This is a genomic window from Candidatus Omnitrophota bacterium (assembly GCA_028715965.1).
Classification (GTDB): Bacteria; Omnitrophota; Gorgyraeia; order Tantalellales; family Tantalellaceae; genus JAQUQS01.
Genome location: JAQUQS010000011.1, coordinates 1 through 52,407 on the forward strand (window position 1 = coordinate 1; position 52,407 = coordinate 52,407).

Here is a 52,407-nt window from a genome sequence, read left to right on the forward strand (position 1 = left end):
TTTTCCCAGTTGGTGCCCGGGCCGCCTTTCGGCCCCGGAGGGTTATTGTCGTTATCTCGCTTCCTCACCTCCGGACTGGCACCCGGACCGCCCTGTGGTCCCGGCTTGTTCTCCCAATTGGTGCCCGGGCCGCCTTTCGGCCCCGGAGGGTTATTGTCTTTATCCCACTTTCTTTCCATCATTTTTTCTTTCCTATCCACCGTACCGTCGTCATTCCTGTCCATTTTGTCTAACCTGGCTTCTTTTTTGTCCTGCTTGAATTCCTGCTTAGCTTCCCGCATGGTCTGTCTGTTCTGGTCGCGTTCCTGCAGGTTCTCCTGGTGCATAGCATGCAACTGCTCACGTAGCTGCTTAGCCGTCTCCTTGTCTCCCGCGGCCACAGCTTCCTGTATCTGCGACCTTAAGGCCTGCTCCTCGCTCCTGGCGGCTTCGGCGTCCTGCTTGATCTGGGCCTTCTGTTCTTTTATGGCTTGTTTATCTGAACCTATTTCTTCCTTCCAATCCGTCCCGCTACTCTCCTCCTGGGCGAACACCCCAAGAGGGCAACAGAGTAAAACGCTCAAGACAACACCAGCGCACCTCATCAGCTTCCCATTCACCGCGCACCTCCTTTTCGTCAACTCACGTCATCACGCGAGTTACCTACGGAAACTATCCCTCACCAGACATGCGACCTCTGAAAGCCATCTTTTCCTCTGTTCCAGGTCGCTGGTAACGATCACGTTGAACATACGCCTTTCGGTCCTGGCGACCCCGCAAAGTTCGAACACACATTTCTTCCACATCGCGTCGAGTGGATCGCCAAAAACCCTGGCTTCCCTCTCGGATACCGTGTTCGATGTGTTGAACACCAACGCGCAACGGGCCTTTAATAATCCCCTTGGAACGCCTTCTCCCGTGTCACCCTCCATGAACTCGTAAGCTATCCCGGGCCGCAGTACCCTGTCCACCCATCCCTTAAGTATAGCCGGCGGCTGTCCCCACCAATTAGGATGTACTATGATTATCCCATCGGCGGAGGATATCTCGTCGCAATGCTTTTTGGTCGGACCGTCCAGAGATGCCGTACGTGGTATTTCAGGCAGGCGAAGCAATGGATCGAACCCTTCTTCGTACAGGTCATGGAAACTAACAATATGTCCCAGGTCCTTAAGGGCATCAAGGCAGACTCGAGCGATAGCGTGGTTAAAACTGTTCTGGTCAGGATGGGCTAATATTACGGATATTTCCATACTACCCTTTATCGAATATATCTCTCAGGATAAGCCCCGTACCCAGGACCACCATTATGAGGATGAAAAAATGCATCTGTGCCACAGCAAGGAACCCGGGACCACAACTTGAAATGTTCGCGTACCCTGGCACTTTTTGCATGAAATATCCGATCGCCAGCGCGTTAACGACCGTAAGCCACAATACCGCCATACCGGCGATAGCGAACTTCCGGTCAGGCCGCATGTCATACAATTTAAGAGAGATCAACGCGCAGGAAAGCGCGAACACGGCTGCCCCTATTATGGCTACGGGGGACTTGACCACCACTCCCAGGATGATTATCCACAATGACATCCCTATGATAGTCCCGACCACTCCACCTATAAATCCAACGCGTTCGCTCATATTGGCCATATCCGCCTCCTTCGGTCAAGGTACGTATATTACCGTTATTTTACACCCCTGAAATGGTCAAGGCAAATATATTATCCGATCGGCGGGGAAAAACCTCTTACCAGTATATCTCTTCGCTCCCGGTCACTTTGTTCTTTTTGAAATACCCCTCTACCTCGACCCCCAATTCATTCAACGAGGATATATGGTATATCTTTTCGAACGCGTCGTCGAACCGGACCCGGTCCCTGAGGGCCTTACAGAATTTACTGAGCTTACCGCGTCCACACCCTTCGGCCAGATAGAACATTATCACGGATGCTTCGAGATAGAACGCTATCGGGGGGTCCACCCTCGACGGGCTCAGCATACTGAGCTCCTCGGCCGGGACGAACAGACCCTTGTTTGAAACGTGTTCCGCCCCCGGCAACACATATCTCTCGATGAACGTCTTCTCGTTCAAACAAGCGAACCCTTCCTCGAACCACAAAGGAACGGGCGTGGTATATCCCACGAACTCCCGGAATATCATATGTGCCAGTTCATGCGGCAGGATATTATCGAAGAACGCGTCATCCGACTGGAACGTACGTATCTCTTTCTGCTTCGAGAACACGTGCCCCCCGGCCCATGCCGCCGCGCGCGCATGCTCGACATACTCGCTCTGGGTAGCGTAAACAAAAACCTCGGCCCGGTCATTTCCATACCAGAAATCCGACCGTACAAAACCCAATTTGCCGGCTATACTTTTATAGTAATTCTCGCAATTGGCACCCACCTGAAGCACATATTGCCTGGGAACGGCCTTATCATAATAGACCACGAAATGAGGTGTTTTATATTCTTCCCATATACCTTTATCCTGGTTCAGGAGAGCGTCCGAGGAGGAACAACACAGTAAAAAAATAGCGGTGATGAAGACGACGATACAGGTCCTGCCGGGGCTATGTTGAACGGAGAACATCTTTAAGAACACTTCCCACCCTCTCCCTATTTGTCGTTCTTCCGATCATCAAAAAGATACAGGTATCCCGAATACCCCTCATCGGCCATCTTCTCCAGTGGAACGAACCTTAGCGCGGCGGAATTCATGCAGTACCTGAGCCCGGCAGGACCCGGCCCGTCATTAAAAACATGCCCGAGATGCGAATCTCCCCTGGCAGACCTTACCTCGGCACGGACCATACCATGACTGGTATCGGCCTTTACCACGACATGATCTTTCCCTATAGGCTTGCTGAAACTAGGCCACCCCGTATCCGACTGGAATTTGTCCCTTGAGCTGAAAAGCGGCTCCCCGGTAATGGCGTCAACATATATCCCCGGCTCCTTATTGTCCCAGTACTCGTTGAGGAAGGGTCTTTCTGTTCCGTTCTCCCTCATGACCCGGTATTGTTCCGGGGAAAGCAGTTCTTTAAGCTTCGCGTCATCCATGGGTAGAGCGCAAGGCTGGTCACCCTTCCCCGTCTTTTCTTCCCCTTTCATGATACACCCCCCGGCCATCGCCATATACGAGAGAATAACCACGGCAGAACATATATGCTGTCCCGAAAACAACGCTTTCCCCATAATGTTATTATACCGCATATGCACCGTGAACCTCCTTGTTTTTTCACATACGTTTATGGATTGTATTTAGGGTAAATGTGGCATATAATCGATCGATATATGGACCGGAACAACCTGCTCATAGCATATACCCTGCTCATCTCGCTGGCATTTTTCCCGGCAACGACCGAAGCGTGCCCTTCCAACGGCTCACACCTGGTGCCAAAAGGACGCGCCGAAGCCGGTATCGAGTATAACATCATGTATAGAAGGGACATCGAACGCTCTTACGGCGAACTGCGCACACAGGACCTTTTCTACACCGTATCGCTGGGCATCTTCGATTGGCTCGCGCTCGACGGTAAGATAGGCATAGGGGACATCCGTCACAGGAACTCTCCCGTTCTTCCCGATCTCGAGTACAGGACCGCGTTCGCTGGTGGATATGGTTTTCGCGCGGAGCTGTTCCGCCACAGGCCTTCCGGGATACGGATAATAGGCGGGGCGCAACATATCAGCGTCCATCCGCAGGACACGACTAACGGGAACAATAAATATGAATCGTTCCTGGATGACTGGCAGGTAAGCGCGCTTGTGGTAAAAGACCTTCGTTATGCCTCACTTTACGCCGGCGGGAAACTTTCAGACTGTGAAATAGTCTACAAGACCAACAAACACGATAAAAAACGGCGTTTTTCGGAAGACCATGTAGGTTTTATCGGCGGTATGGACATATGCCTGCCCGGCGACAGGCTACGACTTAACGCCGAGTTGCGTCTATTCGATGAAACGGCGTTCTCGACAGGCATATCTTACTCTTTTTGAGGACAATACCGGTCCGTTCATCCACGTTTTATGACAAAGATGATATAAGCCAGGTAAACCCCGACAAAGACCATGCCTTCCCATTTATCCAATCTATGCCTCTTACCCGTGAACATGAAGACGAACAACATCACCGCGGCGATAAGCGCGACGGAAATGTCAACATTCCCACCCGCGCTCAACGGTATAGGCCTCAAAAGCGCGCTTATTCCCAGCACGAAAAATATGTTGAAGATACAGGAACCGACTATATTGCCTACTGCTATATCCGAGTTCTTCTTATATGCCGCTACCGCCGATGTGGCCAGTTCCGGCAGTGATGTCCCAACAGCTACTATCGTCAGCCCTATAAGCGACTGGCTGATATGATAATGTTCAGCTATCCGCACGGCCCCCGTTACGACCCAGTGCCCTCCAAGCACAAGCCCGGCCAATCCGGCCAACACCATAGCGGCTATCCTGGTATACCCAACGGCCATATCCGGCGGTGTCGGAAGACCTTTTATATCCTTGGATATCCCGGCCGTATAATACAGGAACAGGCCGAAGAAAAGAATGAATACCATACCATCTATCCGGGTCAAAGCTGAGACGGCGGATTCATCTATGATCGCGTCATTAACAAGAAGCAAAAGCAGCGTCACAGCCACAAGGCTGAGCGGTATCTCTTTCCACACGGTGCCTTTCCCGACCTCAAGCGGGTATATCACTGCCGCTATGCCCAATACCAGGAGAACATTGGCTATATTGCTGCCTACAACGTTCGACAAAGCTATATCGGTAGCGCCCTTTGCGGAAGCCATGATATTAACGAAAAATTCAGGCGCCGACGTCCCGAACGCCACCAGGGTCAGCCCGATTACGAGATCTGATATCCTCAGTCTCTTTGCTAGAAGGCATGCCCCGTCCACAAGGATATCCGCCCCTTTTATAAGGACCATAAACCCCAAGACCAGCAAAACCGCGTTCATACTATCCTCCTGTCCCGCACCTTGAAGACAGCTTTCCGGACCGGGCCGTTACCCGCAAGTGGGGCATGAGCGTCCTCCGGAAAGATCACGACACACGTTCCCCTGTTTACGGTCACCCATTCCGTCGCTTCCCCCGGGAAGAACATGATATCTTTTTCCTCGCTATAAGGCTCTGTCGGCTCCCCGCATTCGGCTACCGGTTTTATCCCTATGGTATCCTCCCCTGCCAGGCAGAACTGTATATCGATATATCGCTTGTGTGCCTCCAGCCTGGCCCCTTTGGTACCTTTCCCGACCTGGTCTTCGATAATAACATACACATCATCATCGATGAAATGTCTCCCACTGACATAACTATCCAGGTCTTCACAGCCGATGAACTCAGCAGCCATCGCCAGGCCCGGGTCCATATCACAGTATTTATAAAGGTCCGCTATCGAACACAGTATCATGAACCCTCCCGTTAAGTAACATACCGTCGATCAGGATATACGTTCCCCCTTAAGTACCGCGGGGATGGGCGACGCATCTATCCTCATCCCACCGTCATTCTCTATCTTGATCGTGTATACGACACCTGGAACGAAGAGGGTCCCGGGCGCTTCTATCTGGGCGTTCTTTACGCCTGTCCTAGCCGCTTTTTTAGGGTCAAGCGCGCATTTCCAGAAATTTTCCCAGATCTCCTTTTCCATCCTGCCCGCGCTGTCATCCGGCAGTTTATACCCGTCAGGCACGCCGGAAAGCGCGGTCAATTCATACTCTTCCGTGTTCTTCCCGTCGAGCATGAATATTTTCCAGAAAAGGTATATGCTCTTGCCGCGCAACCTGTCCCCACCGCGCACAAAAGGGTCCTGGAAACGCGCGACAAGCGATTGGAACTGTATGATATTACCCGAAAAGGTGAAATACCTGGGCTTCATTGGCTCACCCGAAGCGTCATATTCCAGGAACTTAATGGTAGTCCTGGTCTTCCCGGTACTTTTATCGAGTTCGCTCGAGGTGACAAGCACCTCGGCCACACGCGTATCCGCCTCAAGCCGTGATATTATCCGCTTCAGCGCTGTCGTCTCCCCGGCATATCTCTGGTATACCGCGTAAACGGCCACGATGACAATAACCATGGCTAACAGCGGGATAAAACCCTTCCTCCTGGTCTTCATGCCCATCCTTCTTTCGCGCTATTCATACCTTAACGCCTCTATGGGGTTAAGTTCGGACGCCTTGCGCGCGGGCCATAGGCCGAAACCTACACCAACGGCAATGGAGAACGTGGTAGCCAATATCACGCTGTACAATGAGACCCTGGTAGCCCATCCCGCTATCCCCGACAACGAAAACGCCGTCAGCGTCCCCAGGGCTATACCCATAACGCCTCCCGTAAGGGTCATTACCACAGCCTCTATCAGGAACTGGGCCATTATGTCCTTCCTCCTGGCCCCTATGGCTTTCCTCAACCCTATTTCCCTGGTGCGTTCGGTGACCGACACCAGCATTATGTTCATTATGCCGATACCCCCGACAAGAAGCGATATGGCCGATATACACCCCAGGAGCAGGCTCATGGTCTTCGTGGTACTGGTCAGCATTTCCTGTATCTCGCTCATATTACGTATATTAAAAGCGTCCTCGTCATTTTTATAAAGTCGATGCCGCTTTATGATAAGAGCCTTTATCTTTTCCTCGGCATCATCCGTAGAAGCCGAGTCGCTGACCTCGACGTACAACCCGTCCAGATAGTCTTTCCCAAGCACCCTGTACATGGCGGTCGTTATAGGTATATATACCACGTCATCCTGGTCCCGGAACCCGCCCGCCCCCTTCGGGGGAGCTATCCCTATCACCCTGAAATTAATACGGTTTATCTTGAGCGTTCCCCCTACGGGATCCTTGTCGCCAAAAAGTTTTTCCACGACAGTAGTCCCGAGTATAACGACCTTCTCCCGGCGAACGACCTCTTCACTCCTGAACCATCTTCCTATTTCGGGCGTCGACGCGCGCATTCCGGCGTATTCAACACCTACTCCCTCTATCCTCGTGTTCCAGTTCTCGCTCCCGTACACCAATTGCCCGCTGCCCGTGACGTAACCACTGGCCCTCGCGATCACGGGCCCCAACTCCCTTATAGCCTGGACATCACCGAAAGTAAAACGGGCGATGGTCCCCTCCGCCTGGGATACGCCATGCACTTTGGCCGATCCTGCGCGTATATAGAGAAGGTTGGAACCGAGGGTCTTGAGCTGCTCTTTTATCGACTCCTTGGCCCCTTCCCCCAGGGCCAGCATAGCTATTACAGCGGCAACACCGAAAAGTATACCAAGCACGGAAAGAAAGGAACGCACCTTATTAGCGAAAATAGCGCGGAAGGACTGGCGCACATGTTCGACAAGTTCCATACTTTTCATGGCGGTATGCTTGCATAAGAACGCGCTATCAAGGGGGGTCCCTTCCGCGCGCATGATACCGGGAAGAGGCAGTGTACTGGTATCACACTTGCGCTCATCGGATACTATGCGCCCGTCGCGCATCGTGATGATCCTTTTCGCGTGCTCCGCCACCTCGTTCTCGTGCGTGACCATTATCAGTGTCTTGCCCATATCGTTCAGGGCTTTCAGTATACGCATTATCTCTTCTTCGCTTTTCGTGTCAAGGTTACCCGTAGGCTCATCCGCGAATATTATCACGGGATCGTTCACAAGAGCGCGCGCGATCGCCACCCTTTGCTGCTCTCCGCCCGAAAGCTCATTCGGTTTGTGCATCTCCCTTTCCGCCAGGCCTACATCCTTCAGCCGGGAATGGGCTTTCTCCCTGATGGTCTTTTCGCCCGCGTATATGAGAGGAAGTTCCGTGTTCTCAAGCGCGCTGACCCTGCGGAGCAGGTGGAACTGTTGGAAAACGAACCCGGCCAGCCTGTTACGCAAAAGCGCGAGTTCATCATCAGACAGGCGCGTGACATCTTTACCTGATATTTTATATGTCCCGGATTCAGGCCTGTCCAGGAAACCAAGCACATGCAGCAGCGTCGATTTCCCCGACCCGGAGGGACCCATAATAGCCACGAACTCACCCGGGGCGATGCTCAGGGAGACATCCTTTAAAGCGTCCACCGAAACCGTGCCGGTGCTGTAGCTTTTGGATATGTTCTTGAGCTCTATCATTTGTTCTTCCCGCGTTGCGGCATGAATGGATTGGCCCCGCCCTTAGCCTTTAGGGGAACATAAGCTTTTTCTCTCACGATCACGATATCCTCGGGCGATAGACCGGATACGACCTCAACATTCGTCCCATCGGAAAGACCCGTTTCAATATCACGCTCGACTATCTTGTTATCGTTCCCGCTCTTTACAAGCAGGAAGTTACGCCCGCCATCCTCATTGACCGCGTCCGCCGGGACAAGAAGTTCATCCCTGGCCTCTTTCTCCACGACCTCCACGTTCGCGCTCATCCCTGAACGGAAAAAATCCGGTATGTCCTGCGGGACTATATCCACGTCGTAAATAGTAACGTTGTTCTCCAACTTGGATTCATAGGCTATGTGGTCGACCGCGCCGTTTATATTAACATCCGGATACGCGTCGAGGGTTATAACGGCTTTTTGCCCGACCTTGACGCTGCCGATGTCGGTCTCGTCGAACTGCGCGCTTACGATAAGACGGTCTGACAGGACAAGGACGGCGTCAGAAGTGGTCACGGTCTGTCCGGGCTCGAACGAGCGCACTATCACCTCGCCGTTTATAGGCGATACCAACGGGGTCTCATTATAGACCTCTTCCCAATAGTCAAGCGATTCCTGCCCCTGGGCGCGGGCCGCGTCCACAAGGGCCGCTCTTTCGGTTGAGCTCATCCACGCGAGTATTTCCCCCTGTTTCACCTTATCCCCTTCGCGGACAAGTATATCCTCTATACGGCCGCTGATGGACGGTTTCATCTCAAGGCGGTTCTGCGGCTCTATAACACCTGTCGTTACCACTGTGACCGAGACATTTCCCGTAAAAGGATGTATTTCCTTTATCTGGACCTTGTCGTTACCACCACCTTTCCCGATCCCCATTATCACGAAAAGAACAGCCGTGACCGCTAATATGGCGACAATGACCAAATACTTATTTTTTGTCATATTCCAGAGTCCCTCCCTTTGCCTGCACCCATGTGGCTTCAGCCGTAAGCACGGTGGCCTGGGCATTCAGGAAATCCTTTTTGGCGCTAACAAGATTATCCTCGATTATTATCCAGTCATCAAAAGATATAAGCCCCGTAGAATACTGTGCGTCGGCTATCTTAGCGCGTTCCTGTGTGGCCTGGAGGAATTTCTCTTTAACGGAAACGCTATCCATGGCGTCCTGCAGGTCCTTCCACGCCCCTTCCAGGGTGAGAAGGACACCATCACGCCCACTGCGTTCATCGGCCCTGGATTCCCTTAGCTTCGCCTTCGTTTTCGCCACGTTCGCTATGCGGCTACCTCCTTCGAATATCGGGAGCGATACCGACACTCCGGCCGACCACTCTTCCTTGCGTGGCGGCCAATCCGACGCCGTCTCCCCCAGCGAAGTATTAAGATATACCTGTGGAAAAAAATCCGATTCCGCCGACATGACCCCGAACTTCGAGGCTTCTTTGCGGGCAATGAGCTCCATAAGTAACGGTGTGGTATCTGCGAGATTCTCCAGGTCCGGCTTGACACGCCCGACTTCCTTTACCTGAAAATCCCCCTGGACCTTAATTGGGGAGAATCTCTCTCGTCCCAGCGCCTTAATGAGCCCTCTTTGCGCCAGGGATATGTTCCGTTCGGCCTGCGCCACCTCGAATTCCGCCTGCGCGAGATCCGCTTCCGCGGTAAGGAGCGCGCCTCTGTGTTCCCGGCCCGCTTTATACCTGAGCCTTACGAGCTCAAGGCTTTGTTTCCTCCTCTCAGCTATGTTCTCGGTAAGCCCGACAAGTTCCTGGGCCCTCAAAAGCGTGGCGAAAGCGTCCCTTAGGTTAAGCCTTATGTCGGAAGACACTACATCAAGGTCATAACGCGCGGCTTCCATGGTCTTGATGGCGGCGCTTACCTCGCTGGAGGTCTTGAACCCGTCAAAGACAAGTTGTTGCCCTGTTACGCCATAGGAAAAACTGTTGGCTTCCTTGCGGCCGGAGCTTTTGGACCTGGACCCTGATCCGCTTCCCGTTACCTGTGGCGCGGCCCCGCTTATGACGATATCCCTGTCCGCTTTGGCCTGCTTAATACGTTCGAACGCCGCTTCGAGGTCCGGATTGTGCTCGATAGCCTCGAGCACACAGTCCTTCCATGTAAGGGCGCCTCTATCCTCGGCCGACACACCTTTTACAAGGCATAAGACCGCCGCGGAAGCGCATACCAGCAATGTGTAGGTGATCTTTTTGTTCATGTATATATATATAACGATCTGTCCCCGTAAAAAGTTCCATTATTTTCTATCCAGCGGCAGGACCCCCGCCATCTCCCCGACAACGTTCACAAGCTCCGCATTCGACGGCACCACTATCTTGGCGTTATTCTTAAGGGCGTTCTCAACAGCCTGCAGTTTCCGCAATACCTGCGCGTTCCCCACAAAATACTTCTCAGCCGCCTCATTTACAAGACGTATAGCCTCAGCCTCGCCCTGGGCTTCAAGCACCTTGGCCTGTTTCACTCCATCAGCCTTTTTGATCTCGGCCCTTCTTGCCCCGTCAGCGGCCGTTTCAGTAGCCGTAGCGAAATCCACAGCGGCCACTTTCTCGTTCTCCGCCTTGACGACCTTGTTCATGGTCTCCTGCACGTCCTTGGGAGGCTCTATTTCCTTAAGTTCGGTACGCACTATATCTATGCCCCAACTGCTCGTTTCCTCAAGGAGCGTCTTGTGGAGTTCGGAATTTATCTTCCCTCTTTCGCTGTTGGCGGACTTGAGCGTAAGCGTCCCTATTATGTTCCTCAGGGTCGTCCTCGCGAGATTCACTATCTGCCACTGGTAATTATTCACGTTATACTGGGAATTCTTTACGCTGGTCTCGTCGGCCCTTACCTTGAAATAGACCTGGGCGTCCACCCTCGCGTTAAGATTATCATTTGTTATTATCTCCTGTGGTTCGGCATCCACCATCTGTTCAGTGATGTTGACGAGGTACATCATGTCAATTATCGGTATGACCCAGTTGAACCCCGGCATGGCAAGACGGTTATACCGGCCGAGCCTTTCTACCAGTCCCCTGTGCGTAGGCCTGACTATCCTTATCCCCAGGAAAAATATCACGACCGCCACCAGCAATACGATCTTTAAAATAGACATAGGACCCCCCTTCTTGGACCATAGAACTACCGTTCAAAACATCAGGATAATGATCTGCTCTTTCGCATGATTATACCATTTTCGGGGAGAAATCGCATGAAACTATTTGTGGAAACCATTATGCCGATGTCTCTTCCGGGAAGACATCTATCCGGTTTCGGTCTGGCGCTTGATAAGTTCCTGTTCGATCGCTTTTTTCGTGTTCCGCAGGTCAAGCATACCGGCAAGGTGGGTCCCGTCCACGTCGTCCACTACAGGCACCTGTTCTATTTTCTGTTCGCCCATGAACGCTAGCGCGGACTCAAGCGGCAATGAAGAGGGTATCCTGTGTTCCATGGGAAGAAGCGCGTCGCCTGCCACCATCCAGTCCCAGCAGCCGTGGTCGACCAATATCTCCTTGAGGTTATCCAGCGTAATTACGCCTATTACCTTATCCTTTTCGTCCGTGACCGGATACACAAGGAACGGGTTATTCGAGAACATCTCGAACACTGCGCGTATCTTCCTGTTCTCACGGATAGGTATCGCCTCTTTTTCCATGACGTCGTTAACTCGCAGCGACGCGATAACGTCCTCTTCAGTCACGTTCCGGCCGGTCTCACGGGCCTTACTTACGGCCCACTTGACAAGGGATGGCCCGATAAGTTGCACTATCAGGGTCGTCGCGGTCACCCCGAATATGACCATATCCCCCAACGACATTGTATCCGTGACCTTTATGTTCCCCAGATGCGTGCTTGCCATTATCGAAAGGCCTATCGCGACACCCCCCTGGCAGAAAAGACCGATACCCGTGTACTTCTGCACGTTCTCATGGGCCCCTGATATCTTCGCGCCTATATAGGCGCCCGTTATCTTGCCGATGCTTCGGCCGGCCACATACACCAGTACTATAGCCCATAACCAGAGCGGCATATTAGCTACACCGAGACGCGCCCCGACCAGCACAAAGAACATCACGTAAATAGGTACGGAGAAATTCTTTACAAGGGAAAAAAGCTCCTGGCTGGTCTTCGGCGCGAGATTGACCAGCACTATCCCCATGGTCATGGTGACCAATATGACGTCCATCTCTATGACATCAGCGAACCCTATTACCAGAAGCAGCGTTCCCACCGCAAGCGCCAGCATTCGTTCTTTCTTCTGGCTCAGTGTCTTCATGGCGAACTCCAGGAGGAACCCGCTCATCGCGCCAAGCAGTATGGACCCGAAAAGGTCTTTGCATATCTTTAACGCTTCCGCGCCCAGGCTAGCAGTGCCCCCGGTAAGCATCCCGGCTACACCCGTACCTATACCGTAAAGTGTCATGGCCAGGGCGTCATCAAGGGCCACTATGGCGATAAGGGCCGCCGTCAGCACCCCGCGTGTCCGATATTCCCACAACACCTCGACCGTTGAGGCAGGGTCCGTCGCCGACGCGATAGCGCCGAAAACTATGCCGGAAGCCAGCGCCGGCGCCCAGGCATGTATGATACTTTGCACTATCAGTGTCACGGGGACCGACACCATCATAAAGGCCAGCAAACCCTCGCCGAAAAGTATCGCCATGAACTGTTTGCCGTATTTCCTGAAAATGTCGGCGTGAAGCTCTCCACCCACGAGAAAACCTATTATACCCAGGGCGAACCAGTTGAACGATTCAAGCTTGACCATATCCGCGTGTTTCACGATATGCAGCCCGGACTCCCCTATGAGGATACCGATGACAATATACCCTACCACCTGCGGTACGCGGAGCTTCTGGAACACCCACGCCCCCAGGATACCACCGAACACACCGATACCCAGGAGCATCAGAATGCCAATATTAACAGTTTCCATTTGTCAGCCTTTTTTGATTTTGGACTAAGATCAACTCCGGCGGAAAGCCGTCGGGTCGGGATCATTCAATAAAATGTAATTATACCTCCACGGGCCCCCGTCCTCAAGTAAAACCCGTAGGCGTTACGCCGCTTCGAGGAATTGCCTTATGTTCTCATATATGTCCTTGAGCTCATCGTACTCGAAGGGTTCGGCCGGTTTGAGCCTTATGGTTATCTTCCTCGCGTCGATCAGCATCTCCACGATATCTCCATCCGATATCTCTATGCTCATCTCACGCGCTATGCCGGAAAGGGAATCTTTGTCATATCCAGGCACTCCCGCGTAGTAAAGCGCTTTAGCAAGAGTAAAAAGCACCGTTTCCACCACGGGATAATAATCCATGAATTCGAGCCTGGACGAATCCACGAACGTTATCACGGCCTCGGAGGAAAAGTCCGAGCAATTCGGTTCGTTATCCGGGGTAGTTATCATGATAACGTTCTTTTTCTCGACCTTTACCCCATCCTTACCGTCCGCGGTGTATCTGGCCACCCTACCGGCAAGGGACTTACCCCTGCCGCTTATAATGACCATATTGGCAAGCACACGCCTCACTCTTTCATCCTTCTTTATATCACAAATATCCTCTATCACGCGCCTTACGAAACTCGCGGTACATTCGGTCCCCAGGTCCTCATCAATAGCGAGAAGCACAGGGCCTTCTTCCGCGCGGCTCATGGCCATGTCATAGATGCCGCCCACCATCCTGGTCACGGCTTGGACGGTACGGGTCTTTACCCCTTCCATCCTCCGTTTTTTGAGCTCTATCAGTCCCACTATTTCAGACACTCTTTGTTTCCTTTTCCCATAGGCCTCGGCGTCGGGATGTTCCGTATTCTCTTCGGCGGAAAGATGCCACAACTCATCGTCCGTAAGGATATCCTGCCTGAGGTCCTTCCTGTCTGCGGCAAGAACGAACTTCAAGAGGTCCTGTCCTATATACACGCACCTGTCACGATACCCCGCGTGCGCTATGTTGGAATGCTCCATGTCATCCTGCCATTTAAGCGCCGTACGCCCCATGGCCACCCGGAACATGACATGCTGTCCGGGCCTTACCCGCGGTTTCCCGTCAGGCAGTTGATGGGTGGTTATCCATTCCATAAGACTATCGGCCTCCTCCCGCGTAAGCACTGAGGACACCCCTATCTCTTCCGCCCTGTATCCACTTTCCGGCGTGACTCCCGGCATATACGCGTCGCCCATATCTTTTATACGCCATGCCCTGAGACGCCCTTTTTCATAGGACAGCTCCACCATTTCGTTCCCGCTTATGATGTCGCGGGCCATGGCATCACTGTCATACGCGAAGTACCCTTTTATATCCCTGGACGCGGAACGTTCGCGTTTAGGCGGTTTATAACCCGCCGCTTCCTCCAGGGAAGAAAATCCTGCGTCCAGAGCTATTTTCTTGAGCGCCTGGAGGTTCTTAATAAGAAGCGTTATCTTGAGCGGCACCTTGAGCCCTTCCCTTTTCATCCCTATAAGAAGCTCGAGCACGTTCGCCTCGAAACTCCCCTTTTCATCTATACCGGAGAGCAGTTTTGTCCTGATAGCGGCCCTTTGCGCTTTGTCCTTAACCTGTTCATTACCTTCCTGCCCGCTTACGTGGTCCAGGAAAATATCCAGCCTTTCTTCCATGCTCCCGGCATCACTCAATCGTTTTATCATGAACCTTTCGGCCAGGCTCAGGCTGATATACGCCGACCTGTCGAGTATGGCCACCCTTCCGTCAGGTGTTACGCGGAAATTCCCAGGGTGGACGTCGGAATGCACCAGCGTCCTCCCCTTTAAGATACTGCCCTTTATCTGGTCGAGATAATTACGCACTATAAGTGAGGCTACTTCTTTCCTGTCTTCCGCGTCCAATCCCGCTTCGTCTATCTTTGTCAGGTTATGACCGGCGACCATAGGCTCACGTATCATATATTTCGATCCACTCGCGATGTTCGCCGGCACATAAATGCTGCGATCAAAACCATGCGGACGGTACCCCTCGTTCACCTCGGCGAATTCCACATCCTCCTCACCATAATCAGGGTCATTAAGATCACGCTCTATCCATCCCCTGACGTCATCCAGGAGCGGAAGCACCTGCTGGTACCTGTCGTCATTCTCCGCAAGGGCCGTTATGACCTTTTCCAATAGCTTCAGCGACTCATTAGCGAAATATTCCGCGTTCGGGTTCCTCACTTTCACGACCTCCACGCTGCCGTCGTCAAGCTCGACCTCGTATACGGTCATTATCGAACCGCCCCCCAAACGCCGGCCGAACCTCTTTATATGCGCGGCATATCCCGGCATCTCCCGTTTTATCGTCTGGTATGCGGTAAGCCGCGACTGCCCCACCATGGAATCATACACTTCCGAGAATTCCTTTTCATAATCGGCCGGGAGGTCTATGAACTGCCCCATGAGCTGGAGGAACCGCACACCCGGGCTACCCAGCCTCTGTGCGATGTTCAGTATGAGCCCCACACCCGTCATCGGCTCACGCTCGCCATCTATCACTCCCTCCGGCATGATACTGAGGAACAGGCCATCTATCTCTTCCAAACCCTCGTTCCCCGGCGCGTATCCGTATATATATGTAAGAAGCCTTTTTTCCATGGCCTCTTTGGCCGGTCTTTCTTTTTCTGCTTCCGCTATATACTTCTTCCTCCGATCATTGGAGTCCATTATGAGGTCTTCTTCCCCGAATTCCTCATCGTACGCCGCGTCCAAGAGCGCCTCTTCCCTCAGGACTTGGTCGACTTCTTCAAATTCCGGGTACTCGAGACGCCCATCTATTTCCTGCCTAAAAGCCTCCACGCTCTGCCATGGTGTCGGCACAGCCGGTGGCATACCAATGCGCGACATGATCACGGGGTTCAAAGCGAAATATAGCTGGTCCTCTCCGGCGCTAGCCACGAACTCATTGAGCACACTCTCGAGCACTCCTTTAAGCACGGTCTCTTCCTCTCCGAAAACGACATTATTCCCCAGGAACATCTCAAGGAGCCTTTTCCTCCCGGACAGTTCCTTAAGGATACCACTCCGGCCAGTAAGAAGTTTTCTTAGAAGCAGGTATTTGCCTTTCCTCCCCAGGCGAAGAAAAGACTCGACCACACGGTTAAGAGGATAATATCCCGGGATATTCGCTCCTCCGTAAGGACTTTGTGTGGCCCATTTCTCCATATCTTCCTTAGTGGTCTCTCCCGCGTAGTATTTGGCGTAACTGAGGTTCATGGCCCTGCCGAGCGCGGCCATCCATTTCCTTAAGAGATAGTTCTTGAGCGCCGCGTCGCTCTTGCCACTTTCCATAAGCGCTTCTAAAAGTACTTTCTGGTCCTTCAGTATGTTCTCGAACGCGGCATCGACCCCGACGGCGGTCCCGGCCTCACCGAAAAAGTCCCCTCCGTTCTCTCCCCTGAAAACGTCTATTATTTTGCTTTCAAGCTCGTCCATTTCCTCCACTGTCGACGCTTTCTCTTCGATCAGATATTCCCAGGCCTGGGTTATATCCGCTGTCCTGTGCTTTTTGGATATCTGTTCCATAAGATCCAGGGCCTCGCGGAAACTCATCGTCCTTACCAGCCGGAGGAGAAGATATTCCTGGACTATGCTCATCACAAAAATATCCGACTGGAAAAAACTCAACACATAAAGTCTTTTTATCTCAACCGGGGTCATATCTTCTATGTTCCTGCCCTTGACGAAAGACAGGCCCTTAGCCAGTATGCGTTTATGGATACCACGGACATGCTCTTCCAGCTCCTGCGGCCCCATATATGTCGCCGCCTCTGAATATCTCGCTATCGGATAGTTATCGAAAAAACCCTCAAGCGTGCCAAAGAACTCATCTTCTGTATCGGTCTTCGACAGCTGGTTATCAAGCGCGATAAGAAACCCTATCTGCATGCTCCTTATGTCACCCACGCTCAGGTTGATCTCACGGATACGCGCCTTGACCCCGTAATATGCTTCCGCCCCCTCGATATCGTTCAGCATACCCGCTATCTCGTCAACATCCTCGAAAGTCGTTCCCTGGTCGTCCAGGACCTCTTCCAACGGCTGACTGATATATTTCTTATACTCATCCACGTTAGCGGAAAAAACGAGCATGAACTTTATCCCTTCCCTGGTCTCTTTCATGCTCGAAAAATTGGTCCCGACCTGTATATCTTCCGCCACCTTTTTAAATACCATATCCGCCAGATTCGTTCCCGGATGCGTTTCCCGGATAAACTTGATAGCGTCAGCCAATTGTTTGAATGTATATCTATCCAGTATCCCGTTAAATTCCGTGGCTGTTATAAGGTAATCCGCTATTTCCGCCACATTATCAGCCATGACCTTCCTTGCCGGAAGCGCGAATTTCCTGCCGGTCTTACGCCTGAGGTCCGGGACATCCACAATGCCGTCCCTCTCGATCAACTTCATGAACAGGAATTTATCAAGCGCGAAGGGACCATCCATGACGGTGTCATGATACACGTTAAGTCCCTTTTTTCCCGATTGATCGAGGTCATACATCGTCATAAGACCGAGATATACCAGGCTTGTATATATTTTGTTCTCCTCCGAACGGAAAACCACAGGATCCATCTCGAAGAACTCTTTGTTCTTACCAATGGCATCGGCCAGGGCGCTCATTATCCTTTTGACCATTTCGGCGTATTTCAGGCTGTCAAAACCTTCGTCATTGTCAAAATACATGGCATCTATCGCCGTCCTGAATACCGTATTCATCAACGTGAATGATCTTTTTTCACCGACCACAAGGTCCATTTCCCTGAATAGGTCACTTGCGAGGATCTCTTCCAGCACTTCGAACATCCTGGCCGGATCAGCTTCGGCGGCCCTGGAAAAATCCGAGAACGCGGCACCTGTGCGCGTGTATTTCACCATCTCCTTGTGGCCCAAGAACGCTGTGCCGGCGTACATACCTGTCGCCATGAAAGTTGCGAGGGCCGCGTCGGCCTTCCGGGTCCGGCAAACACGTGTTCCCTGGACAGCTTCGCGTATCTTACTTATACTGTCGCCAAGAAGTATCATGCCGTTCTGCAGGTTCACCGCCTCGGCCAACTTGATATCCTCTACATCCCGATTTCCCTCTTTCATCCTCTTCAACTTGGCCAACGCGGGATCATGAAGAACGTTATAACATTCATAAGCGAAATATCTGTCGCTATTCATCACCATGACCCTTGCGGCGTCCATTGCCTTGGCGGTATCGTGCCTCAACACCTTTTCTATCTTTGCTCCGCCCGCTGCCATCACATTGGCCACACCAGACCTAAAACCATCCGGGAGAGGTTCGAGCACCCCTGAAAGATTACTATAATCCTTGAGATACGTAAGGGTCTCCATATTAAGCATGCGGTCCGTGTTGGAACCATGCACCATGCCCCAGTTCTCTCCACGCGCCCTAAGTCTGTTCATAAAAGAAACAGCCCCCTGTGGGTTGTATCCCAGGTCGCTCATCATGTTGAAAGCGCATACATCCGCCTCATATTCGGAATATCTCAGCAAGCCGAATTTCGCGCGGATGTCGTTCCTTTTTTCGGCGTCATCCATTTTCCTGAAATGTTCCCGGTCAAGATGTGCCATCTCATGCAAGAGCACGAATATCAATTCTTCTTCATATTCGACCATTTCAAGTAATTCCGGGCTGAATATCATATGCCCGTCGGCAAGTACCATGGCGTTAGGTCCCATCCCCCTGGAGGCGAGCACCTCAACTATCGGGAGGTCATTACTATTCACATCGGGATACATCCCCCGTATCAGACCATTGATATAAACTATCACACCTGCATCCTGTCCCAGCAGGCCGTAATCCGCCTTGAACCGGTTCAGGACCTGCCTGGTCCCCGAACCGGTCTCTCCACGCTTGAGCACTCCCAACACCCCGCCAGGAGCGGTTATCCCGGCATTCAAACCGCCTATCATCCGTGACAATGCCGCATCGTCTTCTGGCCACATCTCTTTCTGGAACGATCTGATCGCGTAATGCGTCCTCATCCCGGGGACGCGCCTGTGCCCTTTTCCTTCACGGGAAATATATTCATCAAGGGCCGCTGAACCTCCCCCAATGTACGGCAGGACATCTATCCCGGCGACATGCGCGAGTTCGTGGAAAAGCGCTATATCGTCATTCTCGAAAGCTTTCCCCACGGCTATCATCCCGGGGTAACCCATACCGTATATACCGTAAGGGTTATCCCTGAGTACAAAACGCCCGCTAGCCGGCACACTTTTCAAGGCCGCGTCCATACGTTCGTCCAAAGCGGCTATACCCGTTCTCCTGTATCCTTCGAACAGACCTTTTGGCGCCTTTTCCGCCCATAAGACAACTTCTTCCGTCCCTCCCGACTCGATATTTTCCGCGTTAAAGACACATTTATACTTTCCGCCCGTTCCCGTCGGCACGAACTCAATGACCTCGCCATCCAGCGGCATATATTTACCGATAAGCCCGCTATCCGGGCGCATCAATCTCTTCGCCCATTTAGCATGGATATTACGTACCGGCTCTTTTTTCCTTTTTGTTAAAATATCCCTGTCCACCGCGCGCAAAGTATCGCGAAGCGTCCCGTTCCTTTCAAGCCTTTCGAAAACTTCCGGCACAGCCCTCTCGGGATCATCCGCCGCATCGGTCATCCTTATCATTTCAACGACCAGCCCTGACGGGATATCCACCCCGGGATGGGCGTTACTCAACTCGCCGGCCAGGAGACCCATATACGTCTTGACCCGCTCCTCCGCTTCATCTTCCATCTGCCGGGAGATCTTTTCCTGTTTTTCACGAATGATAGTGAGAAGGCTGTTCGCGCTCTCGAGTTCTTCCTGTCCGTCGTCCCCGGCAATAGCCGTGTTTATGCCCGCGAACTCCTCGGGTATCGTTATAGGCACAAGCCTTATGTTCCGGGAAAAGTCACGGATCCCGGTCAGCCGGTCTATCTCGGAGGCAAGCTGTCTTCGCACTTCCTCTATGTCTTCATAAGTAAGCCCGTTCCGGTTCATGGTAAAGACTATAGGCGTCGCAAAAGACCCGCCACCGTGGGGGCCAGTATGGGCCTGTCCCGACACGGAAAGGTCAAGGGCCCTGACCGCTTCCTCCACGCGTGCCCGCATATGTTCATCGAATTGCCTTACAAGCCACATCACCAGCCTTCTCTTATCGATGGTATCAGTCGCGGTAAGGGCATCCCCGGCCTGCACCTCAACACCTATTTTCCGCCTCTCAGACGGCATCATCACGACTATATCCCTCTTGGTCCCAAGTTTATCCGGGACCTCGAACCCTTCCACGATACAGTTCGTTTGTTTTTCCAACCCGCGGGCGTGCTGCATCTGCAGAGCTATTCCCATAAAAGCATCGAGCTGGTCGCCTCTTTCCAGTGTAAGACGGTTCACCACCTCGTCGATCCCGTCGACGTTCCTGTAATCATAGATAAGTTCCAGCACATAATGCAATGGTTCCACGAGGGCCATCCTCAAAAGGTTCAGGACGGCTTCCAATCTCAGCGTCCTCCCTATTCCGCCAAGTATGGCCAGCACCATCCTGCCCATCCTGGAAAAAGCCCGACCCATGAACCACAAGAACTCGATGGTATTGCCCACTATACCCCGTACGTCCTCTCCATGTATCCTCTCCACATTCTCAAAAGCCGCCTTCTCCCCTTCGGGGAGTATTTGCTCCGTCTCCGCGTCATCTCCGTCCGAGGAAAGGTCCCTGCCATCAAATCCAGAAATATCGATGAACCGCATTGTCCGTATCTTCGCCGCTATCTCCTGCGGCACGCCTTCGGGAGCTGTCTGGCCGGATACCTGCCATCGACGATACAGTTCATCAAGTTTTTTGCTGAATTCATGCGTCTCCCCGCACTTAGCGGAGATCTCGTGGACAAGGATAGCGCCCGCGTCATTCTCGGCGCTCTGGGGAATATTAATGAAACGGTTACTCGCGTGCGCCCTGTTGAACTCTACGGGCACCGTCACGGTCTTTCCTCCTATGTCTATATTTAACTCCGACATGTCGGGGACAAGCGATACCCGCCCCGATTCCAGGAAATTGAGCGTCTCACTTATAAGGACATTATCAGCCCCCATATCCACCAGGAAAGAAAGCACATCCTCTTCTATCTCTTCGGAAAGCGCTTTTATCTCGAAGGCCATAAAGAGATCCGGGTCGTCCCGGTCTAAGCCCCCCGGACCCGGTCGATAGGTGCTTTTGTCATACGCTACCGCGCGAGCGCCCACCAGGCGCCTGTCACTTGAATACACGGGAAGGCGTGTATAGCTCCAGTCCCTTTCTATCGTGGCGATCCCCAAATGGCTGCCGAAAAGAAGCGCTTTATTGGCTTCACGTTTATATATGTAATGCGGGTTAGCCTCAAGCGCGGCGTCCCATACCTCTATGCCATCCACTCTCCCTTCGAAGTTAAACCCGGCGGTCATGAGTATCGGGTAGTTCAGGTCCAGTTTGTTCCCGTGAACGAACGCGTTCTTTAGGAGCTCTATTACCGCCCTCCGTATCTTCGCGCGCTCCCTCGCGTCATGCGATATCATATCCGATATCTCCCGAGAAAGGACCATCATGCCAGCGCGTATCTTCCAAAAGGTCTCCCTGATATGTTCCGCGTTCTCTTCCGTAGGCTCATCGAATTGTTCGGGAACCAGGTCACCGAGATCGATCGATATGACCTTACCGGATCGCAAAGCATGGACAATATCGCGCGCCGTATTCTCGTCCACTCCTTCCGGCGAGAACCTGAACTCGTCAATGCCGGCCTTAACGGTCCTTCTCAGAATGGCCTTGCGCAGAATATCCACACGCGGCATGGTCATGGATGACGCCCCGGTATGGACCTCGGTCTCACGCGGGACCAGTCCGTGTATTACCGCAAGTGGCGTATCAATATCCTTTTCATGGGCTATATCCTGTTCATCTTTTTCTTTTCGTGCCGCGTGGCGTATTATCCCTTTTTGTCTGGCGGCTTTGATCTCTTCGGTGGTATAAACGGTCACTTCCGGCATTTCACCCGCGCGTTCCGAAACGAACGCGAAATATTCGCGCGCGTTTATATAACACGGCACAATGAACGAACCCGGTACGTTCGGAAGTATCCCGGCTATATCTTCCCGCCCCGTCTCGGAAAACCCCAGTTTTACGTCTATACCCTCAGCCTTGAGGCGTGTATTGACATCCATGGGCCTTTCGGACGAACGTAAATGATCGTATCCCGGACTTTTTGACAGACAGGATAGGAAATACTTTATTATCCCGATATCCTTTATCTCTGTACTGGAAAGAGGATTGAAAATAGACTGTACGCTTAAGGTGTCCTTTCCATCGGCATAGGCTGGCACAACGCTTCCGCATATAAAAGCCGTAAGCGTTATTATAGATACGATTTTTTTTGTTGTTTCAGTGATAATATTCCGCATATGCATAATATTTTTCTTACTTTTCTTAATTTTACATATCAATATACACTTATATATGTGGGTTTTCAAGGATTACATTGTAACTTTTTTTGATGCTAACAATAGGATGGGTCCAGGATACGTCCTCGTCTGTCGGCGAAAGACATAACCTGGGTAAATAGATATATTTAAAGATATTTATAGTTTATGCGTTCTTCCCCGACCTGTTATCACGAATGATACGTTTCCTATCCAGTTCTTTTAGAAATGTCTTTCTTAAGCGTATATGTTGCGGGGTTATTTCCACAAGCTCATCATCCTCGATGAACTCAAGCGCGAATTCAAGCGTCATTTCCCGCGGCGGTATGAGCTGTATAGCCTCATCCGAGCCGGAAGCACGCATATTTGTAAGTTTCTTGCCTCTCAGGGCGTTGACAAGAAGATCGGTCCCCTTGTTGTTAACCCCTATTATCATGCCCTCATATAATTTGTCGCCTGGATGTATGAATATCTCCCCCCTGTCCTGCAGGTTATACAACGCGTACGCGACCGCCTCACCCGCGTCATGCGATATCATCACTCCATGCGAACGCTCAGGCATTTCCCCCTTGTATGTCTGGTACTCTAGGAAATTCTGGTACATGACACCATTACCACGTGTCATCATGAGAAAATCGCTCCGGAACCCGATAAGCGCCCTCGATGCGACCACGAACTCCATGCGTGTTCCCCCGGTCGAGGTCGGGCTTATCTCCCTCGTTTCGGCCTTACGCTCGCCAAGGGCCTGCATGACGACCCCCTGGTACTCGCTGTCCACCTCGATGACCACTTCCTCCACCGGCTCAAGGACCTGCTCGCCCATTTTCTTCATGATGACCTTTGGGCGGGAGACCTCGACCTCGTACCCTTCCCTCCTCATGGTCTCGATGAGTATCGCCAGATGGAGCTCCCCGCGTCCAGAGACCTTGAACCGTTCCCCACCATCGATCTCTTCCACCTTTATCCCAACGTTTATCATGGCTTCATGCGCGAGCCGCTCACGTATATGCCGTGACGTAAGGAATCTTCCCCCGTCCTTACCGGCAAGCGGGCTCGTATTATGCGAAAAGTTCATGGATATGGTGGGTTCATCCACTTTTATGGCCGGCAGGCCTTTTGGTTTATTGATATCCGCCAGCGTTTCCCCCACCTGCACGTCCGGTATCCCGGCTATGGAGACGATATCACCCGCCACCGCTTCCTGCACCTCGACCCTTGCCAGGCCACGATATTTCATGATACGGGTGATCTTGCTTTTCAAGACCGTTCCGTCACGCTTAACGAGCGCCACGGGGTCTGCCATGCGGATAACTCCGTGGAATATGCGGCCGATGGCGATAAGCCCGACATATGAGTCATAATCCAGCATAGTGACCAGCATCTGGAACGGCATATCAGGATCGGCCACCGGTGGAAGCACCCTGTGCAATATCGTTTCAAGAAGCGGTTTTACGGACTCACCCGGCTCGTCCAGGTCAAGCGTGGCGTACCCGTCCCTTCCCGACGCGTAAACAATGGGGAAATCCAGCTGTTCTTCCGACGCGTTAAGCTCGCAGAAAAGATCGAACGTCATGTCCGCCACGGCGTCGGGACGCGCGTTCTGCCTATCTATCTTGTTTATCACAAGTATAGGTTTCAGGTGCAGCTCGAGCGATTTTTTAAGCACGAACTTCGTCTGCGGCATGGGCCCCTCTACGGCATCGACCAGAAGAAGCACTCCGTCGACCATTTTAAGTATGCGCTCTACTTCGCTCCCGAAATCCGCGTGCCCCGGGGTATCGACTATATTGAACTGGACACCCTTATACTGCATGGACGCGTTCTTCGACAATATAGTAATGCCACGTTCGCGTTCAAGCGGGTTGGAATCCATTATGGTCGTTTCTCCTGCCTTGAAATCATACGCGCCCGTATACTTGAGCAGCGCGTCGACAAGCGTGGTCTTACCATGGTCAACATGCGCGATTATCGCGACATTCCTTACGTCTTTCCTTCTTTTCTGGTTCGTCATAAATATACTATTCCCTTTTCAACTGGCGTTCTCATTACAGCGATACGGAAAAACTTTCCCCGGACCCGGTGACATGTAGCTGTGTATTATAGTGTAAAACACGGTATTATTAAAGGATGTTCTTTCGCGAACAGGTTTTAGTCCCCTAGGGCTTTTTTTATCTCGGACATAAGCTCTTGGGGCTCATATGGTTTAGTGATGAACGCGTGCGCGCCCTGCTGCATGAATTTCGCCCTAAGCATACTATCATTATGGGCCGTAAGGAGTATCACCGGTATGGTAGCGGTATTGACCGACTGCTTGATGTTCCTGAAAAAACTTTCTCCGCCACCGGCAGGCATGCTGATATCAAGGAGGATAAGGTCAGGCTTCTCTTTATGGGCCTTGGCGAGCCCCTGTACGGCGTCGAAAGCGACCGTAACGTCATACTTGTTCGCCAAAAGCCTTTTCGAGAGCGTCCCGACGAAATCCGCGTCATCATCGATTATCAGTATTTTGCGGGCCATTATTCCCTTCCGTAACATATAGGCGTTAATTGATATCTCTGAATGATGTTATCGGCTACCATAAGGCTTCCCCCACCTACTTCACTATCATATATATAGACACCATCATCAGGCATGCCCCGAAGAGCTTTCGTAAGGCGTCAGCCGGTATGGACCCCGCCAGCTTAGCCCCCAAAAGCCCTCCGATAACGAACCCCAGGCACAGAAGAACGGCAGCGATGATATTGACGTGCCCGTTCCTGTAATACGTCCAGGCCGCGAGTATCCCTATGGGTGGCACCAGCATCGCGAGCGTCGTCCCCTGCGCCATATGCTGGTTGTACCCGAATATGTATATAAGGGCAGGCACGACTATTATGCCGCCGCCTATACCGATGAGTCCGCTCACCACACCCGCCAAAAGTCCCACAACGACCAGAAACATCCATACCCCCTGTTTTTTAGGACCTGTCCCCCGTTACGCCGTACCTATATACGGGCATTGTCCGCCATCCGCGATTATGCCGCAATCCATGGAACACGGCACCGCCTTGATCGATACCTCGCTCCCGGAGATACCTTCGGCTATGTCTTCCTCTATGACACGGGTTATTTCGTGCGCGCGCGCGAATGGCATCTCCTTCGGCATAATAAGTTTCATCTCGATGAATTTTTTGTGGCCCGCGGTCCTTGTCCGGAGATCCCTGAAATTGCAGAAATGCTCGGCGTTACGGGCAAGCCTCACTACCGTTTCCATCTTACTTGGTTCCTCAATGGACGCGTCGAGCAGGTTGATGAACGCCTTCTTCGCCAGGCGCGCGGACGGCACCGAAACGGCTATACTTATCACCAGCGTTATCGCCGGGTCGATGTACGGCACCACCAATACCAGGCTCGTCCTCTTCAAAAGTATAGCGGCGAGAAAAGCGCCCGCTATGGACGCGGATATGAAACCTTCCAGCAGGTAATGCGTGCCTTCGGCCTTTACCGCTGGTGACATACTCTTCTCGGCGTACTTAAATATGAAGAATGCCCCTATGAAATTGAGGGAAAGTCCTATCGCGCTCGTCAACAACCCGACCCATGGCAGTTCGATATGCCCGGGCCGGAAGAACGCGGAAAAAGCCTGGAACGACATTATCCCGGCTATACCGACAAGGATAATACCTTCCATAGCCTCGCACACATGCTCGACCTTACCGTAACCGTAATTATGGAACAGATCGGCGTCCTTGGTGGAAAGCTTAAGGGATTTATACAATATGACCGACACTATAAGCCCGACAACGGTAATAGCGAAATCCGTCGCTATGGCCAGGGAATGCACCACGACCAGCGCCACGAGCTTTACCGCGAAAAGCACTACGTTAAAAAACAGGCTGACCCTCGCAGCCCTCATCATGTATTTACGTCTTGTCCTCATATGCCGGGTCCCGGAATGATCTCAACTGTTTTATTATAAACCTTTTTCGCGTTTAATTTCATTAAAATATTATTCCGAAGGGAAATAGCTGCGTCTAATAGTTCGGGCCGCGGGAAATGAACATAAAAAGGCAGGGTTCACACGAATATCCGCCGAAACCCTGCCTCTTCATATATACGACCGCCATATACCGCCCTGGAATTATCTTTTCAGGACACCACCAAGTTCCTCATGATAGCTCTGCAAGGCCTTCGGGGACATCTCACGACCCTTCATCGCCCTTATGCCCTCCACGCTGGCGGAAGCGGCGGCTATTGTCGTCACATACGGCACCTTACGTTGTATGGCTTCTTTGCGTATATAACTGTCGTCATGCTGGCCGTACTTCCCTATCGGGGTGTTTATGACAAGCTTCACCTCTCCGTTCTTTATACTGTCCAGGATATTGGGCCGGCCCTCATGAAGTTTCTTGATAATGGTCGCCGGTATCCCGTTCTTCTTAAGGAATTTTCCGGTGTTTTCCGTCGCCGATATGGAGAACCCGAGCGATATCAGTTCTTTCGCCAATATCAGGATATCCGGTTTATCTTTATCCGACACCGTAAGGAGCACGTTGCCTTCAAGCGGGAGCCTGGTACCGGCGGCTTCCTGGGCCTTGTAAAAAGCCGCCCCGAAAGTGTCCGCTATCCCCATGACCTCGCCCGTAGCCCTCATTTCCGGGCCTAGTACGGGGTCGACCTCCGGGAACATATTGAACGGGAACACCGCCTCCTTTACACCGTAATACGGCACGTCTATGGTCTTGAGCTCGGGGAAATCCGAGAGTTTCTTTCCCAGCATCAGCATGGTAGCTATACGCGCTATGGAGATACCACACACTTTGGACACGAGCGGCACCGTCCTCGAAGCCCGAGGATTGGCTTCGAGTATGTAAACCTTTCCCCCGGCTATGGCGTACTGTATGTTCATAAGTCCCACCACTTTGAGCTCCTTGGCTATCTTGGCTGTATGATCCGCTATCGTCCTCAGGTGTTCCTCGCTTATGGTCTTGGACGGCAACGTACAGGCTGAATCGCCGGAATGTATGCCAGCGTGTTCAATGTGTTCCATCACCCCGGCGACGAAAGTGTCCTTGCCGTCACACAGGGCGTCGACCTCCGTTTCAAGGGCCCTTTCCAGGAACTTATCGATAAGCATGGGATACTCCGGGCTGACCTGTATAGCCTCAATAGCGTACTTCCTCAACATAGCCTCGTCATATATGATCTCCATACCTCTTCCGCCGAGGACAAAAGAAGGCCTGACCATAAGTGGATAACCTATACGTTCCGAGATAGAGAGCGCTTCTTCGAGGGACCGCGCTATCCCGCTTTCCGGCTGGGGTATCCCCAGCTTTATCATTTTCTCCCTGAAGTGTTCCCTGTCCTCGGCGAAACGAATGCTTTCCGGCGTGGTCCCGAGGATATTCACCCCCGCGTCCTTAAGTTCCTGGGCTATATTAAGTGGCGTCTGCCCCCCGAACTGCACGATCACACCTTCCGGCCTTTCCTTCTCGTATATGGCGAGCACATCTTCCAGCGTCAATGGTTCGAAATATAATTTGTCTGACGTGTCGTAATCCGTTGAAACGGTCTCCGGGTTGCAATTGACCATTATGGTCTCATACCCGGCATCCCTGAGGGCGAACGCCGCGTGAACACATGTATAATCGAACTCGATCCCCTGGCCGATACGGTTGGGGCCTCCTCCAAGTATCATTATCTTCCTGCCGGACGACACCGGTACTTTATCCTCGCTGGCGCAATACGTGGAATAATAATAGGCGGCGTTCTCCACCCCGCTTACCGGGACCGGCTCGAACCTGGCTATCTTGCCAAGGGAGATCCTTCTTTCCCTCACTTCTTTTTCGGGGACCTTGAACAAGCCCGCCAGGTATCTGTCGGCGAACCCGTATTCCTTGGCCTTTATAAGCTCCCCGTCCGAAATATCCTGCCAGGGACGTTTTGATATGGACACTTCGAACTCCACAAGTTCCTTCATCTCGTTTATGAACCATTTCCCTATTTTTGTCAATTTATAAAGCTCGTCCACGGTAACACCTTTTCTCATGGCTTCGTACATCAGGAATATCCTTTCACTGGATGGTATCGCCAATCGTTCCTTGAGCTGCTCCGGTGAAAGCGTACCGAAATTCTTCGCGCCTCCAAGACCGTACCTTCCTATCTCGAGGGACCTTATGGATTTCTGCAAGGTCTCCTTGAAATTCTTCGCTATGCTCATGACCTCGCCTACCGCTTTCATCTGGGTCCCAAGGACATCCTTAGCCTGCGAGAACTTTTCAAAGGCCCATCTCGCGAACTTAACCACCACATATTCCCCGCTGGGCGCATATTTATCCAGCGTACCTTCCTTCCAGTACGGCATCTCGCTCATAGTAAGCCCGGCCGCCAGTTTTGTCGATATACGCGCTATAGGGAACCCCGTGGCCTTTGACGCCAGGGCGGACGACCTTGATGTCCGCGGATTGATCTCTATGACCACAAGCCTGTCATTCTCTGGATTATGGGCGAACTGTATGTTCGTCCCCCCTATGACCCCTATCGCGTTGACTATCCGGTATGAAGCTTCCTGGAGTTTTTCCTGCAGCTTCTTTGGGACCGTCAACATAGGCGCGACACAAAAACTGTCCCCCGTATGCACACCCATGGGATCGACATTCTCTATAAAGCATACCGTTATCTTAACATCTTTCTCGTCCCTTACGACCTCCAGCTCCAGCTCCTCCCAGCCCAGCACACATTCCTCTATGAGGACCTGTCGGACAAGACTGGCATTGAGGCCACGCGCCACCTGTATCCTGAGCTCTTCCACGTTATATACGATACCGCCTCCCGTCCCGCCCATGGTATAGGCCGGCCTCACTACCACGGGATACCTCAATTCTTCGGCTATTTTTTCCGCCTCTTCCAGCGTTGTACAAGTCTTGGACCTGGGTACCTCAAGGCCGAGGCTCGACATCGTATCCTTGAACGCCTGCCTGTCCTCGCCGCGCATTATGGCGTCTTCTTTCACTCCTATCATCTCGACCCCGTATTTCTTGAGCACACCGTTCTTGTATAAACTGGATGACAGGTTAAGTCCCGTCTGCCCGCCGAGATTCGGCAGGAGCGCGTCCGGTCTTTCTATCTGTATTATCTTTTCTATGCTTTCCACGGTAAGCGGCTCGATATAGGTCCTGTCCGCCATACCCGGATCGGTCATTATCGTGGCCGGATTGGAGTTGACCAGGACGACCTCATAGCCTTCTTCCCTGAGGGCTTTACATGCCTGCGTGCCGGAGTAATCGAACTCACAGGCTTGTCCTATGATTATAGGCCCGGAGCCTATTATCAATACCTTATGGATATCTTTCCTTATTGGCATGGGTTTCTCCTTTTCTTCGTTGAAAAAAGGGCGGCACCACCGATCGGTAGGCCGCCCAAGTTCAGGTAATAGATATGTTTAAGTTCTTCGCCATTATGCTATAAATTTTATGTACCCGCCGGCCCCACATAGGATGGCGACTAGCGGTATTTTATAGCATTTATTGACTTGTTTCAAGCAATTGTTGCTTAAATATCGTTCACAGGCGTTATGTGGGAAGACCAGGCCGGGCACGGGGATCGAACTGGTAAGGCGACCTGTCCCCGGCCGCGTTATACCCGGCCGGCATGCGTCATATCAATATTCCCCTCGCGTCAGGCCTGTCTGGCCTTTCTTTTTCCAGGATATCACACGCGACGTCGACCCAGCTGTCGTCCCCGTATTGTTCCTTCCTGAAGAACCAGTATTCCACTCCCCATAGGAATATAGCGTCGATCTCCGCCGACCTGAGCTCCTCAAATGTCCCCATGAAGCTTCCGGGCAAACATGTTATCGCCCGTTCGCCTTTATAGACAAGATGCCCTGGCTCCCAGGGTTCCGCCTGAAGTTCGGTCACCCATAGGACCTTATTCCGCTTTTCGGCGTAAGATACCAGCCCTTTCAGGTACGATATGCGCTCTGTCGGCTCCGACCTGAAACATATCCCGGCGCCCCATATCTTATGCCCGATGACCGGGTACACGTTGACGGCCGGTATCTGCGCCAGGTCTATGGTGGCCAGGATCGGGTTCTTTTTATACATCAGCCGGGATAAAAAACCAAGGAGCTTGTTCGGGAAGGACAGGACATTTAGCACTATTGGCCGCTTAAGCGGGTCCAGATCTCTTACTAACTCCATCTCTTTCTTCAGGAATTCTTCGGATATCCACCACTCATTGGGGCCCGACCGGTTGAACGGCTCGTTCTCCACCTGCCAGGCGATGATATTATTACTACCCGAATACCGGGTTATCACCTTTTCTATGAATATCGGGACCCGTTCCCTGACGTTCGGGTCAGCACTTATGTCAGAACCGTTCCTCACGTGTACTTTTTCCCAGAGCCACACCGGCAAAAAATATTCCGGCCACCTTGGAGCCTTCATCCCCACGACCAGCATGATTTTTTGGCCACACTCTTCCGCGAGCTCCATCTGCCGGTCCAGTTCCCTGAAATCGAATTCGCCTTCTTTCTTCTCTATCCTGTTCCAATACGCCCCTAAACGTACGACGTCGAACCCCATGTTCAGGGTCTTTCGGTATATCTTCTTCCAATCAAGCTCAAGATATTCACACTGCACCTGGCTGAACGTGGTCCCCACCCGGACCGCCCCGGCTTGGCACTGTAAAGGACCCGTCAGGACAAGAAGGACCACTAATGATCCAGTCCATATTTTCATGTCAACCCCCGCTTCATTATAGACCCGTTCACACCCGGGCCCTGCCCCATATCTCGGCCAGGACGGCGGCAGTGAAGATGCATACGAAAACGAAACACGCCGCTGGTATTGCCGTACGTTCATCGAAATGTTTGAGCGCGAGCACCGTGCCGAGTCCCGCGTTCTGCATGCCTATCTCTATCGCGAGCGTTCTCCTGCGAGGTACGCTCATCTTGAACGCTTTCGCTATAGCATAGCCGGAAGACATACCCCAAAGGTTAAGAAGCAACACGCCGGCCATGACGGCCCCCGTGAGCATGACAAGGAATTCCTTGTTAAGCGCGATGACCAGTGAGCAAATGAATATGATGAAAGTAACGGATATCGCCGGGAACACCGGCTCTATTCTCTTTATGACGCCGGTGAACCTGTATTTCAGGAAAAGGCCGAGCGCAAGCGGCGCGATGACCATCTTGATAATGCTCGCGAACATCCCCCAAAAATCCACCCTGAACATGGAATGCGCGAGAAGATACGTGAGTAGCGGCGTCATTACTGGCGTCAGCAAAGTGGAAACGGTCGTCAAACTAACAGAATACGCCACATCGGCCTTAGCCACGTAGCTCATCACGTTACTTGCCATGGCGCCCGGCGCGGCACCCGTCAATATAAGCCCGAGCGATATCTCCGGCGGAAGGCCCAGGATCTTCGATATGAAGAACGCGCCAAGGGGCATCAGGGTGAACTGCATGACCGAGCCTATGGCCACGACCTGCGGGGTTTTGGCGATCTTCTTGAAGTCATCCATGTCAAGCACGCAGCCTATACCCGACATCGTCATCGCGAAGAACACGTCCATCCATCCGCGCATAGCCACAAAAGGGCCGGGATAGAGATACGCCGCCAGGCCGCATATGGCTACCCATACCGCCATGTATTTCGTGTATATCCTCAGGAACCCACCCATAACAGATATCCCCCGCCGCTAACGGCCAGTTCTTTCCAGAAAATCCCTCACGGTCTTTAAGAACAATTCCGGCTTTTCCAGGTGGTGCAGGTGCGAAGCGTCCGGGATAACGATCATGTCGGAGTCGGGAAAAGCCTCGCGGTATTCCGCGACAGTCCCTGCCGCGGCCTCGTCATGCTCGCCTGAAACAAGAAGTACAGGCGCTTTTATCTCGTTAAGACGGCCCATAAGGTCACGGTCCTTGAGTGCCCCGTTTATGGTAAATTCACTGGGTCCCCACATGGTAAGATAGACATCCATGTTAAGTTCCGATAACGCTTCCTGGAGGTATTCGGGCCATGGGTCGAGCCGGCAGACATGCCGGTGGTAATAGCTCATTACGGCGTCCTGGTACCTCTTCCCGTAATCCCCGGCGCGTTCCGCGTCCTTTATGGCGCTTTTCATGTCGGGCGGCATCTGTTCGATATACGCCCTCTGGTCGTCATGCCAGCGGGGTGAGCTGAGATAGGGCCCGCACAGTATGAGCCCCTTTACTCCTTCTGGCTTCTTCTCCAGCATATACGAACACGCGAGCATCGTCCCCCAGGAAAAGCCCATGAGATACACCTCTCCAAGCTTGAGAAATTCGCGTATCTGCGCGAGTTCGTCCACGTAATGCTCGACGGAATAGAAGGACCTGTCAGTAGCCCTGCCGCTCCGGCCGCACCCCAGTTGGTCATAAAAATACACCGGGCGCGTGTCAGAAAGTTCGCTGACGACCTCGGGCATGCTCAGGAATCCCGGGCCTCCATGCAGAACAAGTAAAGGAGTTCCCCTGGTGCCCTCCCCGTAGACAGAGTACCAGATCCTGCCATTCCTTGTCTCGATATATCCGTCTCGCATGGGTCACTCGCTTTCCCCGGATGAACGGTCTCCCTTAATGAACGTCCCGGGCGGCCGGGCCTTGCTTGAAATACGCCATGGACTGGGACGTGGCCATGAGAACGCCATCCTTATCGACCACGTTCATCCTGTATGTACCAAGCCGGCGGCTGCGGGATACCAGCTCGGCCTCAGCGTATAATTCATCATCCAGTCGCGCCGCCTTGATAAAATGGATATTGGAACTTATCGCCAGCCCGGAATCTTCACCGGCATTGGCCGCCAGGGCAAAAGCGTAATCCGACAGGGAGAATATCAACCCTCCGTGGGCCATCTCCGCTCCGTTCAAATGATGCGGACGGACCTTAAGCCGGACCTTCGCGTAACCTTCACGAACTGAAATTACCTCAATGGCCAGATGTTCGGCGAACTTGTCCCTCAACGCGGAATTATCTGCGGGCATTGTCGTCCTCCTATCTCCGGGTCACAGACCTCGTATCTCTTTCCTTCCCAGAACACGTATGCCGTTATTCGTCAAGATACCGAGCGCCTTGTCGGGATCCTCGAAACGGAACACCATTATCGCCTTATCAGCGCTTTTTTCGACGAACGCGTACATGTATTCCAGATTAACGTCCTGGTCATCCAACACTTTCAGGATATTCGCCAATCCGCCGGGTCGGTCATCCACTTCGACAGCGACAATATCCGTGATCGACGCGATGAACCCTTCCTGTTTCAACGCGTTAACAGCCTCGTCGGGTCTGTTCACGACCATACGTAAGATGCCGAAATCCTCGTTCTCTGCTATGGTCAGCGCCTTTATGTCTATACCGGCACTGCCGATCACACGGATAGCGCCATAAAGACGGCCTTTCCTGTTCTCTAAAAACACCGATATCTGGGTGATCTTCATTTGTCCCCCTTAAATAGCCCTTTTGTCTATAACGCGCTTGGTTTTCCCCTCACTTCTCTCTATCGTCCGGGGCTCCACAAGATGGACCTTTACGTTAACGCCCAGGGTCGTTTCTATTTCCCTGGCGATACGATGCTCGAAATTCTGGAGTTGTTTCACCTCATCGGAAAAGAACGCTTCCTCCACCTCTACCAATACCTCTAACCGGTCCATCCCGTTCTTTTCACGATCGATGATAAGCTGGTAATGCGGCTGGGTACCTTCAACGGTCAGGAGGACCTCCTCGACCTGCGAGGGGAAAACGTTAATGCCGCGTACGATGATCATGTCATCGGTCCTTCCCAGCACTTTGCTTATCCGCGGCGACGTACGTCCGCAACCGCACGGCACATGGTCTATGGTAACGATATCACGCGTTCGATACCGGATAAGCGGCATCCCGACCTTCGTGATCGGGGTCACGACAAGCTCTCCCGGGCATCGTGGTGGAAGGGGCTCAAGGGTCTTGGGGTCCACGACCTCGGGATAAAAAACATCCGACGGCACGTGCAGGCCTTTTTTACAATGGCATTCACACGCCACCCCCGGGCCGATTATCTCCGACAGACCATAGATATCTATCGCCCGGATATCCCAAACTCGCTCTATTTCCTTGCGCATCGCCTCGCTCCACGGTTCAGCGCCGAATATCCCTATCTCCCAGCTGCTGTCCCTGGTCGAAAGGCCAAGCTCCCTGGCCGTTTCGGCCATGTACAAAGCGTAAGAAGGCGTGCAGGCCAGTATCCTGGGTTTGAAATCCCTCAATATCTTCAGCTGACGCTTGGTCTGCCCGGAAGAACAGGGTATCACAGTAAGCCCGAGTTTCAGGCTCCCGTAATGCAGCCCTAATCCCCCCGTGAAAAGACCGTACCCGTACGCTATCTGTATCATGTCCCCGGGTACCGCCCCGGCGCAACATAAGGACCGCGCTATCACGTCCGACCACAGTTCTATATCCTGCCGCGAGTAACCCACTACAGTAGGGTTGCCGGTGGTCCCGCTTGAAACATGTATCTCCTGGATATCCGCGAGCGGCCCCGAAAAAAGCCCGAACGGGTAATGGTCCCGCAGGTCCTCTTTCACCGTGAACGGCAATTTGACGATATCGTCGATAGAGCGGATGTCCCCGGGGGACACCCCGGCCCCATCCATCTTTCCCCGGTAAAAAGGCGACTGCCCGTGGACCCTCTCGATAAAAGACCTCAACCGTTCGCTTTGGAGCTCCTTAAGTTCCCCCGCCCCAAGACATTCGACTTGTTCGCTATATATCATGGCCGGTCCTTTTCGCCCTCCCCTTTAAGAAGAACATGCGGTTCTGTTCCCGCTCTTTCTTGAATTTCCGTGCCAGGGCCTCCAGCCAGCTGGACTCCTTGATATCCAGGAAGGACGACAAGACCCCGAGCATATAGGTATTAAGGAACAGTTTTTTGTCCCCAACGGCTTCGGCCGCTTCTGCCAGGTACGGAAAAAGGTCCACGCCTTGCGGTTTTAACTGGTCCTTCATCCTCGCGTATTCTTCCTCATGCAGGCACACGATGACATCACTTTCGCCAGGAAGAGGCAACGGCGAATACACCCTGCTGCCGAAACGCACATAGGACTCCACCGATCCGCCGCGCTGGGCCATGCCTTTGACCTCGGATTTTTTTACATGGTACCCGTCCAGCATAGCAGCTAACGCGCACACCTCCGCGGCGGTAAGGACACCTTGTCCTCCTATGCCATAGAACAACACGTTAACCGTTTTCCTTTCCGTTCCCATGGTCCTCTATCCTTATTCCCCTCCGGCAGGAGAGATCGCCCCGAACTTGCACACCTTCCGGCACAATCCGCATCCCACACACAGGGAACTGTTCACGCTTATACCCCCGTCATCACCTTCTATTATCGCGGGGCAATCCAACAACAGGCATTGACGGCATTTTCTGCATTTCTCCGGGTCGATCGCGGCGGCAGGCCCGCGCGAACGGTCTATCATCTTACAGGGAGAACGCGTGATGATCACCGAAAGGCTGTCCTGCCCAAGCCTGAGCTCCAGAAGGCGCCTGAACCCGTCGATATCAAATGGGTCTATCACGTCGACCTGGTCGGCCCCGGCCGCGGCGCAAAGCTTTTCAAGGGATAGTCTCTTCGTCTCTTTCCCCTGCAGGGTCACGCCAGTCGCGGGGTTCTGCTGCCCGCCGGTCATCGCCGTGATCGAATTGTCCATGATGATGACAACACCTTTGGCTCCATTGTACGCGGCGCTTATCAGCCCGCTGACACCCGTATGTATGAACGTGGAATCGCCGATAACGGCGACCACCTTTTGCCCGTCCTGCATCTTACCCGCGCCCTCAAAGAACGGAATGCTGGCGCCCATGCAGGTCTGGGTATGGAGCGCGGCTAAAGGTTCCAGCGCGCCCAAGGTATAACACCCTATATCCCCGGTCACGTAAACACCCGACTTCTTCAGGGAATAGAACGCCGGGCGATGGGGGCATCCCGGGCATAATAACGGTCGGCGGGCCCTCCCCGCAGAAGGCGGCCTGTCCCTGCCTTCTACGATATCCCTGACCGCGGCCGGGCTTAATTCCCCGCATACCCATGACGGTTTTTTCCCTGTAACGCTGATACTTTCCTGCCTGAGCTTTTCCTCAAGAAAAGGTTCCAATTCCTCAATTACATAAAGCGTCTCCACTTCCCGCGCGAAAGCCCTGGCCAGGTCAACCGGGAACGGGAACGTCATGCCCAACGTCAGGAATGACGCGTCGGGATATACTTCTTTCGCGTAGAGCGCCGATACCCCGCTGGTGATAAAACCTATCTTGCGGTCGTTCAGTTCCATCCTGTTGAGCGATGTCCTCTCGGAAAGAGCGCGTAACGCCGACAACCGCTTCTCCAGATCAGTATGCCTTGGCCGCGCGTGTGCCGGTATCATGACGTATTTCCTTGGATCCTTACGCAGCTCCCGGCGCGCGGGTTCACGGTTCGAGGATGTCCTGAAAGATTCTTTTGTATGTGATATACGTGTCGTCAGGCGCAACATGACCGGGACGTCGAACTCTTCGCTGATATCGAACGCCTGCTGTATGAATGAATACGCTTCGGACGGGCTGGATGGTTCCAATAGCGGCACCTTCGCGTAAGGAGCCACACGGCGCGTATCCTGTTCGTTCTGGGAGGAATGCATGCCGGGATCATCCGCGACCACGACGACCAGCCCCCCGTTAACGCCGCTATACGCAGTCGTCATCAAAGGGTCCATGGCCACGTTCAAACCGACATGTTTACATGCCGTTAACGCGCGACGCCCCGCCAGGCTTGCCCCGAAAGCCGCTTCATAGGCGACCTTTTCATTGACCGCCCATTGCGCCTCCAGGTCCTTAAATGTCCCCAGGGTCTCTAATATCTCGGTCGAAGGCGTACCGGGGTAGGCGGAAGCGAACGAGATACCCGCCGCCCAGGCCCCCCAGGCCACCGCTTCGTTACCTGATAAAAAAACTTCTTCCTGTTCGTTAGGCATATTATCCATCGGTTAACATTGGTCCACGTTCCGGTATTTATCATTATAGTGATATGCCCCGGCTAGACAACTAAAAATTTTCCCGGGCCGGGTCAGTTCATCTTTACCACGATCATCGTCATGTCGTCGTGCTGCGGCGCGCCGCGCGCGAAATCAGTTATATCCGCTTCGACCCTCTGGATTATATCCTTAGCGCTGAGCGCGGTATGTTTTTTCAGCGTCTGTTCCAGCCTTTCCAATCCGTATTCCTCCCTATCCTGGTTCATGGCTTCCGTCACGCCGTCGGTATAAAAAGCGATGATATCCCCTTTTTTCATGTGCCGGACCTCGCTATCCACGGTCATTTCCGGGTCCAGGCCCATAGGACACGTCTGGGATTCCAATAGTACCGTTCCCCCGCCGTCAGCGCTTATTATAACGGGAGGATTATGCCCGGCGTTCACGTAGTTCAACGTCCTGCTGCCTGCATCAAGGACCCCGTAAAAGATAGTCTCGAACATATTGCTCCTTGGCAGTTCTATCAACCTGGAATTAGCGTTCTTTATCATAAGGTCCGGGGCGTCGAACAAGGACACGTTCGACCTGATGAACGCCAGGGAAAGAGCCACGAAAAGCGCCGCGGGAACGCCTTTGCCGGATACATCCGCTATGACGATACCCCATTTGTTCCCGCTTATCGGCACGAAATCGTAGAAATCACCACCTACCACCCTGGCCGGGATGGTCATGGCGAAAACATCCACTCCCGGCACGGCCGGAGCGGGATCAGGAAGAAAATTCTGCTGTATGTTCTTCGCTATGTTAAGTTCACTTAACAACCGTTCTTTATCCGCCGTGGTCTTCTTGAGTTTTTCGATATACGCCGCCAGATCGACCGACATCTTGTTGAAGTACTCCGCGAGGTCCGACAGTTCATCGCGCCCCTTCACCTTAACAGTGTGGTCAAGCTCTCCTGAAGATACCCGACGGAACCCCTCCTTAAGTTCCCTGACCTTTCCCGCGACGCCCCCACTCACGAGAACGGCCAATAACAGGGAAAGCACCACTCCGAAAACAAGGGTCAATAGCAGGTATCTTTTTATGTAATCCTGTATCTTATAGACGTCCTCAGCCGTCATATCCACACCGAGCACCGCCACGGACCTTCCCGCGCTATCTAAAATAGGCGCGTATCCCGAAAGGAACATGCCCCATTTGTCGCCGCTTATCGCCTTATCGGCGGAAGGCTCCGTGAACCCGTTCAGGAGTTCGGGGATGTTCGACGCGTCATATCCATCTCCGGGCCGGGCCGCGCCTTTCGCGGTATCGATATCGACCACGAACCGCAGCCAGCCGGGCCTGGATGGGTCTTTCCTGAATATGTAGATATATTTGATGGATGGCGTTACCTGCTGTATTGAATTGAGGCCCTTTTCCAGCTCTTTATAAACAGAACTGTTCTCAGATCCGGGATCGAGCGGGATGGACATGACCGTATCCGCGTCGACCGTAAGCGCGGCGAGCTCCGCTATATCCATCAGGTTAGTCCTTAAACCTTCTATCATGGACCCGGAAGCGTAACGATAGATAACGAAACCCGACGCGAGACAGACCACGGTCATGGCGGAAACAAAAGCAAGCATGATCTTCATCCTGAACTTGCCGAAAAAATTATGGATTGGATTCATATCCGCTCATTCTACCGTTAAAACGTTACAGGCTCAAGGGTTAAAATGTATCTGGGCCTTTTAGTGCCGGCCAACATGCCGGCGGTATGCGGCGCCTTGCTGTCGCTTTCATGTATCGCGATAGAACATCAGCGCGAAAGACATGTCGCCTTATGATATCATTTCCACCTGGCGCGCGCTTATTTGAACTTGTGGGAAACGTCCCTGGCGGAACCGGGTTCCTGCACGTCCTTGATGGTCTTTATGTCCTTAGCGTTCAGGTCCAGTTCCTTCATGTCCACCACGCGTACACTTCGGTCGTTGTAGGTATGGTAGAAATACCTGAGGCCGGAAAGGTCCGCCGCGCTGGTCCACTGGGTGGTATCGTACATCTTTTTACCCGCCTCTTCCCCCCTCACGGAACCTTTCGGTATATCGAACTGGTTCAGTATGCGGAAAGCGTTCCCAACTTCCTCGTCGGCATCCTTCCCCGGGCATGCGGTACTTGTAAAGAACACAGCCCGCACAAAACGTGACGGGGAAGAAAAATCCCCGGGAAGGCCTATCGCTCCGGTACCCTGCCCGAACTGTTCCAACTCCAAAGTGTTTATCTTTACGGAAGGGTCGTTGCCCGGCCTCAGCCCTATGTAATTCCTCAGGTTCGTCGTATGCCACACATAGTCGGGTGAGTTCGTTATTACGTTCACTTCGTTATCGTGTATATTGAGCTGTCCGCCGACATACTCAATGATAGCCGCGTCACCCGTACTATCAGCCACCATGTAATGCAGCGGAGGCACAAAACCCCACTCGGGTATCTTGACCCCGGTTACTTTTATCCCGGGAAGACGCTCACGAACATCGGCTACGTTCGCGCATGTCCCAAGTATCCACGACACCAGGTCCAGGCACGATATGGCCTCCGAAAGGTCCTCTTCCTGAACATCCTGGTATCCCGCGTATCCAGGAAAAAAGAAAGCGCCGCAGGCCAGTCCTTTCTCATTGATCCCGTCCCCGACAAGCGGCTGCCCGAACGGGTTGAACCCGACATGCGCGTATTCCGTCTTCCAGGCCAGGCCAGGCTCTCCCGAAGGCGTCTGGCCACGATACGCGTACTCCCTCGGCACGATAATAAGGTCGTAAGAGACAAAATCCGTACCAAACTCAAGTGTACGCGCGAATACGCAGCTCCCGTCTTCCGCACGGCCCAGTATACCGGTACAGGCATACGCCGTGACAGGCCCGATAAAAGAGCATATATACGCGACCAGCGCCAGCACCACAGAACACATATGTCTTTTCATAGACTCTCCTATTCCCGCTAAAAGTCAAGGGACAGGTCCCGCAAAGTAACATCTCTGCCGGGCCTGTCCCTCTCAATATGGTCCTTCTTCCAGTTCTCCCACCGCTATCTTGTGATCTTCGTGACCTTCGCGCCGTTGATGCTGAGGTCGTACATAAGGCCTTTTTCATCGAACACGAACGCGACAATAGGTTTGTTGGATATCGCGCTGCTGATCTGGGTGCCCGCGCCTATCGCTATCACCGCGACCGACGCGTCCGCGCCTATCTTCCATCCTTCGCTTTTCTTGAAATTATTCAGGGCGTCATCGGTCATGAACGCGATTATGATGGTCTTTTTCTGGCCGCCGAGCTGCAGGCCGAACGAAGCCGCCGCCGTGCTGTAATAACCGTCCGTCTGCCCCGCCTCGATAAGCGCGCCTTCGCCGTACTCACCGCCGAAACCTATAGCCGCCTTGAACACGCTCGGGAACACGAGCATACCCTTGGCGCCGTTTATCACCGTATCGCCACCGTCTATCTTCTCAAGCTTATCCAGGGATATCTTGACCCCGGCGTCGATATCCGCCGCGGTAACGGCATACGCGGGTGTTCCCATCGAGAACGCCAATGCCATCACTACACATAATGCTATTTTCGCTATCTTCGCCACTTTCATCCTAATACCTCCCTTGTTTATCCCTCTTTTGAGCTTCCCAACCTCTTCCCGGTCTTATAGTTACCTACAGCATTATACGCCCCGTATTTCCATTTTACAATACCAATAAAAAAGATGATGCGTGGATGCTTGTACCGGGTACAAACCACTGCTCAAAGTGTCCCCAACTCCCGCTTTAGTTGTCCCTCAACAAAAAATAATTGCAGTAAAAATCCGGTTTCTACTGTCTTATTATATAAAAGGAGGTACTTATGCCACGCATCCCAAGAATATACATAGACAATGTCTGCTATCATATCATGGCCAGGGGCACACAGAAGAACAAGGTATTTATGAGTAGTGATGACCGTTCAACCTATCTGGAGCTTTTATTAAGAGCAAAACGCAAATACAGGATATCCGTCTATGCTTACTGTCTTATGCCTAACCATGTACACCTGCTGGTCGAGCCACCTGAACCTTATAAAATATCCAAATTCATGCACTGGCTAAACCGAGGATATAGTACTTATTTCAACGTCAAATACGGAAAATATGGGCATCTTTGGCAGGGGCGCTTCAGGAGTAAACCCATATTAAAGGGTGATTATCTCTTACAATGCGCCTCATATATAGAGGCTAACCCGATCCGCAGCAACTTATCGAATAATCTGCATGAATATCATTGGAGCAGCTACAAAGAGCGTTGCACATTCGGCGACATGAATATCCTGGATGGAATGAAACCAAGCATATAGACACCCCTCGCACCAAAATGAGTTTTGTTTTGTGAATATTGTACTCGTTACAAGCTCTTTCGGGGGACAGGTTAAAGGAGACCTTGTACCAGGTACAAACTGCCGGATGTTCATTTCTGTACTTCCACGCCTTCCAATTCCAGGAAAGGGTATTTAGCGTAAAGTTCTCCCAGCACTTCATCAACCGAAGCGTTCCCTTCTATCACGAGGCGCGTATACCAGGCATTCATGTCATCCACTATTGCGCTCCATTTCTCGTATCCTTCCCTGTTCATGTTGGAACAGAGGTCACGGATACGTTCCGCCGGGTCCTGGGCCTCTATGAACCCCATGTTGGTCCTGAGCGCCAGGAGCATCCTCATGTTATCAAGTTCCGTCTCCACCTTCATCAGGAACATCTCTTTGGACGTAACTGACCCTCCACCTCCCCCGGAGGAAGAAAGAGGGAAAATAAGCCATAAACCTACAAGAACACATCCCACGATCACCGCGCCCAGGGTGACCAGGGCCTTTATCCTGGAACCGTCCATTCCTCCCCCTTTATATAAGTTGAACTTCTGTAATGCGCGAAAGACACGTTCAGCCATAACGGATTATCGAATATTTCATGAAGGCGTGAAGCGACCTCGTTACGGATATCGTCCATCCTGCCTACCGAGTAAGAACTTTCCGGATCTTTGGCGACAAAGTACACTTCGTAAATAAGCTCGCGCCCGGACCGGGCCAGGCGTACTACAGCGTCATCAAACCCGGCTTTCCGGGCTATCTCAAGCACCGCTTTTTTCGAAAGACCGTATATCTCCTTCTCGGGCGCCATGATGAGCATCCCCCTTATTCCCCGGATAAGCGAGACCAAAGGCTCCCTTACGAAGAAAAGTACCGCTATCATCACCATGAGGGGGTCAACGTACGGCGAGTAGTGCCCGTATCCGGCGCGCTGTATAAGGTACCCGATGAAGAACCCCACGAGCACCGCGAAACTGAGTAACGTGTCCATGCGCCATTGCGAGGCCTGGGTCTTGAGGAGTTCCGAACCGGGAGCTTTCATCCTCCCGGTACGAGCGATATATGACCAACAGGCAAAACACCCTACCACTCCGATGAAAGCGTATGCCATACCGGACAGGCTATTGGTCTCCTGGCCGCTTGAGAACAGCGAAACGGTGGCGCTGGTGAACGCCCTGGTGCATATAACGAGCAGTATCACCGATTGTACCACTATCACCATGGGCTCAAGCTGCGATTTACCGAACGGGAAGTTCTCGTCCCTGCCCGCGGCGATACTTTTGGCGGCGTAAAAATACATCCCGGTCATAACGAGGCTAATGAACGAATAAACCCCGTCGAACATTATCATCTGGGACTTAGCCAACACGCCCCATATCAGGGCAAGAAGCGCGAAGAACAGCGCCCCGCAGGCGGAGAACGTTAATACATCCTGTTCACGGTTCGTGTTCACTCAATTTTCCTTTTTTGGATCGGGTATATGATAAATCCCGGTCATTACTTCTTTTTAGTAAGCTTACCCCAAAGCAAGGTAGCGTGCCAGTATTTCGAAAAAAAACGCTCGTAGGACTGAGTGGAACAGGCCCAAGAGCGATCTCGTGAACTTCCGGAAAAACGGTTTTTACAACGGATCCAAACCAAAAACTATTGTGACAGCATGTTATAGAATTCTTTCTCGGTCATATTGTTTCTTTTTTCGATCAAATATTTGTTGTCATCCATCGTAACGTAAGTGATCTCCGGTTGAGCTGTTTCAACAGCTTCGACAATAGCGTCTGCTGTTTCCTCCGCCCCTCCCACCCTTGCCATCAGAGCGTCCAAATCAACCCTGAAATCTACAACCATTTGCATATAGTCTTCCGGGATATTGGATCGATCGAGCCTTGCGTAAGCCGTTTGAACAAAATTAGTATTGGCAGCTCCCGGCTGGATCTTGACGACATCAATGTTAAATCGTTTTATTTCCAGCCGCAACGCGTCAGCCATACCTTCGACCGCATGTTTTGAGGCGGCATACCATCCCAATACCGGCATAGAGAATTTTCCGAGGCCGGAAGATACGACGATGATCCGCCCTGAACGCTGTTTACGCATGACCGGCAACACTTCTTGCTGCAGACGCGCGTATCCAAAAACATTAACATCAAATTGATTTTTAAGGTCTTCAATGTCGATATTCTCAATCGTCGCGTATTCCCCGTATCCGGCATTATTGATCAGGACATCGATCCTTCCCTGTTCTTCCAGAATTCTTTTAATGCCTGCCCGAACTTGATCATCTTTCCTGACATCCATCACAAGAGCGGTCCCACCGATCTTATCCAGATATTTATTGCCTTCCTCATTAATATCCCCGCCGTAAACAACATGTCCTTTGGCTATGAGTTTTTCGGCTGCTGCCTTTCCAAAACCCGATGCGGTCCCTGTAATAATGATAACTTTGGGGTTATCACCTATCCATGATCCATCACCCAGTTGGGACTGGGTGCTATCCGGAATACTTATATCCCCGGATCCTTGAGACATGCTGTTATTCGCGGCACAGTTTGCGAATAACAGCATGCCAAATAAGATGGTTGAAAAATGAGATAACGTATGGCCTTTATCACTCTTAAGGCCAGTGTTAAATTTCGTCTTATCTTTGACTATCTTTTTTCTGATCATAATGATTTCCTTTTTTGTTTTGGATCTCTCGGAACGGGTACCGGCACGATCTTACAACTGTCACAATTCTACCCCTACACCTGTCCCCGGATCGATCGAACAGTTGCCCCTGTTACTACTTAGTCTTACTGTCATCATATACTTCATACATTACGGTCTTTTCGATCGGTTTTCTTTCAGTCTTATGCCTGTCCGGGCTCAAGAACCCGTCACGGGGATAACCCAGAATAAGTAACGCTGTCGGCTCTATGTATGTCGGTATATTAAATCCTTTTCGTATGATATCGGGATCAAATAACCCGACCATCACACTTCCGATATTCAATTCTCTCGCGGCCAGCATCATATGGTCACAAACGATGCCTATATCCAGGTCACCGGAACACTTTCCGTCAAAAGGTCGTATTAAGGGATCCGTCCTGTCCTGGCACACGATCAGGACGCACTGAGAACCAAATGTCTTATACGCTTTTTGTATTTTCTCTAAGTTTCCCTTTTTTTGAACAACGATTATTCGCTGCGGCTGTTTATTACAAGCGCTTGGCGCTAACCTGCCGGCAGCCAGGATATGGTCGAGGTCATTTTTAGGAATACTCTTTTCCAAAAAACCTCTTGTTGTACACCGTTCCTTCGCTAGTTCAAGAAAACTCATTTCATACTCTCCACTTTATTATCTTTCGGGTCCGGCACCAAGCCATAAAAATGTATCTGACGAGGCCCACATTAATTTATATTATATCCTCTGAACATCAGGGTTAAAAGACTTATTATGGCGACGCGTGTTTCCCGGTATTTGGTATAAATTCTTTATGGATGTGGCGTTACCCTTTAACGCTTGTCAGGGCATATTCTTTTTTAAGGACCCTTCCCGTCCACACTATGCCTATGGCCGCGGCGGCTATGTCGGTCGCCAGCCGCCCCCAGAATACCCCCGTGATACCGAACACTCTTGCCCCGAGCAACACCAAAGGTATAAGCAGGGCCACCACGCGAATGGCGGTCAAGATGGCGGACGCCACCGGTTTGTGTATACCCGTCATAAGAAAGGTCGCGTACCGGTGCACTTCAAGGAACCCGTACCCGAGACAGGTAACGCGGATATACTGGACCAGGACATCCACGACGGCCGGGTCGGGGGAGAAAAGCCGGCCCAGCGGACGCGCGATAACGAGGAACACTACGGCTATGACCAGACCGAATCCCAAAGCGAAAGACATCGTCCCCCTGCGCGCGGCGATTATCCTGTCGAACCGGCCCGCCCCGTAGTTCTGGGCGACGAACGGGACAAGCGACATGCCTACCGTCATAGGCACCATGAAAGCGAACATCTCTATCCTGCCGGCTACACCGATCGCCGCTACGGCGGACTGTCCGAAATCCGCGATGATCCTGATCACGACAGCCGCGGAAAGAGGCGTGAGGATAGAGCTAAGCATGGAAGGTATCCCGATATGCAGTATCTTCCGCCATGACGCGGCCACTCGCTGGCGCGTATGCGCCGCGAAAAGGATCAGGCGATACCTCTTGTGGATGAAATAAAAAGCCCCGGACATGACCAGCATCTCAGAAATGACCGTAGCCAGGGCCGCGCCCTGCATCCCCATACGCGGGAACCCTCCGAGCCCGAATATCATCACGGGGTCGAGTATACAGTTGCACACGGTCCCGGCCACCATGAGGAAACTGACCGTCCTCATTTTGCCCGTACTTATGATGATATCGGAGAACATTATCTGGAGGATACGCGGGATCAGGCCGCAATACCAGATCCACATGTACTGCCCCACGAATTCCAGCACCTCACCCGTCGCGCCCAACCGGCTGAAAAGCGGGCGTATGGAAAGAAGCCCGGCCGCGGTGAGACATAAAGCCACTGTCGAGGCCAGGAAAACCGCGTGTGTCGTAATACGCGCCGCCGTCTTCTTTTTCCCGCGTCCCAACGCGTGGGCCACCACCGTCATGGCCCCGGTCCCCAGACCGCGCATGATGAACCCCAGGAGCATGACCACCGGGAACGTGAACGACATCGCTGCCAGGGCGCTCGTACCCAGCCTGGAAACGAACCACGTATCGGCCAGGTTATAAGCGTTCAGGGCGAACGTCCCGGCCAGCATGGGCACGGCCATACGCGCTATGGTCGGGAAAACCTTATCTTTCACTAAAAGCGCCATTATATATCCTATACCTTCCACGGAACGTCAGACATCGAACGCCATAAGTAGCTCCATATGTCCCGTATGCCCATCCACACGCTCTTCCAATACCCTGAACCCGTGTCTCTCGTAGAACCTGATACTACTGACATTTTCCTTATAAACAGCAAGACACAGTCCGTCCCGGACCTCTTTCGCTTTATCCATAAGGCAGCCGCCTATCCCTCTTCCCTGGCATACGGGCGATACGAAAAGAGCCGCCACCGTATTGCCACATAGGGCAAGGAAACCCTCTACCCGTCCGCCATCTTCATACACATAGATCTCGCTCGAGGCGAGGTAGACATCCCGCATCTCGCCGAGCTTGGACTCCCAGAACTTCTCTTCGATGAAATTATGGGCTTTTATCGAGGCTTTTAGCCAGATATCCAGGACGCGTTCCATATCTGATCTTACAAAAGCACGGACCATGATCACCTTTCCGGGTCAGAACTTTTCAGTATCCATCCACACAACTAAGCTTATATATTACCATAGTAAGATCACACCGTCAGCCTCACTACAGGGTCAACGTTCACGGATAAAATGCGCCGCGACCAGGGAACACGCCCCAAGCACGGACCCGCAAATGAACGGTATACGGTAATTTATCATCCAGAGATACCCGCCGACCACAGGTAGTATCACAGCGGCGATATGGTTTATGGTAAAACTGACCGCGGTACTGGACGATATGTCCTTTTTATCGGCTATCTTCTGGAAATAAGTGCGTATCGCCATGGCCCCGTTGAACGAGATATGGTCCAGGACGTACAGTGCCGCTACCAACGGTTTATAAGGGCAGAACGCGTAGGCGGTGAATATCAGGATCAGGCTGATGTATTCACAGCGAAGTATCGCCAGTTCCCCGAACCGTTTGATCGCCTTGGCCACGAGCGGCGCGGCGAAATAGTTGATGATGTTGTTCAGGACAAACAGCATGGTGACCTGCTGTATGGTGAACCCGAATTTTTTCACGAGCAAAAGGACCGAGAACACCATGAAGATCTGCCGCCGCGCGCCGGATAATAGCGTAAGGATATAAAAAAGCGTATATTTTTTGCGGAATACCACTTTTTTCCGTTGGACATATTCTTCTTTTCGCGCAGGTTCGTTGACAAGCCCCCATATCCCGGCGCCGCATACCGCAATGCCTATCAGGAGGAACATCGTCCGATATGAAAGAAAATGCGAAAATAAAAATATTACTATTCCGACGATGATACAGACCAGGGACATCATGCTGCGCTGGTTCCCCATTACGAGCGGCGACTGGTATTCGTCAAAATGCTGGAGGATAAGCGACTGGTTAGTGGTCTCGTAATAATGGAACCCGAAACTCATAAGTAGTGTGGTCGCTAACAGTCCCGAAAAACTCGGGAGGAACCCGGTCAGCATTACACCCATCCCCATGCAGATAACGGACGCGGCCGAAAGGCGATGTTCCTTGATGAACGCCAGGAGGAATATCGCGCATAGTGCCAGGAACCCGGGTATCTCCCGCGCGGACTGGACCATACCGACCTGGAACCCGGTAAGCCCTACCGTCTCCACCGCGAAGTTATTGAAGAGCGTGCGCCAGCCCTGCAGGCCGGCCGCGGAGGCGATGGTCAGCACCAATAGGTACCAGTACATGGGATCCTGCTTTATCTTTTTCATAGGAGGACCCATTGTAGCATAAACGGGGCGTGTTTTGTTGTACATGTGGTTGGTATATAAGGCAGGCCGATACCTCTAACGCTCAAACAAGGTCTGGACCTCTCTAGGCCGAGAACCATGTCCCGGATCGTATGGTGGGATGAAATAGGTTATGCGCGGAAGTTAGGCAAGAAAGAGAGTCGGGCTGTTAGATGTCTCTCCACTCAGACAGCCCTCGCCTTTCAGGCTGCGGAAGTAGCTCGACGAAGCTCGCTACACTTCCTCGGACATTACGTCCTCGGTCGCTCCACACGGCGCACCTGACAACATACATGTAATTTAGAGAGAACTGGCAAGGCGTCCTATCTGAAGGAGTGTATCCGGCCTTACAATAACCCTAAAGGGTTATATCTAGAACTTATGCCCTGACGACCCTTGCGGGTTATATCTGGAACTTATGCCTGGCCCTTCGGGCATTTTGGAGATCATTATAAAAATACGGGGTCTGGTCTATCTGGGGGTTATGCCCCGCCGGGGGACCTGACCCCATTAAAACGAGGGACTGGTTTAGGCCGGAGATCATGCCGTCGCAGTAAACCTGTCCCGAGATATCCTGACCTTTTACGGTAGCATATCTTTATGGCACAAACCGTCTTATCTCCTTCATTTATATTTGACAATATCCCCTATTTCTCCCAGTCGCCTCTGCTCCCGGGACTTACTCGGAGAGTAGTACTCCTCGGTCGCTTACATTCAATCCCCGGTCCGGGACCATAGCTGTCCCGGGTCTGCCCCTCTCACTACCTATATCATACCCTTCGGATGACATAATAAAAGTCTAAAACCGTTTTTTACCCAAGCCTAAGCCGCACAGCTCAAAACGGTTTTTTCTCTGAAAATAAAAGCGGGACAGGTGTAGGATCACGTCAGCACCCGTCCCCACTATCTGTTATTTATTGTTTTTAAAAAATCCCTGCCCCCCTAACCTTTCAACCTTAGATTTCATCATATTATTTTCGATTGCCCATTTTCTTAAAATCTCTATTCTATCCAAAATCTTCTTTTTCATTCCATCGCTACATCTTTCGATTAATTTTATTTCTTGTTTTTCCCATTTTTCAAAACCTTCACCATGTTCAATCCTACTTTTATCAAATTTAATAATTTGAAACTCTTGTTCTTCCTCTGTCATGTCTGGAAGTTCACGAATATATTTGCAAAAATCCTGTGTGCCCTGATCATTGTCTGCTATCTTCTTTATTTCCTCGAAATATTCCCTAGGAAGAAAAGTCTCAATTTCCTTTATTTCAAAACTCTCAAGAACAGGGAAGGGATTATCTATGCCAATTTTTTCACTCCATTCAAATTCAATTACTGAAATAGGGTATTTTAACATGTGTAAAGTAATAACAAGGATAATTACTCTTTCGTATGTATTAATCCACTTTTCCAGAACATCTTCTTCAAAAGTTTGGCAATTCGATTTCGGCAATCCAAGCTTATTAGAGAATTCATACCCTTTCGTATGAACATAGTTATGAAGAACACTCAAATCATTGAAGCTTTTTCGTAAGCCAAATTTTTCGTCAAAGCTCATGATATTCTTGTTTGATCGTAATATCTTCCAAATTTTATCAACCCGAGGCGTATTTGCTTCCCATGCATCCTTTGATTTCAGCCAATCTTGAACCGTTTTGTGCCCATCATCGTTGATGTTGTAATAAACAGACAACATACCTAATTCAAGAACGCTTCTTAAAGACATAAAGGCTTGTTTATAAAATCCAAATATTGCCAAATTAAATGATATTTGAAGTTCATCCCATGATTCCACATAAGGGAAAAAGTGACCTGAAAATAAATTTTCAGCTGTTTGGGGTATCACCTTTCCTATGCTTTGATAAATCCAACCCGAATTTTCTATTCTTTGCTTTGTATTAGAATGATTTTTAAAAAACAATTCAGTTTTTTCTAACACTTCCATACTTTTTACTGGTTCATAAATAAAAGGGGGATATTTTTCCATCAAATAGGTTTCTCGTAAATCCTAGTTAAAAATTATTACTACACCTTGAAGTCTAGACATTACCTTAAATAGCCTTTAAAACTTCAGAATAATATAAAGAAGCATCTGGGGATAAGGCCCTTCTCCGGTCTGGCCGCCGACCTCGTGAACTTCATTCCCGCGTTCTTCTTAAGACACAAAACCGTTTTTTTTTGCCCAAGATATGGCACCACAGATCAAAACGGCTTTGGTTTTCTTTTTATTTAATTTTTAATTTCTGATCTAAATAATGTAATAAAGTTCTTGTTGTATTGATGATAAGCATTGCTTCCGATTTCGGCAGTAATTTTTCAGTAGGATGAACTATACTTGCATGATTTCTCAAGTGATTTAAAGCATCAACGATTGCGGACATTGAAAATACAACTCGTTTGATATTTGCATCTGTTCTTATTTGTTCAAACTGTGGATGATTTTCTCGAATTAACTTAAAAAAGGCAGTGATATTTGTATCTCTCTCATAACTAATTTTTGCTTTTTCACACACATTCTTTAGATACCCATGAAATGCCGTATGTACCCGGTCAATAGCATTTGGGGCACCAGAAGTACAAACAAGGCTTTCCGCATCTCTTAAGGCGTGTTCGACAATAAATGAAGTTGTTTCCAAAGAGGGGGTCTTTACAAGAGAAACACCCGTTTCAATTAAGTAATCTATTGCAATATGTCGAACATACGGCCCAAAATCCGAAAGAGTATGTGCAATATCTGCAAAAGCTAATTTGTATTTATTTTGAAAATTATTTTTTTGTAACTTAACATATTCATCAATCGGTATCTTTGCATAAAGAACAAAAAAATCGTCATTAAAAAAATTAGTTCCAGAATAAAGTTCAAATGGAAACTTTTCTAACATGCGACTGGCTTTTTTACCATGTTTTGCTGACAATAATTTGCATGCATTGTTGCGTAATGCAGTCCACTCATCGGCAGACATGCGCTCTTCTTTCAAGTCAAACCCGCTTGCCCCTGATCCGCTGTATAAGTAGATCATATTCTTGATTTCCCTTTTCCATTATCAACTCTACTTAAACATCCAAGAAGAATCTCCAGGGACGGTTCTCGAGATAAACTCCGGTCTGGCACAAACCCAATCCCCGGTCGGGGGAATTCTCGATCTTGGGTCTGTCCTCCGTGTGTTTTGGGGGACAAGTATACCGGTTTAATCTCTACGCCTGTCACATAAAATACGCCTGACCGAAGGCCCACCGAGCACGCTCTACCGCCAGCACCACACATAGGGGGTTACGCGCGAACGCGCATTTGATGGCCGGATATACTCCTTCAGATAAGACGCCTTGCCAATTCTTTATAAATTACATGTATGTTGTCAGGTGCGCCGTGTGCGAGTTTGCCGATAGGCTTGTCTGAGCAACAGGCGCATCTGCTTCATACACTATATCATTATATTTCCTGCATGAAATGCAGCTGTCCCCTATCGACTTATATTATATCCCTAACGGGTTAAAGACAAAAGGCTTTTATGATAAGAGGGTTACATTTACATAACATATTGTGCTCCCCATATTTATATTTGACAATATCCTCTATTTCTCCCAGGCGCCTCTGCGCCCGGGACTTCCTCGGGGAGTGGTACCCCTCGGTCGCCTATTTTATACATAAATTAACTCAAGGCTTACAACCATAAACTTATCTTCATAAGATAAAACACGTTATCTCCTTCATTTATATTTGACAATACACTCTATTTCCAATATAATTTAGACTCACAAAACGCGAACAAGCCTCGTTATCAGGCATATATCGGTTCCCCGGTAGCTCAATGGTAGTAGCGATTGGCTGTTAACCAATAGGTTGTAGGTTCGAATCCTACCCGGGGAGCCATAAATTAAAAGACCTCAGCGCAAGCTGGGGTCTTTTGATTTATACCCCTCAGTTGGATGAGGGGTATATCTTTTCCCATAAAACCCCGAATCTGACCGAGGCCGTAATGGCCGAGGAA

40 protein-coding genes, 1 tRNA gene and 2 pseudogenes are annotated in these 52,407 nt (G+C 51.4%); 3 read left to right on the forward strand and 40 right to left on the reverse strand.

Annotated features, from left to right (window positions below; translation table 11 throughout):
- The 5 genes and pseudogenes from PHH49_05895 to msrB all read right to left on the reverse strand — a co-directional run bounded on the left by PHH49_05895 (position 1) and on the right by msrB (position 3,093).
- A pseudogene (locus PHH49_05895) lies at positions 1-164 on the reverse strand (hypothetical protein).
- A gap of 474 nt (positions 165-638) precedes the next feature.
- The gene (locus PHH49_05900; protein ID MDD5488474.1) at positions 639-1,232 is read right to left on the reverse strand and encodes an NAD(P)H-dependent oxidoreductase; all 594 of its coding nucleotides are present in this window, start codon (positions 1,230-1,232) and stop codon (positions 639-641) included.
- A gap of 1 nt (position 1,233) precedes the next feature.
- Complete coding sequence (locus PHH49_05905) at positions 1,234-1,629, reverse strand: hypothetical protein (GenBank protein ID MDD5488475.1); 396 nt, start codon at positions 1,627-1,629, stop codon at positions 1,234-1,236.
- 97 nt (positions 1,630-1,726) lie between these two features.
- Positions 1,727-2,584 carry a hypothetical protein gene (locus PHH49_05910; protein ID MDD5488476.1) on the reverse strand — a complete coding sequence of 286 codons (858 nt, stop codon included), beginning with the start codon at positions 2,582-2,584 and terminating at the stop codon, positions 1,727-1,729.
- 14 nt (positions 2,585-2,598) lie between these two features.
- Positions 2,599-3,093: a peptide-methionine (R)-S-oxide reductase MsrB gene (msrB, locus tag PHH49_05915; protein MDD5488477.1), complete on the reverse strand. Its 495-nt coding sequence runs from the start codon at positions 3,091-3,093 to the stop codon at positions 2,599-2,601.
- Positions 3,094-3,276: 183 nt separating this feature from the next.
- On the opposite strand from msrB, the gene PHH49_05920 reads away from it, so the two are divergent.
- Complete coding sequence (locus PHH49_05920) at positions 3,277-3,981, forward strand: hypothetical protein (GenBank protein ID MDD5488478.1); 705 nt, start codon at positions 3,277-3,279, stop codon at positions 3,979-3,981.
- Positions 3,982-3,998: 17 nt separating this feature from the next.
- Here PHH49_05920 and PHH49_05925 read toward each other — a convergent pair whose 3' ends face one another.
- The 25 genes from PHH49_05925 to PHH49_06045 all read right to left on the reverse strand — a co-directional run bounded on the left by PHH49_05925 (position 3,999) and on the right by PHH49_06045 (position 41,142).
- Positions 3,999-4,952: a calcium/sodium antiporter gene (locus PHH49_05925; GenBank protein ID MDD5488479.1), complete on the reverse strand. Its 954-nt coding sequence runs from the start codon at positions 4,950-4,952 to the stop codon at positions 3,999-4,001.
- Complete coding sequence (locus tag PHH49_05930) at positions 4,949-5,404, reverse strand: YhcH/YjgK/YiaL family protein (protein ID MDD5488480.1); 456 nt, start codon at positions 5,402-5,404, stop codon at positions 4,949-4,951. Before PHH49_05930 ends, PHH49_05925 begins: the two co-directional genes overlap by 4 nt.
- Before the next feature lie 30 nt (positions 5,405-5,434).
- Positions 5,435-6,112, reverse strand: coding sequence for a hypothetical protein (locus PHH49_05935; GenBank protein MDD5488481.1), 678 nt, complete (start codon positions 6,110-6,112; stop codon positions 5,435-5,437).
- A gap of 18 nt (positions 6,113-6,130) precedes the next feature.
- Positions 6,131-8,107 (reverse strand): ABC transporter permease, encoded by a 1,977-nt coding sequence (locus PHH49_05940; protein MDD5488482.1) that lies wholly within the window; start codon positions 8,105-8,107, stop codon positions 6,131-6,133.
- Entirely contained in the window at positions 8,104-9,066 is a 963-nt protein-coding gene (locus tag PHH49_05945; GenBank protein MDD5488483.1) for an efflux RND transporter periplasmic adaptor subunit, read from the reverse strand. Before PHH49_05945 ends, PHH49_05940 begins: the two co-directional genes overlap by 4 nt.
- Positions 9,053-10,336 (reverse strand): TolC family protein, encoded by a 1,284-nt coding sequence (locus tag PHH49_05950; GenBank protein ID MDD5488484.1) that lies wholly within the window; start codon positions 10,334-10,336, stop codon positions 9,053-9,055. Before PHH49_05950 ends, PHH49_05945 begins: the two co-directional genes overlap by 14 nt.
- A gap of 39 nt (positions 10,337-10,375) precedes the next feature.
- Positions 10,376-11,233 carry an SPFH/Band 7/PHB domain protein gene (locus tag PHH49_05955; GenBank protein ID MDD5488485.1) on the reverse strand — a complete coding sequence of 286 codons (858 nt, stop codon included), beginning with the start codon at positions 11,231-11,233 and terminating at the stop codon, positions 10,376-10,378.
- A 147-nt stretch (positions 11,234-11,380) separates the two neighbouring features.
- Positions 11,381-13,054, reverse strand: a complete 1,674-nt coding sequence (locus PHH49_05960) for a cation:proton antiporter (GenBank protein MDD5488486.1) — start codon at positions 13,052-13,054, stop codon at positions 11,381-11,383.
- A gap of 123 nt (positions 13,055-13,177) precedes the next feature.
- Positions 13,178-22,531, reverse strand: a complete 9,354-nt coding sequence (locus PHH49_05965; GenBank protein MDD5488487.1) for an AarF/UbiB family protein — start codon at positions 22,529-22,531, stop codon at positions 13,178-13,180.
- 184 nt (positions 22,532-22,715) lie between these two features.
- Positions 22,716-24,560, reverse strand: coding sequence for a translational GTPase TypA (typA, locus tag PHH49_05970; protein MDD5488488.1), 1,845 nt, complete (start codon positions 24,558-24,560; stop codon positions 22,716-22,718).
- A gap of 137 nt (positions 24,561-24,697) precedes the next feature.
- Positions 24,698-25,066: a response regulator gene (locus PHH49_05975; protein ID MDD5488489.1), complete on the reverse strand. Its 369-nt coding sequence runs from the start codon at positions 25,064-25,066 to the stop codon at positions 24,698-24,700.
- Positions 25,067-25,142: 76 nt separating this feature from the next.
- Entirely contained in the window at positions 25,143-25,490 is a 348-nt protein-coding gene (locus PHH49_05980) for a sulfite exporter TauE/SafE family protein (protein MDD5488490.1), read from the reverse strand.
- 33 nt (positions 25,491-25,523) lie between these two features.
- Entirely contained in the window at positions 25,524-26,468 is a 945-nt protein-coding gene (locus tag PHH49_05985; GenBank protein ID MDD5488491.1) for a cation diffusion facilitator family transporter, read from the reverse strand.
- A gap of 201 nt (positions 26,469-26,669) precedes the next feature.
- Positions 26,670-29,891 carry a carbamoyl-phosphate synthase large subunit gene (gene carB / locus PHH49_05990; GenBank protein ID MDD5488492.1) on the reverse strand — a complete coding sequence of 1,074 codons (3,222 nt, stop codon included), beginning with the start codon at positions 29,889-29,891 and terminating at the stop codon, positions 26,670-26,672.
- A gap of 292 nt (positions 29,892-30,183) precedes the next feature.
- Positions 30,184-31,269: a beta-galactosidase gene (locus PHH49_05995; protein MDD5488493.1), complete on the reverse strand. Its 1,086-nt coding sequence runs from the start codon at positions 31,267-31,269 to the stop codon at positions 30,184-30,186.
- A gap of 28 nt (positions 31,270-31,297) precedes the next feature.
- Positions 31,298-32,215 carry a bile acid:sodium symporter family protein gene (locus PHH49_06000; GenBank protein ID MDD5488494.1) on the reverse strand — a complete coding sequence of 306 codons (918 nt, stop codon included), beginning with the start codon at positions 32,213-32,215 and terminating at the stop codon, positions 31,298-31,300.
- A gap of 18 nt (positions 32,216-32,233) precedes the next feature.
- Positions 32,234-33,097 carry a proline iminopeptidase-family hydrolase gene (locus tag PHH49_06005; GenBank protein ID MDD5488495.1) on the reverse strand — a complete coding sequence of 288 codons (864 nt, stop codon included), beginning with the start codon at positions 33,095-33,097 and terminating at the stop codon, positions 32,234-32,236.
- A gap of 34 nt (positions 33,098-33,131) precedes the next feature.
- Complete coding sequence (locus PHH49_06010) at positions 33,132-33,539, reverse strand: hotdog fold thioesterase (GenBank protein MDD5488496.1); 408 nt, start codon at positions 33,537-33,539, stop codon at positions 33,132-33,134.
- Between the two features lie 21 nt (positions 33,540-33,560).
- A complete protein-coding gene (locus PHH49_06015) occupies positions 33,561-33,992 on the reverse strand; it encodes a hypothetical protein (protein MDD5488497.1) in 432 nt (143 codons plus the stop codon).
- 9 nt (positions 33,993-34,001) lie between these two features.
- A complete protein-coding gene (locus PHH49_06020) occupies positions 34,002-35,303 on the reverse strand; it encodes a phenylacetate--CoA ligase (protein ID MDD5488498.1) in 1,302 nt (433 codons plus the stop codon).
- Positions 35,293-35,793 carry a 2-oxoacid:acceptor oxidoreductase family protein gene (locus PHH49_06025; GenBank protein MDD5488499.1) on the reverse strand — a complete coding sequence of 167 codons (501 nt, stop codon included), beginning with the start codon at positions 35,791-35,793 and terminating at the stop codon, positions 35,293-35,295. The genes PHH49_06020 and PHH49_06025 overlap by 11 nt, the downstream gene beginning before the upstream one ends.
- 12 nt (positions 35,794-35,805) lie before the next feature.
- On the reverse strand, positions 35,806-37,536 hold the full coding sequence (locus PHH49_06030) for a thiamine pyrophosphate-dependent enzyme (protein MDD5488500.1): 1,731 nt from the start codon (positions 37,534-37,536) through the stop codon (positions 35,806-35,808).
- Positions 37,537-37,628: 92 nt separating this feature from the next.
- The gene (locus tag PHH49_06035; protein MDD5488501.1) at positions 37,629-39,203 is read right to left on the reverse strand and encodes a SpoIIE family protein phosphatase; all 1,575 of its coding nucleotides are present in this window, start codon (positions 39,201-39,203) and stop codon (positions 37,629-37,631) included.
- A gap of 179 nt (positions 39,204-39,382) precedes the next feature.
- Positions 39,383-40,486, reverse strand: coding sequence for a choloylglycine hydrolase family protein (locus PHH49_06040; GenBank protein ID MDD5488502.1), 1,104 nt, complete (start codon positions 40,484-40,486; stop codon positions 39,383-39,385).
- Between the two features lie 104 nt (positions 40,487-40,590).
- On the reverse strand, positions 40,591-41,142 hold the full coding sequence (locus PHH49_06045) for a lipid-binding SYLF domain-containing protein (GenBank protein MDD5488503.1): 552 nt from the start codon (positions 41,140-41,142) through the stop codon (positions 40,591-40,593).
- A gap of 251 nt (positions 41,143-41,393) precedes the next feature.
- Here PHH49_06045 and PHH49_06050 point away from each other — a divergent pair, with 251 nt between their 5' ends.
- Complete coding sequence (locus PHH49_06050; GenBank protein ID MDD5488504.1) at positions 41,394-41,879, forward strand: transposase; 486 nt, start codon at positions 41,394-41,396, stop codon at positions 41,877-41,879.
- 110 nt (positions 41,880-41,989) lie between these two features.
- Here PHH49_06050 and PHH49_06055 read toward each other — a convergent pair whose 3' ends face one another.
- The 10 genes and pseudogenes from PHH49_06055 to PHH49_06100 all read right to left on the reverse strand — a co-directional run bounded on the left by PHH49_06055 (position 41,990) and on the right by PHH49_06100 (position 51,438).
- Positions 41,990-42,409: a hypothetical protein gene (locus PHH49_06055; GenBank protein ID MDD5488505.1), complete on the reverse strand. Its 420-nt coding sequence runs from the start codon at positions 42,407-42,409 to the stop codon at positions 41,990-41,992.
- Entirely contained in the window at positions 42,391-43,338 is a 948-nt protein-coding gene (locus PHH49_06060; protein ID MDD5488506.1) for a cation transporter, read from the reverse strand. The genes PHH49_06055 and PHH49_06060 overlap by 19 nt, the downstream gene beginning before the upstream one ends.
- A 191-nt stretch (positions 43,339-43,529) precedes the next feature.
- Positions 43,530-44,549, reverse strand: a complete 1,020-nt coding sequence (locus tag PHH49_06065) for an SDR family oxidoreductase (protein MDD5488507.1) — start codon at positions 44,547-44,549, stop codon at positions 43,530-43,532.
- Positions 44,550-44,664: 115 nt separating this feature from the next.
- Complete coding sequence (locus PHH49_06070; GenBank protein MDD5488508.1) at positions 44,665-44,982, reverse strand: nitroreductase family protein; 318 nt, start codon at positions 44,980-44,982, stop codon at positions 44,665-44,667.
- A gap of 45 nt (positions 44,983-45,027) precedes the next feature.
- A pseudogene (locus tag PHH49_06075) lies at positions 45,028-45,201 on the reverse strand (nitroreductase family protein).
- Positions 45,202-45,370: 169 nt separating this feature from the next.
- Positions 45,371-46,720 (reverse strand): MATE family efflux transporter, encoded by a 1,350-nt coding sequence (locus PHH49_06080; GenBank protein MDD5488509.1) that lies wholly within the window; start codon positions 46,718-46,720, stop codon positions 45,371-45,373.
- A 27-nt stretch (positions 46,721-46,747) separates the two neighbouring features.
- Entirely contained in the window at positions 46,748-47,173 is a 426-nt protein-coding gene (locus tag PHH49_06085; GenBank protein ID MDD5488510.1) for a GNAT family N-acetyltransferase, read from the reverse strand.
- A 96-nt stretch (positions 47,174-47,269) separates the two neighbouring features.
- Entirely contained in the window at positions 47,270-48,400 is a 1,131-nt protein-coding gene (locus PHH49_06090; GenBank protein ID MDD5488511.1) for an MFS transporter, read from the reverse strand.
- Between the two features lie 928 nt (positions 48,401-49,328).
- Complete coding sequence (locus PHH49_06095) at positions 49,329-50,405, reverse strand: hypothetical protein (GenBank protein ID MDD5488512.1); 1,077 nt, start codon at positions 50,403-50,405, stop codon at positions 49,329-49,331.
- Positions 50,406-50,643: 238 nt separating this feature from the next.
- Positions 50,644-51,438 carry an abortive infection family protein gene (locus tag PHH49_06100; protein ID MDD5488513.1) on the reverse strand — a complete coding sequence of 265 codons (795 nt, stop codon included), beginning with the start codon at positions 51,436-51,438 and terminating at the stop codon, positions 50,644-50,646.
- A 775-nt stretch (positions 51,439-52,213) separates the two neighbouring features.
- Between PHH49_06100 and PHH49_06105 the strand changes: the two genes are divergently transcribed.
- Positions 52,214-52,289, forward strand: a tRNA-Asn gene (locus tag PHH49_06105).
- The last annotated feature ends 118 nt before the right edge of the window (positions 52,290-52,407 follow it).

Excerpts from the sequence above, each read along its gene's own strand:
- PHH49_05900 (MDD5488474.1), bottom strand. The coding sequence starts at position 1,232 with ATGGAAATATCCGTAATATTAGCCCATCCTGACCAGAACAGTTTTAAC.
- PHH49_05905 (MDD5488475.1), bottom strand. The coding sequence starts at position 1,629 with ATGGCCAATATGAGCGAACGCGTTGGATTTATAGGTGGAGTGGTCGGG.
- msrB (MDD5488477.1), bottom strand. The coding sequence starts at position 3,093 with ATGAAAGGGGAAGAAAAGACGGGGAAGGGTGACCAGCCTTGCGCTCTA.
- PHH49_05920 (MDD5488478.1), top strand. The coding sequence starts at position 3,277 with ATGGACCGGAACAACCTGCTCATAGCATATACCCTGCTCATCTCGCTG.
- PHH49_05925 (MDD5488479.1), bottom strand. The coding sequence starts at position 4,952 with ATGAACGCGGTTTTGCTGGTCTTGGGGTTTATGGTCCTTATAAAAGGG.
- PHH49_05930 (MDD5488480.1), bottom strand. The coding sequence starts at position 5,404 with ATGATACTGTGTTCGATAGCGGACCTTTATAAATACTGTGATATGGAC.
- PHH49_05935 (MDD5488481.1), bottom strand. The coding sequence starts at position 6,112 with ATGAAGACCAGGAGGAAGGGTTTTATCCCGCTGTTAGCCATGGTTATT.
- PHH49_05940 (MDD5488482.1), bottom strand. The coding sequence starts at position 8,107 with ATGATAGAGCTCAAGAACATATCCAAAAGCTACAGCACCGGCACGGTT.
- PHH49_05945 (MDD5488483.1), bottom strand. The coding sequence starts at position 9,066 with ATGACAAAAAATAAGTATTTGGTCATTGTCGCCATATTAGCGGTCACG.
- PHH49_05950 (MDD5488484.1), bottom strand. The coding sequence starts at position 10,336 with ATGAACAAAAAGATCACCTACACATTGCTGGTATGCGCTTCCGCGGCG.
- PHH49_05955 (MDD5488485.1), bottom strand. The coding sequence starts at position 11,233 with ATGTCTATTTTAAAGATCGTATTGCTGGTGGCGGTCGTGATATTTTTC.
- PHH49_05960 (MDD5488486.1), bottom strand. The coding sequence starts at position 13,054 with ATGGAAACTGTTAATATTGGCATTCTGATGCTCCTGGGTATCGGTGTG.
- PHH49_05965 (MDD5488487.1), bottom strand. The coding sequence starts at position 22,531 with ATGCGGAATATTATCACTGAAACAACAAAAAAAATCGTATCTATAATA.
- typA (MDD5488488.1), bottom strand. The coding sequence starts at position 24,560 with ATGACGAACCAGAAAAGAAGGAAAGACGTAAGGAATGTCGCGATAATC.
- PHH49_05975 (MDD5488489.1), bottom strand. The coding sequence starts at position 25,066 with ATGGCCCGCAAAATACTGATAATCGATGATGACGCGGATTTCGTCGGG.
- PHH49_05980 (MDD5488490.1), bottom strand. The coding sequence starts at position 25,490 with ATGTTTCTGGTCGTTGTGGGACTTTTGGCGGGTGTGGTGAGCGGACTC.
- PHH49_05985 (MDD5488491.1), bottom strand. The coding sequence starts at position 26,468 with ATGAGGACAAGACGTAAATACATGATGAGGGCTGCGAGGGTCAGCCTG.
- carB (MDD5488492.1), bottom strand. The coding sequence starts at position 29,891 with ATGCCAATAAGGAAAGATATCCATAAGGTATTGATAATAGGCTCCGGG.
- PHH49_05995 (MDD5488493.1), bottom strand. The coding sequence starts at position 31,269 with ATGAAAATATGGACTGGATCATTAGTGGTCCTTCTTGTCCTGACGGGT.
- PHH49_06000 (MDD5488494.1), bottom strand. The coding sequence starts at position 32,215 with ATGGGTGGGTTCCTGAGGATATACACGAAATACATGGCGGTATGGGTA.
- PHH49_06005 (MDD5488495.1), bottom strand. The coding sequence starts at position 33,097 with ATGCGAGACGGATATATCGAGACAAGGAATGGCAGGATCTGGTACTCT.
- PHH49_06010 (MDD5488496.1), bottom strand. The coding sequence starts at position 33,539 with ATGCCCGCAGATAATTCCGCGTTGAGGGACAAGTTCGCCGAACATCTG.
- PHH49_06015 (MDD5488497.1), bottom strand. The coding sequence starts at position 33,992 with ATGAAGATCACCCAGATATCGGTGTTTTTAGAGAACAGGAAAGGCCGT.
- PHH49_06020 (MDD5488498.1), bottom strand. The coding sequence starts at position 35,303 with ATGATATATAGCGAACAAGTCGAATGTCTTGGGGCGGGGGAACTTAAG.
- PHH49_06025 (MDD5488499.1), bottom strand. The coding sequence starts at position 35,793 with ATGGGAACGGAAAGGAAAACGGTTAACGTGTTGTTCTATGGCATAGGA.
- PHH49_06030 (MDD5488500.1), bottom strand. The coding sequence starts at position 37,536 with ATGCCTAACGAACAGGAAGAAGTTTTTTTATCAGGTAACGAAGCGGTG.
- PHH49_06035 (MDD5488501.1), bottom strand. The coding sequence starts at position 39,203 with ATGAATCCAATCCATAATTTTTTCGGCAAGTTCAGGATGAAGATCATG.
- PHH49_06040 (MDD5488502.1), bottom strand. The coding sequence starts at position 40,486 with ATGAAAAGACATATGTGTTCTGTGGTGCTGGCGCTGGTCGCGTATATA.
- PHH49_06045 (MDD5488503.1), bottom strand. The coding sequence starts at position 41,142 with ATGAAAGTGGCGAAGATAGCGAAAATAGCATTATGTGTAGTGATGGCA.
- PHH49_06050 (MDD5488504.1), top strand. The coding sequence starts at position 41,394 with ATGCCACGCATCCCAAGAATATACATAGACAATGTCTGCTATCATATC.
- PHH49_06055 (MDD5488505.1), bottom strand. The coding sequence starts at position 42,409 with ATGGACGGTTCCAGGATAAAGGCCCTGGTCACCCTGGGCGCGGTGATC.
- PHH49_06065 (MDD5488507.1), bottom strand. The coding sequence starts at position 44,549 with ATGATCAGAAAAAAGATAGTCAAAGATAAGACGAAATTTAACACTGGC.
- PHH49_06080 (MDD5488509.1), bottom strand. The coding sequence starts at position 46,720 with ATGGCGCTTTTAGTGAAAGATAAGGTTTTCCCGACCATAGCGCGTATG.
- PHH49_06085 (MDD5488510.1), bottom strand. The coding sequence starts at position 47,173 with ATGGTCCGTGCTTTTGTAAGATCAGATATGGAACGCGTCCTGGATATC.
- PHH49_06090 (MDD5488511.1), bottom strand. The coding sequence starts at position 48,400 with ATGAAAAAGATAAAGCAGGATCCCATGTACTGGTACCTATTGGTGCTG.
- PHH49_06095 (MDD5488512.1), bottom strand. The coding sequence starts at position 50,405 with ATGGAAAAATATCCCCCTTTTATTTATGAACCAGTAAAAAGTATGGAA.
- PHH49_06100 (MDD5488513.1), bottom strand. The coding sequence starts at position 51,438 with ATGATCTACTTATACAGCGGATCAGGGGCAAGCGGGTTTGACTTGAAA.